Source organism: Mesorhizobium sp. P3_A9 (assembly GCF_056402975.1).
This window is the reverse complement of the sequence record NZ_JBFUGJ010000013.1, coordinates 1-53427: the sequence shown is the minus strand read 5'-3', so window position 1 is coordinate 53427 and position 53427 is coordinate 1. Positions and strand designations below refer to the sequence as shown.

56 protein-coding genes and 1 pseudogene are annotated in these 53427 nt (G+C 63.3%); 38 read left to right on the top strand and 19 right to left on the bottom strand.

What is annotated here, in order from left to right; genetic code table 11:
* The 30 genes and pseudogenes from fliI to AC1DX0_RS04290 form a co-directional block, all read left to right on the top strand.
* Positions 1-233: pseudogene (gene fliI / locus AC1DX0_RS04435) on the top strand (flagellum-specific ATP synthase FliI); the annotation flags it as partial.
* Entirely contained in the window at positions 214-1071 is an 858-nt protein-coding gene (locus AC1DX0_RS04430) for a hypothetical protein (protein ID WP_477219931.1), read from the top strand. The pseudogene fliI and the gene AC1DX0_RS04430, both read left to right, overlap by 20 nt.
* A gap of 158 nt (positions 1072-1229) precedes the next feature.
* Positions 1230-1610, top strand: coding sequence for a flagellar basal body rod protein FlgB (gene flgB, locus AC1DX0_RS04425; protein WP_477219932.1), 381 nt, complete (start codon positions 1230-1232; stop codon positions 1608-1610).
* Between the two features lie 2 nt (positions 1611-1612).
* A complete protein-coding gene (gene flgC / locus AC1DX0_RS04420) occupies positions 1613-2029 on the top strand; it encodes a flagellar basal body rod protein FlgC (RefSeq protein WP_477219933.1) in 417 nt (138 codons plus the stop codon).
* Positions 2026-2349 (top strand): flagellar hook-basal body complex protein FliE, encoded by a 324-nt coding sequence (gene fliE / locus AC1DX0_RS04415; protein WP_477219934.1) that lies wholly within the window; start codon positions 2026-2028, stop codon positions 2347-2349. The genes flgC and fliE overlap by 4 nt, the downstream gene beginning before the upstream one ends.
* Before the next feature lie 11 nt (positions 2350-2360).
* A complete protein-coding gene (gene flgG / locus AC1DX0_RS04410; RefSeq protein WP_477219935.1) occupies positions 2361-3149 on the top strand; it encodes a flagellar basal-body rod protein FlgG in 789 nt (262 codons plus the stop codon).
* Positions 3150-3155: 6 nt separating this feature from the next.
* Entirely contained in the window at positions 3156-3692 is a 537-nt protein-coding gene (gene flgA / locus AC1DX0_RS04405; RefSeq protein ID WP_477354356.1) for a flagellar basal body P-ring formation chaperone FlgA, read from the top strand.
* Positions 3689-4930, top strand: a complete 1242-nt coding sequence (locus tag AC1DX0_RS04400; protein ID WP_477354353.1) for a flagellar basal body P-ring protein FlgI — start codon at positions 3689-3691, stop codon at positions 4928-4930. Before flgA ends, AC1DX0_RS04400 begins: the two co-directional genes overlap by 4 nt.
* A 3-nt stretch (positions 4931-4933) precedes the next feature.
* Positions 4934-5521 (top strand): MotE family protein, encoded by a 588-nt coding sequence (locus AC1DX0_RS04395; RefSeq protein ID WP_477219938.1) that lies wholly within the window; start codon positions 4934-4936, stop codon positions 5519-5521.
* Positions 5518-6225 carry a flagellar basal body L-ring protein FlgH gene (flgH, locus tag AC1DX0_RS04390; RefSeq protein ID WP_477219939.1) on the top strand — a complete coding sequence of 236 codons (708 nt, stop codon included), beginning with the start codon at positions 5518-5520 and terminating at the stop codon, positions 6223-6225. Before AC1DX0_RS04395 ends, flgH begins: the two co-directional genes overlap by 4 nt.
* A 19-nt stretch (positions 6226-6244) precedes the next feature.
* The gene (locus AC1DX0_RS04385; protein WP_477219940.1) at positions 6245-6739 is read left to right on the top strand and encodes a flagellar basal body-associated FliL family protein; all 495 of its coding nucleotides are present in this window, start codon (positions 6245-6247) and stop codon (positions 6737-6739) included.
* Complete coding sequence (gene fliP / locus AC1DX0_RS04380; RefSeq protein ID WP_477354350.1) at positions 6736-7467, top strand: flagellar type III secretion system pore protein FliP; 732 nt, start codon at positions 6736-6738, stop codon at positions 7465-7467. Before AC1DX0_RS04385 ends, fliP begins: the two co-directional genes overlap by 4 nt.
* Positions 7468-7712: 245 nt before the next feature.
* Positions 7713-8705, top strand: a complete 993-nt coding sequence (locus tag AC1DX0_RS04375; protein ID WP_477219941.1) for a flagellin N-terminal helical domain-containing protein — start codon at positions 7713-7715, stop codon at positions 8703-8705.
* Between the two features lie 280 nt (positions 8706-8985).
* Complete coding sequence (locus AC1DX0_RS04370; protein WP_477219942.1) at positions 8986-10053, top strand: flagellin N-terminal helical domain-containing protein; 1068 nt, start codon at positions 8986-8988, stop codon at positions 10051-10053.
* Between the two features lie 129 nt (positions 10054-10182).
* On the top strand, positions 10183-11832 hold the full coding sequence (fliF, locus tag AC1DX0_RS04365; protein ID WP_477354347.1) for a flagellar basal-body MS-ring/collar protein FliF: 1650 nt from the start codon (positions 10183-10185) through the stop codon (positions 11830-11832).
* A gap of 3 nt (positions 11833-11835) precedes the next feature.
* Positions 11836-12456 carry a hypothetical protein gene (locus tag AC1DX0_RS04360; RefSeq protein ID WP_477219944.1) on the top strand — a complete coding sequence of 207 codons (621 nt, stop codon included), beginning with the start codon at positions 11836-11838 and terminating at the stop codon, positions 12454-12456.
* Entirely contained in the window at positions 12453-13862 is a 1410-nt protein-coding gene (locus tag AC1DX0_RS04355; protein ID WP_477354344.1) for a MotB family protein, read from the top strand. Before AC1DX0_RS04360 ends, AC1DX0_RS04355 begins: the two co-directional genes overlap by 4 nt.
* A complete protein-coding gene (locus AC1DX0_RS04350; RefSeq protein WP_477219946.1) occupies positions 13859-15199 on the top strand; it encodes a chemotaxis protein MotC in 1341 nt (446 codons plus the stop codon). The genes AC1DX0_RS04355 and AC1DX0_RS04350 overlap by 4 nt, the downstream gene beginning before the upstream one ends.
* Positions 15196-16563: a flagellar hook-length control protein FliK gene (gene fliK / locus AC1DX0_RS04345; protein WP_477219947.1), complete on the top strand. Its 1368-nt coding sequence runs from the start codon at positions 15196-15198 to the stop codon at positions 16561-16563. The genes AC1DX0_RS04350 and fliK overlap by 4 nt, the downstream gene beginning before the upstream one ends.
* Positions 16493-17080 carry a transglycosylase SLT domain-containing protein gene (locus tag AC1DX0_RS04340; protein WP_477354359.1) on the top strand — a complete coding sequence of 196 codons (588 nt, stop codon included), beginning with the start codon at positions 16493-16495 and terminating at the stop codon, positions 17078-17080. The genes fliK and AC1DX0_RS04340 overlap by 71 nt, the downstream gene beginning before the upstream one ends.
* Positions 17081-17303: 223 nt before the next feature.
* Positions 17304-17972 carry a response regulator transcription factor gene (locus AC1DX0_RS04335; RefSeq protein WP_477219949.1) on the top strand — a complete coding sequence of 223 codons (669 nt, stop codon included), beginning with the start codon at positions 17304-17306 and terminating at the stop codon, positions 17970-17972.
* A gap of 79 nt (positions 17973-18051) precedes the next feature.
* Entirely contained in the window at positions 18052-19308 is a 1257-nt protein-coding gene (locus tag AC1DX0_RS04330; protein WP_477354341.1) for a flagellar hook protein FlgE, read from the top strand.
* A gap of 28 nt (positions 19309-19336) precedes the next feature.
* Positions 19337-20791, top strand: a complete 1455-nt coding sequence (gene flgK, locus AC1DX0_RS04325) for a flagellar hook-associated protein FlgK (RefSeq protein WP_477354338.1) — start codon at positions 19337-19339, stop codon at positions 20789-20791.
* Between the two features lie 3 nt (positions 20792-20794).
* Positions 20795-21838 (top strand): flagellar hook-associated family protein, encoded by a 1044-nt coding sequence (locus AC1DX0_RS04320; RefSeq protein WP_477219952.1) that lies wholly within the window; start codon positions 20795-20797, stop codon positions 21836-21838.
* 29 nt (positions 21839-21867) lie between these two features.
* Positions 21868-22215 (top strand): flagellar biosynthesis regulator FlaF, encoded by a 348-nt coding sequence (flaF, locus tag AC1DX0_RS04315; protein WP_477219953.1) that lies wholly within the window; start codon positions 21868-21870, stop codon positions 22213-22215.
* Positions 22212-22655 (top strand): flagellar biosynthesis repressor FlbT, encoded by a 444-nt coding sequence (gene flbT, locus AC1DX0_RS04310; protein ID WP_477219954.1) that lies wholly within the window; start codon positions 22212-22214, stop codon positions 22653-22655. The genes flaF and flbT overlap by 4 nt, the downstream gene beginning before the upstream one ends.
* A complete protein-coding gene (gene flgD / locus AC1DX0_RS04305) occupies positions 22655-23062 on the top strand; it encodes a flagellar hook assembly protein FlgD (RefSeq protein ID WP_027060064.1) in 408 nt (135 codons plus the stop codon). The genes flbT and flgD overlap by 1 nt, the downstream gene beginning before the upstream one ends.
* 13 nt (positions 23063-23075) lie before the next feature.
* Positions 23076-23342, top strand: coding sequence for a flagellar biosynthesis protein FliQ (fliQ, locus tag AC1DX0_RS04300; RefSeq protein WP_010911298.1), 267 nt, complete (start codon positions 23076-23078; stop codon positions 23340-23342).
* Between the two features lie 174 nt (positions 23343-23516).
* The gene (gene asnB, locus AC1DX0_RS04295; protein WP_477219955.1) at positions 23517-25385 is read left to right on the top strand and encodes an asparagine synthase (glutamine-hydrolyzing); all 1869 of its coding nucleotides are present in this window, start codon (positions 23517-23519) and stop codon (positions 25383-25385) included.
* A gap of 192 nt (positions 25386-25577) precedes the next feature.
* On the top strand, positions 25578-27221 hold the full coding sequence (locus tag AC1DX0_RS04290) for an MFS transporter (RefSeq protein WP_477354335.1): 1644 nt from the start codon (positions 25578-25580) through the stop codon (positions 27219-27221).
* A gap of 44 nt (positions 27222-27265) precedes the next feature.
* On the opposite strand, the gene AC1DX0_RS04285 is transcribed toward AC1DX0_RS04290, so the two are convergent.
* A complete protein-coding gene (locus AC1DX0_RS04285; protein ID WP_477219957.1) occupies positions 27266-27880 on the bottom strand; it encodes a TetR/AcrR family transcriptional regulator in 615 nt (204 codons plus the stop codon).
* Between the two features lie 113 nt (positions 27881-27993).
* Between AC1DX0_RS04285 and AC1DX0_RS04280 the strand changes: the two genes are divergently transcribed.
* Positions 27994-28614 carry a hypothetical protein gene (locus AC1DX0_RS04280; RefSeq protein ID WP_477219958.1) on the top strand — a complete coding sequence of 207 codons (621 nt, stop codon included), beginning with the start codon at positions 27994-27996 and terminating at the stop codon, positions 28612-28614.
* A 79-nt stretch (positions 28615-28693) separates the two neighbouring features.
* On the opposite strand, the gene AC1DX0_RS04275 is transcribed toward AC1DX0_RS04280, so the two are convergent.
* From AC1DX0_RS04275 to AC1DX0_RS04225, 11 genes are all read right to left on the bottom strand, one after another.
* Complete coding sequence (locus tag AC1DX0_RS04275; RefSeq protein ID WP_477219959.1) at positions 28694-29062, bottom strand: cupin domain-containing protein; 369 nt, start codon at positions 29060-29062, stop codon at positions 28694-28696.
* Positions 29063-29065: 3 nt separating this feature from the next.
* Positions 29066-30451: an NAD(P)/FAD-dependent oxidoreductase gene (locus AC1DX0_RS04270; protein ID WP_477219960.1), complete on the bottom strand. Its 1386-nt coding sequence runs from the start codon at positions 30449-30451 to the stop codon at positions 29066-29068.
* 81 nt (positions 30452-30532) lie between these two features.
* Positions 30533-31648 carry an ABC transporter ATP-binding protein gene (locus AC1DX0_RS04265; RefSeq protein ID WP_477219961.1) on the bottom strand — a complete coding sequence of 372 codons (1116 nt, stop codon included), beginning with the start codon at positions 31646-31648 and terminating at the stop codon, positions 30533-30535.
* The gene (locus tag AC1DX0_RS04260; protein ID WP_477219962.1) at positions 31645-32442 is read right to left on the bottom strand and encodes an ABC transporter permease; all 798 of its coding nucleotides are present in this window, start codon (positions 32440-32442) and stop codon (positions 31645-31647) included. Before AC1DX0_RS04260 ends, AC1DX0_RS04265 begins: the two co-directional genes overlap by 4 nt.
* Positions 32442-33314: an ABC transporter permease gene (locus tag AC1DX0_RS04255; protein ID WP_477219963.1), complete on the bottom strand. Its 873-nt coding sequence runs from the start codon at positions 33312-33314 to the stop codon at positions 32442-32444. Before AC1DX0_RS04255 ends, AC1DX0_RS04260 begins: the two co-directional genes overlap by 1 nt.
* Positions 33315-33336: 22 nt before the next feature.
* Positions 33337-34413, bottom strand: coding sequence for an extracellular solute-binding protein (locus tag AC1DX0_RS04250; RefSeq protein WP_477219964.1), 1077 nt, complete (start codon positions 34411-34413; stop codon positions 33337-33339).
* A 39-nt stretch (positions 34414-34452) separates the two neighbouring features.
* Positions 34453-35112: a helix-turn-helix domain-containing protein gene (locus AC1DX0_RS04245; RefSeq protein WP_477219965.1), complete on the bottom strand. Its 660-nt coding sequence runs from the start codon at positions 35110-35112 to the stop codon at positions 34453-34455.
* A 158-nt stretch (positions 35113-35270) separates the two neighbouring features.
* The gene (locus AC1DX0_RS04240) at positions 35271-37052 is read right to left on the bottom strand and encodes a chloride channel protein (protein WP_477354331.1); all 1782 of its coding nucleotides are present in this window, start codon (positions 37050-37052) and stop codon (positions 35271-35273) included.
* A gap of 639 nt (positions 37053-37691) precedes the next feature.
* Positions 37692-38333 (bottom strand): imm11 family protein, encoded by a 642-nt coding sequence (locus AC1DX0_RS04235; protein ID WP_477219967.1) that lies wholly within the window; start codon positions 38331-38333, stop codon positions 37692-37694.
* Positions 38334-38523: 190 nt separating this feature from the next.
* The gene (locus AC1DX0_RS04230) at positions 38524-39036 is read right to left on the bottom strand and encodes a cupin domain-containing protein (protein WP_477219968.1); all 513 of its coding nucleotides are present in this window, start codon (positions 39034-39036) and stop codon (positions 38524-38526) included.
* A gap of 24 nt (positions 39037-39060) precedes the next feature.
* On the bottom strand, positions 39061-39789 hold the full coding sequence (locus AC1DX0_RS04225; RefSeq protein WP_477219969.1) for an NAD-dependent epimerase/dehydratase family protein: 729 nt from the start codon (positions 39787-39789) through the stop codon (positions 39061-39063).
* A 62-nt stretch (positions 39790-39851) separates the two neighbouring features.
* Between AC1DX0_RS04225 and AC1DX0_RS04220 the strand changes: the two genes are divergently transcribed.
* Positions 39852-40325, top strand: coding sequence for a MarR family winged helix-turn-helix transcriptional regulator (locus AC1DX0_RS04220; protein ID WP_477219970.1), 474 nt, complete (start codon positions 39852-39854; stop codon positions 40323-40325).
* 37 nt (positions 40326-40362) lie between these two features.
* On the opposite strand, the gene AC1DX0_RS04215 is transcribed toward AC1DX0_RS04220, so the two are convergent.
* Positions 40363-40662, bottom strand: coding sequence for a putative quinol monooxygenase (locus AC1DX0_RS04215; RefSeq protein WP_477219971.1), 300 nt, complete (start codon positions 40660-40662; stop codon positions 40363-40365).
* 117 nt (positions 40663-40779) lie between these two features.
* On the opposite strand from AC1DX0_RS04215, the gene flhA reads away from it, so the two are divergent.
* Genes flhA through AC1DX0_RS04200 form a run of 3 tightly spaced genes read left to right on the top strand, consistent with a single transcriptional unit; the run spans position 40780 to position 44002 of the window.
* Complete coding sequence (flhA, locus tag AC1DX0_RS04210) at positions 40780-42867, top strand: flagellar biosynthesis protein FlhA (RefSeq protein ID WP_477354328.1); 2088 nt, start codon at positions 40780-40782, stop codon at positions 42865-42867.
* Entirely contained in the window at positions 42864-43616 is a 753-nt protein-coding gene (fliR, locus tag AC1DX0_RS04205) for a flagellar biosynthetic protein FliR (protein ID WP_027045516.1), read from the top strand. The genes flhA and fliR overlap by 4 nt, the downstream gene beginning before the upstream one ends.
* A gap of 2 nt (positions 43617-43618) precedes the next feature.
* Complete coding sequence (locus AC1DX0_RS04200; protein WP_477219973.1) at positions 43619-44002, top strand: hypothetical protein; 384 nt, start codon at positions 43619-43621, stop codon at positions 44000-44002.
* A gap of 23 nt (positions 44003-44025) precedes the next feature.
* Here AC1DX0_RS04200 and AC1DX0_RS04195 read toward each other — a convergent pair whose 3' ends face one another.
* From AC1DX0_RS04195 to AC1DX0_RS04185, 3 genes are all read right to left on the bottom strand, one after another.
* Entirely contained in the window at positions 44026-44874 is an 849-nt protein-coding gene (locus AC1DX0_RS04195) for a DUF1365 domain-containing protein (protein ID WP_477219974.1), read from the bottom strand.
* Positions 44875-44890: 16 nt separating this feature from the next.
* Positions 44891-46237 carry an NAD(P)/FAD-dependent oxidoreductase gene (locus AC1DX0_RS04190; RefSeq protein WP_477219975.1) on the bottom strand — a complete coding sequence of 449 codons (1347 nt, stop codon included), beginning with the start codon at positions 46235-46237 and terminating at the stop codon, positions 44891-44893.
* Positions 46238-46390: 153 nt separating this feature from the next.
* The gene (locus AC1DX0_RS04185; protein ID WP_477219976.1) at positions 46391-46777 is read right to left on the bottom strand and encodes a DUF2147 domain-containing protein; all 387 of its coding nucleotides are present in this window, start codon (positions 46775-46777) and stop codon (positions 46391-46393) included.
* 124 nt (positions 46778-46901) lie between these two features.
* On the opposite strand from AC1DX0_RS04185, the gene AC1DX0_RS04180 reads away from it, so the two are divergent.
* Positions 46902-47312 carry a DUF2177 family protein gene (locus tag AC1DX0_RS04180; protein ID WP_477220288.1) on the top strand — a complete coding sequence of 137 codons (411 nt, stop codon included), beginning with the start codon at positions 46902-46904 and terminating at the stop codon, positions 47310-47312.
* A 6-nt stretch (positions 47313-47318) separates the two neighbouring features.
* On the opposite strand, the gene AC1DX0_RS04175 is transcribed toward AC1DX0_RS04180, so the two are convergent.
* The 3 genes from AC1DX0_RS04175 to AC1DX0_RS04165 form a co-directional block, all read right to left on the bottom strand.
* Positions 47319-47822: a hypothetical protein gene (locus AC1DX0_RS04175; RefSeq protein ID WP_477219977.1), complete on the bottom strand. Its 504-nt coding sequence runs from the start codon at positions 47820-47822 to the stop codon at positions 47319-47321.
* Between the two features lie 83 nt (positions 47823-47905).
* Complete coding sequence (locus tag AC1DX0_RS04170) at positions 47906-48934, bottom strand: SAM-dependent methyltransferase (RefSeq protein ID WP_477219978.1); 1029 nt, start codon at positions 48932-48934, stop codon at positions 47906-47908.
* Positions 48931-49788: a DUF1295 domain-containing protein gene (locus tag AC1DX0_RS04165; RefSeq protein WP_477220289.1), complete on the bottom strand. Its 858-nt coding sequence runs from the start codon at positions 49786-49788 to the stop codon at positions 48931-48933. Before AC1DX0_RS04165 ends, AC1DX0_RS04170 begins: the two co-directional genes overlap by 4 nt.
* Positions 49789-50463: 675 nt before the next feature.
* Between AC1DX0_RS04165 and AC1DX0_RS04160 the strand changes: the two genes are divergently transcribed.
* The gene (locus AC1DX0_RS04160) at positions 50464-52347 is read left to right on the top strand and encodes a tetratricopeptide repeat protein (RefSeq protein WP_477354325.1); all 1884 of its coding nucleotides are present in this window, start codon (positions 50464-50466) and stop codon (positions 52345-52347) included.
* A 655-nt stretch (positions 52348-53002) separates the two neighbouring features.
* A partial coding sequence (locus tag AC1DX0_RS04155) for a type IV secretory system conjugative DNA transfer family protein (protein WP_477354322.1) occupies positions 53003-53427 on the top strand: 425 nt, incomplete at its 3' end.

Genomic DNA, 53427 nt, shown 5'->3' with positions numbered 1-53427 from the left:
CTTTGGTGACGCGGCTGAAGTCGATGATCTCGCGCTTCGAGGACACGCGCGACATCCGCCTGCTCGGCGCCTATCAGGGCGGCGCCGACGCCGAACTCGACATCGCCGTGCGCCAGGTGCCGCTGATCTACGAGGCGCTGACGCAATCGCCCAGGGACCGCCCGTCAGCCGATCYATTCTCCGATCTCGCCCGCCATCTCAAGGGAAAGCTGAATGCCGAATCAGGAGACTGAACGCCAATATACCGAGCGCATCCTGAACGAGATGATCGCCGAGGCGAACGCCGCCGAGGCAGCTCGGGACGAGGAAGAGAGGGCCGCCAAGGCCAAGGTTGCCAGCGCCATAGCCGCCAAGACCGCGGCTGTTTTGGCCAGAGCGGCCAAGCCGGCTCTGGCCAGAACCAAGCCGGCTATACCCAGATCCGAGCCTGTTCCGGCTCAGGCTGCCGTGTCCGCCATGCATGTGGTCCCTCGCGTAGAGCCTGCCGAGATGACGCAGGCAAGCCGCGAATCGCTGATCGACGGCCTGTTCCCGGTCACCGAATGGCCGCAACCACCAAAGGCGCAATTTCCAAAATTGAGCAAGAAGGCCGACCGGCGAAGCGACTTCGTCATCGCCGCGCTCGGCGTCACGCTCGGCCTGATCTGCGCGCTGTTTCCCTGGTACATCTTCTTCAACCAGGAGCAGTTCGGCGTTCAGGCGATCAAGTTTGGCGGCACCGGCACCAATTCGGGACGCGCGGGTGGCGGCGTGGTCGCCTCGCGCAGCGCGCCGCTGACGGCCAAGGACGTCCCTAACACCAGCATCGACCTGCTCGCCACCGGAACGGTGCAGGATGACGCCACCCCGGCACAGCCGCCCGGCGACCAGCCCTTCCCCGCCGATGTCGCGAAATTCCGCATGGTCCATGTCGCCAACGGCCGCGCCATGATCGAGGACGACACCGGCCTGTGGATCGTCCAGCGCGGCTCGACGCTGCCGGACTCGAGCACGGTATCGTCGATCGAGCAGCGCAACGGCAAGTGGGTCATGCTGACCAGCACCGACCAGGTGATCCAGCTTTCCAGGTAAGGCAGCCACGGCTCTGCCAGAGCGGTATTCTCGGACAAACGGCGCCCGTTTGTCCGAGAATACCGCTTCTCGCTTTTCGGCCTCATGCTCTAGCGGTCGACCGCAAGGTCCGCGCAAGACTGGCGGCCTAGTCTTTGGGCACATGCCCGGAGATTCCCATGGAGCCCGTTTCCCTTTTCGATCTCGCCGCCAAGCAAGCGCAGTGGCTTTCCGTGCGACAGTCGGCGATCGCCGGCAACATCGCCAACGCCAACACGCCGGGCTACACGGCAAACGATGTCGAGCCCTTCGAAAAGGTGCTCGACCGTACCGCCGTGTCGCTGCAGACCACCGAGGAAGGCCATCTCGGCAGCGCGGCGACCAATGCCGGCTTCACCATCAAGCCGCAGGAAGATGACGGCGTGATCATGCCGTCCAAGAACACCGTCGTGCTTGAAGACCAGCTTCTCAAGGCCGGCGAGGTGCGCCGCTCCTTCGAGCTCAACACGGCGATCGTCAAGGCCTTCCATTCGATGATGATGATGGCGGTGAAGAGCTGACCATGGACGCGCTGACCGCAGCCCTGAAAGTCGCAGCATCCGGCCTCGGCGCCCAGTCCGAGCGCCTGCGCGTGGTTTCGGAAAACCTCGCCAACGCCCAGTCGACCGGCACCACCCCCGGCGCCGACCCCTATCGCCGCAAGACCATCAGCTTCGTCTCAGAGCTTGACCGGACCTCCGGCAGCTCGACGGTTGAAGTGAACTCGATCGACCGCGATCCGAGTGATTTTCCCGTCGAATTCCAGCCTGGCAACGAGGCCGCCGACGAGAAGGGCTACGTCAAGATGCCCAACGTCAACGTGCTCATCGAAATGGCCGACATGACCGAGGCCAACCGCTCCTATGAGGCCAACCTGCAAGTCGTGAAGCAGGCGCGCGACCTCATTTCAATGACCATCGACCTGATGAGGAACCAATGATCGTGAATGGCATCGGCGCGCTTAACCTGAAGCCCGGGCTGGGCGATATGGCGACCGACCTGCTTCAGGGCGGTGTCGCGCCGGCGACAGCCGGCAACCTTGGCACCTCCTTCGCCGAAGCGGTGAGCCAGGCGGCCTCCAAGACCGTCAACACGATGCAAAACGCCGAGCAGGTGTCGCTGCAGGCGCTCAAGGGCGATGCCGACACCCGTCAGGTGGTCGATGCCGTGATGAGCGCCCAGCAGGCGCTTCAGACCGCCGTCGCCATCCGCGACAAGGTCGTATCGGCCTATCTCGAAGTCAGTCGAATGGGTATTTGAGGAGTTAGGGCATGAAAGCACTCGCCATCGCCGCCACCGGCATGAATGCCCAGCAGACAAATCTGGAAGTCATCGCCAACAACATCGCCAACATCAACACCACCGGCTACAAGCGGGCGCGCGCCGAATTCTCCGACCTGCTCTACCAGGTCGACCGCACGCAAGGCGTGCCCAACCGCTCCAACGCCTCGCTGGTGCCGGAGGGCGTTTCGATCGGCCTCGGCGTCAAGACGACAGCCGTGCGCAACGTGCACACCCAGGGCGAACTGACCAGCACCGGCAACAGYTTCGACATGGCGTTGACCGGCAGGGGCTGGTTCCAGATCGAGGGCGCCGACGGCGGCACGCTCTACAGCCGCGCCGGCGCCTTCAACACCAACGCCACCGGCCAGCTGGTAACGGTGGATGGCGCCAGTGTCATTCCGGCCATCACCGTGCCGACCGATGCGGTCGAGGTCATCGTCAACAAGACCGGCCAGGTCTTCGCCCGCATCGACGGCCAGACCGACCTGCAGTCGCTCGGCCAGCTGCAGATCGCCAATTTCGCCAACGAGGCGGGGCTCGCGCCGCTCGGCGACAATCTGTTCCAGGAAACGGCAGCCTCCGGCCCGGCCAATGTCGGCGTACCAGGCGATCCCGGCTTCGCCACCATCCAGCAAGGCTATCTCGAGGCTTCCAACGTCGACCCGGTCAAGGAAATCACCGAACTGATCTCGGCGCAGCGCGCCTATGAGATGAATTCCAAGGTGATCCAGGCCGCCGACGACATGGCCTCGGTCGTCTCCAAGAACATCAGGTAACGGATGATGGCCATGCCGATCTCCTGCTCCGCATTCCGCCGCACCGCGCTGATCCTTGCGCTGGTGTCCGGCGGCATGCCGGCTTTCGCCCAGGAATCGACAAGCCAATCGAGTGGCCAATCGGCAACGCAGATCGCCAGCAATCAGCCTGTCGGCGAGGTCGTGCTGATCCCCAACCGCGTCATCTATCCCGGCGAGACCATCGAGCTCACCGCCTTGAAGCAGGTGACCCTCATCCCGGGCAAGCACAAGCCGGATGCCATGGCGACTGTTGCCGAGGAACTCCAGGGCAAGATCGCCAAGCGCACGCTGCTGCCCGGCCGCTACATTCCGTCAGCCGCCATTCGTGAGGCATGGCTGGTCGAACAGGGCGCCGCCGTGCAGGTCTTCTTCATCGCCGGTGGTCTGACGATATCGGCCACCGCCGTGACCTTGCAGCCGGGTTMGGCCGGCGAAGTCATCAAGGTTCGCAACAGCGACAGCGGCAAGATCCTCTCCGGCACCGTGATGGCCGACGGAACCATCCAGGTCAGCGCTTCATGATGCGCCCGCTTGCCCTTCTGCTCGCGGCCACGCTCGGTCTGCAGCCGGCGCTGGCCGACGGCCTGACACCCAAGGCCAAGCGCGAACTCGCCGCCAGGAACGGCGGCGTCGACAACGATCCCGAATATGATCCGGCGACCACCACCCGCATGTTCCGCGTTTCGCCCGGGCCGAGCTCGCTACCGCCCGGCCAGGTCGCCTCGCGTATCAAGGACATCGCCCAGCTGCAGAGTTCGCGCGACAACCAGCTCGTCGGCTACGGCCTGGTCATCGGACTGGCCGGCTCGGGTGACAGCCTGCGCAATTCGCCATTCACCGAGCAGTCGATCCGCGCCATGCTGGAAAATCTCGGCATCGCCACCGAAGGCGGCAGCGCGCGCGCCAAGAATGTCGCCGCCGTCATCGTTACCGCCAACATGCCCCCTTATGTGCAGTCGGGCGCCCGCATCGACATCGACGTCTCCTCGATGGGCGACGCCACCTCGCTTGCCGGCGGCACGCTGATCATGACGCCGCTAAAGGCGGCGGATGGCGAGATCTACGCCGTCGGCCAGGGCGCGGTCATCGTTTCGGGCTTCACCGCCCAGGGGCAGGCCGAGCAATTGACGCAAGGCGTGCCGACCGCCGGCCGGGTGCCGAACGGCGCCATTGTCGAGCGTTCGGTCAAGGCCGAATTCGACGACCAGCCGATCTTGACGCTGCAACTGCGCAATCCCGACTTTTCGACCGCCRTCCGCATCGCCGACGCCATCAACGACTACACCAGCCAGCGYTTCGGCATGCGCGTGGCGGSMGAGCGTGATKCCCGCACSGTRCAAATCAGRCGKCCGAAGAAYGTTTCGGCGGCCCGCTTCTWTGCCGAGATCGARAACCTGGTSGTCGARTCSGACACGCCGGCCCGCGTCGTCATCGACGAGCGCACCGGCACCATCGTCATCGGCAACGAMGTCAAGATTTCGCGSGTCGCCATCAGCCACGGCACGCTSACSGTGCGCATCACCGAAGCGCCGCGCGTCGTGCAGCCCGAACCTTTCTCCAAGGGCGAAACCGCCGTCGAACCGTTCACCGCCATCGACGCCAGCCGGCCCGACGCCCGCGTCGCGGTGCTCGACGGACCCGACCTGCAAACCCTCGTCTCCGGCCTCAACCGTCTCGGCGTCAAGCCGGACGGCATCATTGCCATCCTGCAAGGCATCAAGTCGGCCGGCGCCCTGCAAGCCGATCTGGTTCTCCAATAGGCGATGCCGATGATCTCCTCCCCCTCATCCCATGAAAGACGCCCTTCCCGCGCAATCCTGTTTGCGGCCGCGGCAATGGCGGCCATGTCGGTTTCCGGTGGCGACGCACACAGTGAGGATGTCGTTCGCCAGGTTCTGCCCGGAGCACAGCCCGCAGTGGTGCCGCAGCAACTGACGCGGGAGAAGGCGCCGGACCAGAGCGAGATCGAGCGTTTCTGCTCCAACATAGCCGACGCCGCCCGTGACCGCCGCTATGCCTTGCAGGCCGAGGAATTGAAACAACTCCAGGCCGGCATCGACGAGCGCATGAAAGCGCTGGACGCGAAGAAGGCCGAATACGAGACCTGGCTGAAGCGGCGCGAAGTGTTCCTGGCCCGGGCCGAGGACGGCGTCGTCAAGATCTATGCCGGCATGAAGCCCGATGCGGCGGCCGAACGCCTGGCGATCGTCAACGCCGACCTCGCCGCGGCCATCCTGATGAAGCTCGATTCACGCAAGGCCGGCGTCATCCTCAACGAAATGGACCAGAAGGCGGCGGCGACGCTCACCGGCATCATGGCCAGCGCAGCCCGAAGGGTAGATCCGTCATGATCCGCAGAATGTTCATCCTGTGCGCGGTCGCGGCGCTGTCCGGCTGCGGCACCAATCTCAAGGAAGTCGGCAAGGATCCGGCGCTGTCGCCGGTCGGCTCCGGCATCGACGGCGGCAACACCTCTTCGCTCTACAAATACCCCGAGCCACCTCGGGGGCCGGTGAAGAAGTTCTCGTTGTGGGACGACCGCCAGAGCCGACTGTTCACCGATCCCCGGGCGCTGTCGCAGGGTGACATTCTCACCGTCAAGATTTCTATCAACGACAGGGCCAACTTCAAGAACCAGAACGACCGAAGCCGCACCGCCAACCGCAAACTTGGTTACGACATCAGCGCGCAATGGGACAAGCTGAGCACCGCGGGCAAGGGCTCTGGCGCTCTCTCGTCCGGCACGGACACGACTGCCGATGGCGAGATCAAGCGGTCGGAAACGCTTGAGCTCAATGTCGCGGCGATCGTCACCGATGTCTTGCCGAACGGCAATCTGATGATCACAGGGTCGCAGGAAGTGCGCGTCAATGCCGAACTGAGGGTGCTGACCATCGCCGGCATCGTGCGGCCGGCCGATATCGGCGCCGAGAACACGATCCCCTACGAACGCATCGCCGAGGCGCGCATCTCCTACGGCGGCCGTGGCCGCATCACCGAGATCCAGCAGCCGGCCTACGGCCAGCAGATTCTCGACCAGGTTCTTCCGTTCTAGGGATTGGGGAACAAGCACCGTGGCCAATGTCGAACAGCTTCAGCCACGCAAGGGTCCTTCCCTTGTCGTCCAGGGCGCCATGCTGCTGGTGGTGACGGCCGCCGCCATTGGCATGGGCTGGATGTCCGGCGGCTATCTCAAGGGCGTCGGCGCACCGTCATCTGTGCCGGCCGCGCCTGAAAATGAGGGCAAGGTAGCCGAGCCCGCCGCCGCGCAACAGCCAGGCACGGGGCCGACGCTCGTCGCACTGGCGCCGATCACCACCAACATCGCCTCCCCCGCCGACACCTGGATCAGGATGGAAGTATCCGTGGTCTACGACGCGCCGCAGCCGCCGGCGATGGCGGAGGACATCCAACAGGACCTTCTGGCCTTCGTGCGCACGCTGAAGATGCATCAGGTCGAGGGCGCCAGCGGTTACCAGCACCTGAAAGCCGATCTCGAGGAACGCGCCTCGATCCGCAGCCAGGGGCACGCCAAACAGGTTCTCATCAGGACATTGCTGCTCGAATGAAGAAGTTCCTTCTCGCCGCGGCGCTGATCGGCGCCGCCACATCGATCGCGGCGGCGCAGCAGCTGGACCTCGGCGGCATCGGCAAGGCCGACGGCACCACCGTGGGCTACATCATCCAGATGTTCGGCCTGCTGACCGTTCTGTCGGTGGCGCCGGGGTTGCTGATCATGGTGACGAGCTTCACCCGTTTCGTCATCGCCTTCTCGATCCTGCGCGCCGGCATCGGCCTGCAGTCGACGCCGGCAAACCTCATCCTGATTTCGCTGTCGCTGTTCATGACCTTCTATGTCATGGCGCCGACCTTCGATCAGGCCTGGAACACCGGCGTCAAGCCGCTGATGGACAACCAGATCAGCCAGACCGAGGCCTTCGAGAAGATCTCGGATCCGTTCCGCACTTTCATGCTGCACAATGTGCGCGACAAGGACTTCGACCTCTTCGCCGACCTCGCCCGCGAACGCGGCCAGGTCGTTGCCAAGGAGACGGTCGACCTGCGCATCCTGGTTCCTGCCTTCATGATCTCCGAGATCAGGCGCGGCTTCGAAATCGGCTTCCTGATCGTGCTGCCATTCCTGGTCATCGACCTGATCGTCGCCACCATCACCATGGCGATGGGCATGATGATGCTGCCGCCCACCGTGGTGTCGTTGCCGTTCAAGATCCTGTTCTTCGTCCTGATCGACGGCTGGAAYCTKYTSGTCGGCAGCCTGGTGCGATCSTTCAACTAGCCTCGCGCTCTCGGCTTGCGCCTGGACTGCCCGGAAGAACCGGGCGGTGGCCGAGACGGCGTCGAATTTTTCTCAAATTATTTTCGATTAACCGTCCGATTTAGTCCTTTGGTAGGGACTCGCCGCCATAGTCGCTCGCAGATGGCGGGTGACCCAAAAACAACGGTCATTGGCATGATGCCGCTCCGTCATACCGGACAATCCGGTATGCAAAAAACACCTGTAAAAACAAGGTACGAGTAGCCATGGCCAGTATCATGACCAACGCCTCGGCGTTGACCGCTCTGCAGAGCTTGAACGCCACCCAGAAGAACCTCGACACCACCCAGGCCCGCATCTCGACGGGCTATCGCGTCTCCCAGGCTTCGGACAACGCCGCTTACTGGTCGATCGCCACCACGATGCGCTCCGACAACCAGGCCATGTCCACCGTTTCGGACTCGCTCGGCCTCGGCGCCTCGAAGGTTGACACCGCCTACACCGGCATGGACAGCGCGATCACCACCATCAACGCGATCCAGCAGAAGCTGACCGGCTCCTATGGCCAGACCGACGCTGCCAAGGAAAAGACCCAGGTCGAAATCGCCGCGCTGCAGGCGCAGCTGAAGGGTTACGCCGACGGCGCCACCTTCTCCGGCACCAACATGCTGTCCGTGAACAGCGGCGCGACGGCCACTACTGCCGCCGACGTCAAGGTCGTTTCGGCCTTCAACCGCAGCTCCGCCGGCGCGGTTTCGATCTCGACGATCGACGTCAACGTCGAAAGCATCAAGCTGTATGAAGCCGGCACCGCCGCGACCTCGAAGGGCATCCTGGACGCCAATCGCCTCGGCGTCTCGGGCGCCGAGACTGCCACGGCTTCGGCTCCGACCCTGGGTGCCGCCGCTGCGGCCACCGACACCTATTCGGTCGCCAGCCTGGCCATCTTCTCGGGCACCACTGCCGCCAGCGATAGCCAGATCTCGCAGATGATGACGGTTGTCGACGCCGCGCTCAAGGACATGACGACCGCCGCCACCAAGCTCGGCGCCGCCAAGAGCTCCATCGACCTGCAGAAGACCTTCACCTCGAGCCTGATGGACTCCATCGATCGCGGCGTTGGCCAGCTCGTCGATGCCGACATGAACAAGGAATCGACCCGCCTCCAGGCGCTGCAGGTTCAGCAGCAGCTCGGCGTCCAGGCGCTGTCGATCGCCAACGGCTCGTCGCAGTCGATCCTGTCGCTCTTCCGCGGCTGATCGCACTCAACCGGTTACAGCCAAACAACAACGGGCCGCGCCAAAAGCGCGGCCCGTTTTGCGTTTGCTCCAGCCCCGCGCAACCCTCGTTTCTTAACCCTCGAAAGCAGGCCTTTAACAGGCCGTTAACCATAACAAGCTAGTCATGGTTAACCATAGCTTACAACGGATTGGCGAATCGGCCCGGTCGGGACGGCGGCAATCGATGGGCGGGCCAGCGGCTCGCGAGGGCAACGCCGGTTTTTGAGAAAGACCGGCCTGGGAAAAAGGAGCGAGTTTCTTGGCGAGCATCATGACAAACGCTGCGGCGTTGACAGCACTTCAAAGCCTCAACGCCACCAACAAATCGCTCGAACAGACACAGTCCCGGATTTCGACGGGCTACAGGGTCTCCGAGGCCTCTGACAACGCYGCCTACTGGTCGATCGCCACCACCATGCGCTCCGACAACCAGGCGCTGTCGACGGTGCAAGATGCGCTCGGCCTCGGCGCTTCGAAAGTCGATACCGCCTACACCGGCATGAACAACGTCCTGACGACGATCGGCAACCTCAAGACCAAGCTGCTTTCGACCATCGGCCAGACGGATGCCAACAAGGCAAAAACGCAGACCGAAATCACCTCCCTTCAGGCGCAGATGAAGTCGTTTGCCGACGCGGCCACTTTCTCCGGCTCGAACTATCTGTCGGTGACGTCAACGCAGGTCGCTGCCGCCAACGATGGCGTCCAGGCCAACGCCAAGATCGTCTCGTCCTTCAACCGCTCCTCGTCGGGCGCCATCTCGCTCGGAACGATCGACATCGATGTCGAGAGCACCAAGTTGTTCGACAACGGGCTCCCCACCGCCGTCAAGAACCAGGGCACTCTCGACCGCAAGACGTCCGTCTACGCGACAGCGGCCGCCCAGAACCTTTACGACACCGCCTATTCGGCTGCGATCGCCGGCGGCGGCACGGACATCGCCGCCAACACCGCTGGCCAGACGGCGGCGGGGGCGGTCGCCAAGGTCGACAACGTCTCCGCCTTCAATCTCGACATCACGGCGCCGGGCGTGACCGACGACATCATCACCCAGATGGTCAACAAGATCGACAAGGTCATGAGCCAGTTGACCGACTCGGCCACCATCCTCGGCGCCGCCAAAAGCAGCATCGACCTGCAGAAGACCTTCACGCAGAGCCTGATGGACTCCATCGACCGCGGCGTCGGCCAGCTCGTCGATGCCGACATGAACAAGGAATCGACCCGCCTGCAGGCGCTGCAGGTGCAGCAGCAGCTCGGCATTCAGTCACTGTCGATCGCCAACAGCTCATCGCAGTCGATCCTGTCGCTGTTCAAGAACGGCTAATTCAGCCGTAACTGACAGATACCCACATCCAATTCACGGGCCGCGCCGCAAGCGCGGCCCGATTTCATTTTCGCACAAGCTTCGAGGGCTAGTGTTCCGGCGGACAATCATGCTGGGAGTCGCTCTATCGTGCCGGAACAGATCCAGAGCATCATCTCTAACCTCCGCGGSTTTGGTGTGAAGCGCCTCGCCATGCTGGCGGGCATCGCCGTTCTGGTGATGGGCGTCATCGGCATCGCCTCGGTGTACCTCAACCGTCCGGCCTACGACACGCTCTATGTCGGCCTCGATCGCTCCGACGTGAACCAGATCGGCCTGGTGCTGGGCGAGGCCGGYATCGGCTTCGAYGTCGGCGCCGAYGGAACCWCCGTGCTGGTGCCGGCCGSCACCACGGCGCAGGCGCGCATGCTGCTTGCCGAAAAAGGTCTGCCGACCAGCGCCAATGCCGGCTACGAGCTGTTCGACAATGTCGGCGCGATGGGCCTGACCTCGTTCATGCAGCAAATCACCCGCGTGCGTGCACTCGAAGGCGAGATCGCACGCACCATCCAATCCATCTCAGGCATCAAGGCGGCGCGCGTCCACATCGTCATGTCCGAGCGCGCCAACTTCCGCCGCGACGAACAGCAGCCCTCGGCATCGGTCGTCATCCGCTATGCCGGCATCGACGCCGAGAAAAGCGCCATGTCGATCCGCCATCTCGTCGCAGCCGCCGTCCCCGGCCTGTCGGCCGACAAGGTGACGGTGCTCGATTCCAACGGCAACCTGCTGGCCGCCGGCGATGATCCCTCCAACACCAGTGCGGCCCGCACGCTCGGCGTCGAGCAGACCGTGGAAGCGCAGATCGGCGACAACATCCGCCGCGCGCTCACCGCCTATCTCGGGCCCGACAATTTCCGCGCCAGCGTCAAGGCCGACGTCAACACCGACACCCGCCAGACCGAAGAGACGATCTTCGATCCGGAGTCGCGCGTCGAACGCTCGGTGCAGTCGGTGCGCGCCAATGAAAACAGCAACCAGAAGCAGGCTTCGACCCCGGCCAGCGTCGAACAGAACCTGCCCGAGACCCAGGCGACCAGCACAGACGGTCCGCAAACCTCTTCGGCCAACGACCGCAAGGAAGAGATCACCAACTACGAGATCAACTCCAAGAAGATCGCCACTGTTTCCAACGGCTACACCGTCACCAAGATGTCGATCGCCGTCGTCGTCAACCAGGACCGGCTGAAGGCGATCCTGGGCAAGGACGCGACCCCCGAGCAGATCGCCAAGCGCGTCGCCGAGATCCAGAAGATGGTCAGTTCCGCCACCGGCTTCGATGACAAGCGCGGCGACGTCATCGACGTCTCGGCGGTCGAATTCATCGACGGGCTGGACGGCGAGGCGATCCCGCAGGCCGGAATGCTGGATTCCGTCGGCCAGCATGCCGGCACGCTGATCAACGCCGGCGCCTTCATCGTCGTCGTCTTCCTGGTTGCCTTCTTCGGCCTGCGGCCGATGGCGGCGGCGCTGACGGCAAAGGCGACACCCGCTTTGTCGGGTCCGAATTTCGATGAAGTCCAGCGTTCGCTGCCGACACCGGAGGCAGCCGCCTCCGCCGATGCGGGCGCCGCCATCGGCGCCTTGCCCAACTCGCGGCCCGGCACCAATGCGCTCGACGATCTTCGCCAGAAGATCAGGCCGGCGCCACAAGAGCGGCTTGCTCGCATGGTCGACCTCAATGAGGAGCGCACCGCGCAGATCCTGCGCAAATGGGCGGCCCAGGAAGTCGCGGCATAAACCATGGCCTCCGCAGCCCTTTTCGATCTTCTCCCTGATTTCGGTACGCGCGCGCCGCGCGTCAGCCAGCCTCAGGCCACGTCCGAACACAGACCGGAAGCACCCGCACCGAAGGCCGATATCGGCACGCTGATCGCCGAGGCCGTTGCGCAGGCGGAGGCAACGCTGGCGGAGCGGCTTGTCGCTGCCCATGACGCGGCCCTGGAAGCGGAGCGCCAGGCGAATGCCGAGGAAGCACGGGTTTTTCTCGAAAGCTTCGGCGGTGATATCGGCAAGGCGGTCTCGCTGCGCATCGACGCCATGGAGACGCGCGTGACGGACCTCGTCGCCGCCACGGTCGCCCGCATCATCGGCGGCGTTGTCAGCGACGATCTGCAGAAGCGCTCGCTCGAGGCGCTTGCCGGCGCGGTTCGCGAAGCCGTCGGCGATGGCGAAGCGGTGCGCATCGCGGTGCGCGGACCGCTGTCGCTGTTCGAAACGCTGAAGGCATCGCTTGGACCACGCATTGCAAATCTCGACTTCATCGAGGCGCCCGGCTTCGACCTGACGGTGACCATCGACGAGGCCGTGTTCGAAACACGCATCGCCGAATGGTCGGCAACCCTTTCCGAGGTCTTGTCATGAGTGTCGCCGAGGCCGAGCACGGCAGGCACGAGATCATCATCGTGCGGCGGGCCCATGACGACCACGACGAAGCCCATCATGGCGGCGTCTGGAAGATTGCCTTCGCCGACTTCATGACCGCCATGATGTGCTTCTTCCTGGTCATGTGGCTGATCAACGCCGCCAACGAACAGACCAAGGCGGCCGTCGCCAGCTACTTCAACCCGGTCAAGCTGGTCGACCGTGAGTCGAGCCGCAAGGGCCTTGAGGATCTCGGCAATGGCCCCCGCGCGGTTGGGATGACGACCGACGACCCGCAGGAGGCGACAAAAAAATCCGGACAGGATGGCATCGGCGCCGCGGGCTCATCCAACCGCAAGCAGGACAAGCAGGAGCCGAACAAGGCTGAACAGTCCGACGAGCATCTGTTCGCCGACCCTTACGCCGTGCTCTCCGAAATCGCCACCGACACCGGCGTCATGCAAAATGTCAGCCAGAAGGGCGATGGCGGCGCGCAGAGCGCCGGTCCGGCGACGGGCGCCTCGGGCGGCGCGTCCTACCGCGATCCCTTCGMSCCSGATTTCTGGTCGCAGCAGGTCGCMRCSCCCGCCGCCGAGGCGAGTGCGCAACGCCCCAAGATCGAGGGCGACCCGCTCAAATCAGGCGACAAGGCCGCTGAAACGCAGGTCGCCAAGGTCAAGGCCGTGCCACCGGCACCGCCCGTCAAGGACGCACCGCTCGAGCCCCTGGCCGGAGATGGCAAGGACGCCGCAGCAGCGATGGCCAAGATGGGCGATACGAAGGTCGGCGAAACCAAAGCCAGCGAAACCAAAGCCATCAGTGCCAAGGCCGGTGATACCAAGGCTGGAGACAGCAAGGCTGTGTCTGCCGCCAAGGCGGATGCCGCGGCCGCCGCTCAAGAGACGACCGCGCCTGAAGCCGGGCAAAAGCCGCCGACCGCCGCTGCCGTGAAGGCGGCGGACGACGTCAAGCGGCAGCTGGCCGATGCCTTCAAGCCCGGCGACAAGCTGCACGACGGCGTCTCGGTCGAAGCCACCGACAAGGGCGTCGTCATCTCGATCACCGATCAGCTCGACTTTGGCATGTTCGAAGTCGGATCGGCGGTGCCGAGCCGCGAACTGGTGCTGGCGATGGAAAAGATCGGCCGCATCATCAACAGCCAGAAGGGCACCATCAGCATCAACGGCCACACGGATGCACGGCCCTTCCGCAGCGCCAGCTACGACAATTGGCGGCTGTCGACCGCGCGCGCGCATTCCGCCTACTACATGCTCGTGCGCGGCGGCGTCGACGAACGCCGCATCACCGAGGTCGCCGGCTTCGCCGACCGCCAGCCGAAGGATCCGGCCGATCCCCTGTCGGCGGCCAACCGCCGCATCGAGATCCTGATGGCGAACGGCGGATGAAGCGGGCGGCCGTCACCAGCCGGCTGATGGGCCTGTTGCTGCTGGCAGCCGGCTATCCGTCGGCCGGCTTTGCCCAGGATACGCTGCAGCCTTACCAGCTGGTGCGCTCGCTGCAGCTTGTCCAGGATCGCATCGCCGCCGGCGATCACGCCGCGATGCCGATGCAGGCCAAGCTGCTCGAGATGACCGATACCCGCCTGCGCGAAGCCGATGCGGAGGACTTCAAGGACCCAAAGAATTTTCGCGCGCTGCTGGTCTACGGCATGAGCGGCGGCAATCCGGTGACCGTCGAGGCGGCCGTGTCGCGTGCCGCCGCGGATCCGGCAAGCCTCGCCATCGCCAAGGGCGTGATCGACTATCTGAACGGCCGGCCCGGCGACGCGATCGAAGCCCTGAGGCCGATCGATCCGATGACGCTGCCCGGCGATCTCGGCGCGTTCCTTGCCTTGGTCAAAGGGTCGCTGCTTGCCGGCGATCAGCCGGCGGCGGCGCTGACGCTGCTCGACGAGGCCAAGCTGCTCAGCCCTGGCACGCTGGTCGAGGAGTCGGCACTGCGGCGCTCGGTCGGCATTGCCGTGACGCAAGGCGATGCGGCGCGTTTCGCGCTCGCCTCCACCCAGTATGTCGAGCGCTATCTCTATTCGCCCTATGCCAGCCAGTTCGCCGATTCCTTTGTCTCTGGGGTCATCACGCTGCACATGTCGATCAGCCAGGACAAGCTKGCCGAYATCACCGCGATGATGGATCCCGAGCGCGAGAAGGTRATYTATCTGCGCATCGCCCGCCGCGCCGCGATCGACGGCCTGAGCGAATTATCGGCCTTCGCCTCGGCACGAGCCGAGCAGGGTCGCGACGGCAACACCAATCAGGGCGATCCGCGCGCGCTGCTCTATTCCAGCCTGTCTACCGTGACTTCGGACACGACCGAGGATGTACGCGCCAAGCTCGGCAAGATCGACCGCAGCAAGCTGTCGGACGGTGACCGTGCCCTGCTCGACGCCGCCCAGGTCATCGCTGGTGAGATGGTGGCGCCGCCTGCCTCCGTTCCAGCCGCAAGCCCGGCGCCTGCATCCGCTGCACCGCAGCCCAAGCCTGAAGTCGCCGCCGTGCAGGCCGCCGACGAGGCTGGATTGCCGCCTGTCGAGGGCGCCGTCTCCGAACAGCCCGCCGCACCGAACGCGCCGGCGCCTTCAGCCGATTCAGCGACGGTCCTGCCGGCATCGGCGCCGGCGACCTCTGCCGCTCCCGACACGACCGATCCGACCGACGCCGCCATGATGAAAACCCGTCGACAGCTCGACCTGATCGACCAGATGCTTGGAGCCGCTCCGAAATGACCCCCAGCCTTGGCCCGGCCCTGTCAGGATTTACCGCCGCGCGCACGGCGGAGCAGCCGGCCGCGCCTGGCAAAAAGGATGATGCCGGTTTCGGCAAGATGGTGCATGGCGGCGCAAGCCAGGCGGAAAAACAGCCGACGGCCGAGGCCGGGACGCGCGACCCGCGCTGGAGCAAACTTGCCGCCGACCTTGCGGCACAGACAGGCGAGGACGAACCGATGCCGTCCGGCAAGGTGAGGACCACGCCGACGGGATCGACGGCCGCGAAATCCGCAAAAGACGGCAAGGCTGTCGAGGCGGACAAGGACGCCGATACCGAAACGCCGGCGACCGACGCCGGCGCGACGCCGCTCGACGACCATCTGCCTCTGCTGATGGCGTTTCATGATCTGCGCCATTTCTCGACATCGGCCAAGTCAGCCGACGCAGGCGAAGCCGGACCGGAACCGGCGCTCGGCGGGCAGCTTTTGCCGAAGGCCTATCGGGCGACATCCGCCGTCGGCCATGACGACGTCGAACCGATGCCGGAGCCAGAGCGGGTGTCGCTCGTCGACGGGCCGCTGACGAAGCTCGAGACCGTCCGCGACGCCGGTGCTGGCGCGCCGCGGCGTGACAATGCAATCGCTGCCGCCCCACTGCCTGAGACCACCGCCGCCGAGGTGCCGGGCGTGGAGCCGAAGCAGGCGGCGCCGCAGCTGAAGTCCATCGCCGACGTCCAGTCCTCGTTGCGGTCGGAGCCAGGAAAACAGCTTTCGGCGCAGACGCGCGTCGACGTGATTTCCGAGCGCAGCTTCCCGGCCCCGCCGCAGGCGCCGATGAGCCAGGCAGCGCTCAACGTAATCAATGCCGTAGCGACCGATGTTGGCACAAAGCAGACGTTTTCGGCAGCATCCGCGACCACCCAGCTGGCCAGTTCTGTTGCAGTTCCGACACATATGTTGAAGATCGAACTTCATCCGGCCGAACTGGGCATGGTCACAGCCCATCTTCGCCTCTCCGGAGAACAACTCTCGATTGAACTCAAGCCCGAAACACACGACGCCTACCGCCGGCTTTCCAGCGACAGCGAAGCAATCGTCAAGTCATTGCGCGGGCTGGGCTTCGAAGTTGATAAGGTGACCATCATGCAACCGTCAGTGGCCGTTCCGGCTACAACCCGTGCGGATGCAACCGCCTCGCTCACCGCCTCGCCTGGCCGCGATCAGTCCTCGTTCCAGCCCGGAAACTCCAGCGGCGGCAACAGTGGAGCCGGCGGCCAGCAACCGGGCCAGCAGTCCGCAAGGGGGAACCATGATGACGCGCAAGCACTCGGCCGCGCCGCTTCGCCATCTCGCGAGCGCGGCGGYGGCGATATGTTTATCTAGCCTCGCCAACACCGCCCTCGCCGCCACCAATCCTTGCGAGCCCGAGATCCTGCGCGCCGCCGACCGCTATGGCGTGCCCGCCGGCATCCTCTATGCCGTCGGCCTGACCGAGACCGGCAAGAAAGGCAGCCTTCAGCCTAATGCACTGAATATAGAAGGAAAAGCCGTCTTCCCGAGGAGCCGGGCCGAGGCGCTTGCCACCTTCGCCAATGCGCAGCGCGAGGGCAAGACGCTGATCGATCTCGGCTGCATGCAGATCAACCACCACTATCATTCCTCGCATTTCCGCAGTGTCGAGGACATGCTCGATCCGCGCCAAAACGTCGACTACGCGGCGCGTTTCCTGGCCAGTCTCCATGCCCGCCACGAAACCTGGTCGATGGCTGTCGCCCGCTATCATGCCGGTCCCGACAACGACCCGGCGCAGAAGGTTTATGTCTGCAGGGTGATCGCCAACATGGTTGCCACCGGTTTTGGCAAGTGGACGACCAACGCCCGCTCCTTCTGCAACCCGTAAGCGTATTTTCTGCCTCTAATACGCCAATCGCACTGCTTTGGGATTGCGTTTTGACTTGCCCAGAACTTCCCACCGAAAGCATATCTGGCTGCACGCTAATGCAACCGGTGCGATTCCAGACTCCCAAGAAACTAGTTACAAGAAATGACGGTTGTTCAGGTTTCCCGGCAGCGGTTACGCCTTTCCCCACGGGGCAGATGTGCTGATTCGGAAGGCGGGGCCGATGATCGTGATCGTTGACGAGCGAGAGCTCGTAACTGAGGGATACAATTCACTTTTTGATCGCGAAGGCGTCGCCTGTGCGGGCTTCGCGCCCGGCGAATTCGGCGAGTGGGTGAACTCGGCAGCCGACACTGACCTGCGTTCGGTACGGGCTTTCCTGATCGGCGACTGCCGCGACGGCACCATCTCGCCGCGCCAAATCCGCGACCGCACCGGCGCTCCGGTCATTGCGCTCAGCGAGCAGCATTCGCTGGAGAACACGCTGCGGTTGTTCGAGAGCGGCGTCGACGACGTCATCCGCAAGCCCGTCCACATCAGAGAGATCCTGGCCCGCATCACCGCCATCCGCCGTCGTGCCCATGAGGATGTCGCCTATACCGAGATCGGCGCAATGCGCATCTTCATGGACGGCCGCGACCCCGAGATCGACGGCCAGCCGCTGCCCTTGCCGCGCCGCGAACGCCGCATCCTCGAATATCTGGCGAGCAACCGTGGCCGCCGCGTCACCAAGACCCAGGTCTTCAACGCCATCTACGGCATCTTCGACGAAGAGGTCGAGGAGAACGTCGTCGAAAGCCACATCAGCAAATTGCGCAAGAAGCTGCGCGAGAAGCTGGGCACCGACCCGATCGATTCCAAGCGCTTCCTCGGCTACCGGCTGGTGTTCTGATGCCGTACCGCGCCAGCTTCGCGCAAGACAGGACGCGTAGCCTCAAAGCCAGTGGCATGGACATAGCGGAGACATTTCGATGAGCCTCTACGGAATGATGCGGACCGGCGTTTCCGGCATGAACGCACAGGCCAATCGCCTGTCGACGACAGCCGACAACATCGCCAATTCCGATACCACCGGCTACAAGCGGTCTTCGGCCGAATTCTCGACGCTGATCATGCCGTCGACGGGCGGCGCCTATAATTCCGGCGGCGTCACCACGACGATCCGCCAGGCGGTCAGCGATCCGGGCGTGCTCCAGTACACGACCTCGGTTTCCGATCTTGCCGTCAGCGGCGATGGCTTCTTCGTCGTCCAGGATCCGAGCGGCACACCTTTCCTGACCCGCGCCGGCGCCTTCGTCCCCGATGCACAGGGCAGGCTGGTCAACGCGGCCGGCTTCCAGCTGATGGCCTACAGCTACGCCAATGGCACGCCGGCGGCGACGGTGAACGGCTTCGAAGGCCTGGAGCCGGTTGTCATCTCCGACCAGGGGTTGACCGCAACCCCGAGCACCACGGGTAGTTTCAGCGGCAATCTGCCGGCGGGTGCGACACCGGTCGTCGCCGCCAACCTGCCGGGCGCCAACGCCGCCACCGCGCAGTACACCTCGAAATCGTCGATGGTCGCCTACGACAATCTCGGCAACAAGAAGCTGCTCGACGTCTATTTCACCAACACCGGCRCCGGCACCTGGYMGGTSKCSGTKTTCGAYCAGTCSAAGGCGACGCCYGGMACATCSTTYCCCTACACSGGYGGYGCACTSGSYRCSGCCAACCTGACMTTCGACACCACCACCGGCAAGCTTACCGGCACCCCTACCGACGTTTCATTCACCGTACCGGGCGGCGCCAGCCTCGATCTCGATCTGTCGACACTGACCCAGCTCGGCACCGGCTTCACCGTTACCGACGCCCAGGTCAACGGCAACGCCCCGAGCACCATCGACAAGGTGCAGATCAGCAAGGATGGCACCATCTACGCCCAGTACAAGGACGGCTCGACCAAGCCGCTCTACAAGATTCCGCTGGCCGACGTGCAGAGCCCGGACCAGCTCAAGGCCCTTCCCGGCAACGTCTACGCGCAAGGCACCGATTCCGGCGCGGTCCGTGTCGGCTTTGCCAATGAAGGCAAGCTCGGCACGATCATCTCCGGCGCGCTCGAAAATTCCAACGTCGATATCGCCGAGGAATTGACCGACATGATCGCGGCGCAGCGCAGCTACACCGCCAATTCGAAAGTCTTCCAGACCGGTTCCGACCTGATGGACGTCCTTGTCAACCTGAAGAGATAAAACCGGGCGTGGCCCGTGAAAGACCAGCATGTCGTTATCTTCCGCATTGAGCATCGCCCAATCGGCGCTTATGAGTACCGCGCGCCAGACCAGCGTCGTCACACGCAACGTCTCAGACGCCTCCAACCCGGACTATACGCGCCGCATCGCCGTCGTCACCAGCACGGCGCCCGGCGCGCGTTCGGTTGATATCCAGCGCGTAACCAACGACCTGCTCTTCCGGCAGAATCTCGGCGCCCTGTCGGCGTATAGCGGCCAGAGCGCGCTCTACAGCGGCATGGATCAGCTGGACGTGTCGGTCAACGGCGTCGACAATGCCTCCTCGCCCTCGACCGCCATCGCCAATCTGCAGCAGCAGCTGCAGCTCTACGCCACCTCGCCGTCCAACCAGAATCTCGGCTCCAGCGTCATCGACGCGGCCAAGCAGGTCGTGCGCTCCCTGAATGAAGGCTCGCAGGCCATTCAGGATTTCCGCACCCAGACCGACGGCCAGATCGACACGGCGGTCAAGGACCTCAACTCGCTGCTCGGCCAGTTCCAGGACGCCAACCAGGCGGTGATGTCCGGAACCCGATCCGGCACTGATGTTTCCGACGCGCTCGACCAGCGCGATGCACTGCTGAAGAAGATCGCGGACTATGTTCCGGTCTCGACCTTCACGCGTGGCGACAACGACATGGTCATCACCACGGGTGACGGCACCACGCTGTTCGAGACGATACCGCGCACGGTGAGCTTCACGCCATCGGCCGGCTATGCCGCCGGAGCTGCCGGCAACACCGTCTATATCGACAATGTGCCGGTCTCGGCGGGAAGCGGCGGCAACACCAGCGCCAGCGGCAAGCTTGCCGGCCTGCTGCAGTTGCGCGACGGCGTCGCCKCRACSATGCAGRGCCAGCTCGACGARACCGCGCGCGGSCTSATCACCGCCTTTGCCGARACCGCGCCSKCGMTGCCCRACGCMGCCGGCCTGTTCACCTGGTCCGGCGCACCGGCGGTGCCGGCCGCGGGCACGCTGGTCAATGGCCTGGCCGGTACGATCAGCATCAATGCGGCCATGAATCCGAGCGCTGGCGGCAATCCGACATTGCTGCGCGACGGCGGCGCCAACGGCGCTGCCTATGTCGCCAACACCACGGGCGGCGCTTCCTATTCCGACCTTCTGGTTGCCTATGGCGACCGGCTCGACCAGCCGATGACATTCGACCCCGCCGCCGGGATTTCGGCAACGTCCAGCGTTTCCGACTACGCCGCCAATTCGATCGGCTGGCTCCAGGGCATGCGCCAGCAGGCTTCGACCGCCGCCGACGCGAAGGAAGCGCTGGCACAGCGCAGCTCCGAGGCGCTGTCCAATGCGACCGGCGTCAATGTCGACCAGGAAATGTCGCTGMTGCTCGACCTCGAACACACCTAYCARGCMTCGGCCCGSATGATGAAGACCGTCGACGACATGATGACGGCCCTGTTGAACGCGGTGGGATAATCCATGACCTCTGTTTCCTCGGCCGCCCTCTCCAATGCCATGCGCTATCAACAGATGCGCATGCAGGCCGATCTCGTCAAAGCCACGAAGGAATCCTCGACCGGCCAGGTCGCCGATGTCGGCTTGGCATTAGGCGGGCGCACCGCCCAGGCCGTCACCTTTTCGCGCGACCTCGATCGGTTGAACGTGATCGTCGATTCCAACGGTCTGGTCACCGCCCGGCTTGCGTCGACCCAGACCTCACTCGGCCAGCTCTCCGGCGTGGCGCAGACCTTCCTGTCCAGCCTGACCACGGCATCGTCGGGCGACAACTCCGACAGCCTGACCCAATCGACCGGCCAGACGACGATCCAGCAGCTTACCTCGATCCTCAACACCAGCGTCAACGGCGAATATCTGTTTGCCGGCACCAACACCGACGTCAAGCCGATCAACGATTTCACCGCTGCCGGCTCTCCGGCCAAGGCCGCCTTCGACGCCTCCTTCGTCGCCAAATTCGGCTTCACGCCCAGCGATCCTGCCGCGGCCAACATCACCGCCGCCCAGATGGACGATTTCATCACCAACGATGTCACGCCGCAATTCCTCGGCGCAGGCTGGCAGACCAACATGTCGAACGCCACCGACCAGCAGATCGTCAGCCGCATCGCGCTCAACGAAACCACCGAGACCTCGACCAGCGCCAACAGCGACGGCATCAAGAAGCTCGCAATGGCCGCCGCAATGGTCTCCAGCCTGATGTCCACCAACATCAGCCAGGCCGCTAAGGACAGCATCGTCAGCCACTCGCAGACCCTGGTCGGCGAGGCGCTGAGCGGCATCGCCCAGACCCAGTCGGAGACCGGTATCGTGCAGAAGCGCGTCTCCGATGCCAGCGACCGCATGAAGACACAGATCGACCTGTTCGAACGCCATATCCTCGATCTCGAAGCCGTCGACCCGGCCACGGCCGCCACCAAGGTCGCGGACTTGACACAGCATATCGAGACGTCCTTCGCTCTGACAGCGCGCCTGCAGCAGCTCAGCCTGTTGAATTACCTGACCTGACAACTTCCAGCGGAACGGTAGAGCCGACGATGTACCAATTCTCCTACGCCGACGTTCAGAGCACCTCCGTCTCGGACGCCAAGGACCGTGAGCGCGAGCTTCTGACCCGCTCTATCGACATGCTGTCGGCGGCGGCAGTGGCCGGCCAGAGTTCGATGGAGGCGGTGGAAGCACTGCATTTCACCAACCGCGTCTGGACGATCTTCGTCGAAGACCTCGGCTCCAGCGACAATGCGCTTCCCAAGGAATTGCGTGCCAACCTGATCTCCATCGGCCTGTGGCTGCTGCGCGAGGCGGAGGACATCCGCCAGGGCCGCACCAACAATTTCGAAGGGCTGATCGAAGTGTCCCAGATCATCCGCGACGGCATTCAATGACCAACACGCTGAAGATATCGCTGAAGCCCAACGAGAAGATCTACATCAACGGCGCCGTCATCCGCGTCGACCGCAAGGTCACCGTCGAGCTGATGAACGACGTGCAGTTCCTGCTCGAAAGCCATGTGCTCCAGGCCGAAGAGGCATCGACGCCGCTGAGGCAGCTGTATTTCATCGTGCAGGTCATGCTGATCAACCCGGCCGGCGCCGACGAGGCCCGCGAGATGTTTCGCCGTTCGCTGCCGCTGCTCATTGCAAGCTTCGAGGACGCTGATATCTGCAGCGCGCTGAAACAGATCGACCGCATGGTCGGCGAGGATCATATCTACGAGGCCTTGAAGGCGATCCGTTCGCTCTATCCTCTCGAACGCCGCGCGCTTGGCGGCAATGACGATGTTCCGGGCGCCGCGCGCCCGCTGGCCGTGGGAGCACGCTACTAATGACCGTGGACATGACGACGACGATACCGGTTGGCGCCAATTCGACAACCACGTCGACCTCGAAGACAGCGGTCGACTATCAGTCCTTCCTGAAGCTTCTGATCGCCGAGATGAAGAACCAGGATCCGACCAAGCCGATGGATTCGACGGCGTATGTGGCCCAGCTSGCSACCTTCTCGCAGGTCGAGCAATCGGTGCAGACCAACACCAAGCTCGACCAGATCATGTCATCGTCGGCGCTGTCGCAGGCCGACGCGATTATCGGCCGCAACATCACGTCGGCCGACGGCAAGACCAGCGGAACAGTGGCCTCGGTGACGCTCGCCAGCAGCGGACTGATCGCAGTGCTGCAGGATGGCACCCAGGTTCCCGTCGGCGCAGGCGTGTCGATCAAGCCGGCAAGCTAGGCCAACCTCCGACATGAACGAGGCCGACGCACTCGACATCGTCCAGTACGCTGTGTGGACGGTGCTGACCGCGTCCGCTCCGGTGGTGCTGGTCGCCATGGCGGTCGGCATCGGCATCGCCCTCATCCAGGCGCTGACGCAGATCCAGGAAATCACSYTGACCTTCGTGCCSAAGATCGTCGCCATCATGCTGGTGGTGGCGCTCACCGGCCCGTTCATCGGTGGCCAGATATCGGCCTTCACCAACGTCATCTTCCAGCGCATCCAGAACGGGTTCTGAACCCTTCGAGGGAAGGTGCGTCGACTGCACTCCGCAATTGCTTGAAAAAAGCGGTTCGCTTGCGGCCAGCCCGGTTCCGGTTAGATTGCCGTGTGGCCACTCCCGGCCAGGCGATCATTTTGTCCCAATGGCTTCTCGCAGACCCCTGAACCAGCCCAGACCGGCCGGCGGACCATGTGCGGCATAGCCGGCGTCTGGCGCAAGCGGAACCCGATCGCGGGCGGCGATCTCGCCGATGTCAGCCGCATGACGCAGGCACTGGCGCATCGCGGCCCGGACGATCATGCCACATGGAACGACAGCCGGCTGGCGCTCGGTCATCGGCGGCTCTCGATCATCGACCTGTCGGCGCAGGCGCGCGAGCCGATGCTCACCGCCTGTGGCCAGGGCGTGCTGGTCTACAATGGCGAGGTTTACAATTACCGGGCGCTGCGCGCGACGCTTGAGGCTGAAGGCAGGCGGTTCCGAACGGTTTCGGATGCCGAAGTGGTCCTCGAAGCCCTGCATCACTGGGGGCCGGACAAGGCCATTCCGCTGTTCGACGGCATGTTTTCCCTCGCTTATTTCGACATGCGGGCCGGTGCGCTCTGGCTTGCCCGCGATCGCCTCGGCATCAAGCCGATGTCGGTGGCCGAGACGAGTGAGCGAATCCTCTTCGCCTCCGAGGACAAGGCGATCCTTGACTGTGACGGCGTTGCACGCGCCATCGATGCGCGCGAGATCACGTTGCGTCTTGCCTGGCAAAGCCGCGACTCCAGCTCCAGCCTGTTCGAAGGCATAGAGCGGCTGCCGCCGGCGGGTCTGTGGAAGATCACCGACACCGGCATCGAGAAGCGCTGTTTCTGGCATGTCCTCGATGTGCTCGACGCCGCCCGCATCACCGGCGACACAGCCAGCGACGCCGAGCACATGGCGACGCTGGAGGCGTTGATCGAAGACAGCGTCGGGCTGCACTGCATTGCCGATACGAGGCTGGCCGCGGCGTGCAGCGGCGGCGTCGATTCCGGTCTCGTCACGACGCTGGCGAAACGGTTCCGGCCGGAGATGACAGCCTATGTCGTCGATCCGCGCATCGGCCACAGCGAAGCCGAAGACGCCGCACGCACCGCGCGCCATGCCGGCGTGCCGCTGAACAGGGTGCCCGTCGACAAGGACCGGTTCCTCGAACTCTGGCCAAGAACCATCTGGCATCTGGAGAGCGATGGCTGGCATGCGAGCCATGTCTGCCTGCTGGCGCTTGCCGAGCAGTGCCGGGCCGACGGCATCAAGGTGCTGTTGACCGGTGAAGGCGCCGACGAACTGTTTGGCGGCTACGACTGGCAGGAAGCCAGCATGCGGCCGTGGCGCCCCTGGTCATGGCCGCAACGGCTGTTTCGCTCCAAGGCCCGGCTTGCCCGCAGGTTCGAGCGCCTGCGTCATGCCCCCTTCCGGACATCGGTTGCGGGTGGCCATGGCTGGGACCGCAACATCGTGTTCAGGGCGCTGTCGCCGGAACTGAATTTCCTTCAGACCAAGATCTTCGACCGGCTCGAGCCGGTCGCGTCACTCAGCGACCGTGCCTTCCTGGGATGCTGCCTTCACGACATGTACGCGCATCTGCAGGACTTGTTGAACAGGCATGACCGGCTCAGCATGGCGGCCTCGGTGGAGCTCAGGGTGCCGTTCCTCGAAAACCGGCTGATCGACTTCGCGATCCATCTGCCGAGGCGGCACAAATACCGCCAGAAGCAAGGAAAATGGCTGTTGAAGAAAGTCGCGGAAAAACACATTCCGCTTCAGAACGTGAACGCCCGCAAGAACGGCTTCCAGGTATCGAACACCTTCACCACGGGCACCGAGGGCCTATTGCGCGGCGGCTTGCTGCGCGACGCCATGAAGTGGCCGGCGGCTTCGGTCGAAGACCTGATCGAGCTGGCAAAGCGGGACCAGCCGTCGCGGTTGCGGCTGGTCGGCATGGAGCTTTTCCTTCGCCTGCACGCCGGCGGTCAGACAACCGGCGACCTCACCGAAGCGCTGTACGCGGCGGTCAGGGACGCTCGCTGAGGCAAACGCACGAGGCCCGGTTGCAATGGCATGGCATTTCGCGATGCCAACGGAGGCGTGGCCCTCTTCTATCCCCTTGTTGGACCATGATCTTTTTCGCATGACATTCGCCCTTTGCGGCGCGATGCCATAGTTTCGGCAAACGATGCGGAGAAACCGCTGGGATCAGCACGCCGTGGCAGGAACCCATCCATGATTGACGAGAAACCGGATAGCGAAGGCGTTTCGGCGCTGGCGCCCTTCCGGCATGGCATTTTCCGCGCGGTGTGGGCCGCAAGTCTCGTGTCCAATTTCGGTGGCCTGATCCAGGGCGTCGGCGCCGCCTGGATGATGACCACGATCGCCACMTCGYCCTAYCAGGTYGCSCTGGTSCAGGCCTCGACCACCYTGCCGATCATGCTGTTTGCGCTYGTCGCCGGYGCCATCGCCGACAGCTTCGACCGGCGCAAGGTGATGCTGGTCGCGCAGACCTTCATGCTGGTCGTTTCGGTGCTGCTGACGGTATTCACCTACTACCACCTGCTCACGCCCTGGACGCTGCTTGCCTTCACCTTCCTGATCGACAGCGGCACGGCGCTCAACAGCCCGTCCTGGCAGGCGTCCGTCGGCGACATGGTTCCGCGCAACAAGGTGCCCGCGGCCGTTGCGCTGAACTCCCTGGGTTTCAACCTGACACGCAGCGTGGGTCCGGCGATCGGCGGCATCATCGTCGCGGCCGCCGGTGCCGCGGCCGCCTTCGCGGCCAACGCCGTCAGCTATATCGGCCTCATCATCGTGATGGCGCGCTGGAAGCGCGACGTGCCGGTGTCGACCTTGCCGCGCGAATCGCTGGGCGCGGCCATGGGCGCCGGCCTGCGCTATGTCGCCATGTCGCCCAACATCGGCAAGGTGCTGGTCCGGGGTGCGGCCTTCGGCTTCAGCGCCGGCGCGGTGCTGGCACTCTTGCCGCTGGTGGCGCGCGATGTCGTCAAGGGCGACGCCTTGACCTACGGCATCATGCTGGGCGCCTTCGGCATCGGCGCCGTCGGCGGCGCGCTGATCAGCGTGCGGCTGCGGCAGTTGCTCTCCAGCGAGACGATGGTGCGCTGCGCCTTCGCGGGCTTCGCTGTCTGCGCCTTCAATGCCGCGATCAGCCATCACGCCTGGCAAACGTCGCTCGGCCTGCTGGTTGGCGGCGCCTGCTGGGTGATCGCGCTCTCGCACTTCAACGTCACCGTGCAGATGGCGACGCCGCGCTGGGTCGTCGGCCGGGTGCTGTCGGTCTACCAGACGGCGACCTTCGGCGGCATCGCGCTGGGCAGTTGGATCTGGGGCGTCGTCGCCGATGCACACGGCGCCGAGACGGCGCTGATCGCCGCCGCCATCACTATGCTGGCGGGCGGAGCCATCGGCCTTGTGCTGCCGCTGCCGCAGCAGCAGGTGCTGAACCTCGACCCGCTCAACCGCTTCAAGGAACCGCATCTCGCGCTCGACCTGAAGCCGCGCAGCGGCCCCATTGCCATCATGATCGAATACATTATCCGGCACGAGGACGAGGCGGAATTCCTCCTCACCATGGCCGAGCGCGGCCGCATCCGCCGCCGCGACGGCGCCCGCAACTGGACACTGGCGCGAGATCTCGAAAATCCCACAATATGGATCGAGCACTATCATACGCCGACCTGGCTCGAATATGTCAGGCACAATGGCCGCATCACCCATGCCGACGCCATAGTCGGCGACCGCTTACGGGCACTGCACAGCGGCGACGAGCCGCCGCGCGTGCGTCGCGTCATCGAGCGCCCGACCACCGCCGGCACCACGCTGGTGATGGCCAAGGGTCCGATCGAGCACTGATGGCGCGCCCGAGGCTGAATTGATCCGTCGACGAAATAGCCGGCCTATTTTGCCAGCAAGGCGAGAAAATCATCGAGGCTTTGCTTCATCAGTGACTCGGCTTTCTCGGCACCACCCCACTGGGCAAACTGACCATCGATCCACATGCGGGCGAGACCGTAGACCAGCGCACGTGCCTGCAGGGGAACGCCTTCTATATCGGTTTTCCGCAACTGCCCGGCCGCGCGCGCGTCCTCCAGCATTCGCACCATCAGACCGCGGATTTCTTCATTGAGCCCGACAAGCGTCTCGGAGGCATCGAAATCGATCGCCCGGCGCATCGAGATGATCTCGAAATGCGTCGGGTTGTCGATGACCCAGCGCAGATAGGCGACCCCTAGCGCCCGAAAGCGCGACAGCGGGTCAAGTTGTTCTGCTTTGTCGAGCTCGACTGATATCCCGGCACGGAACCGGCGCATCGCCTCTTCGGCCACGGCGGTCATCAGCGCGGTCTTGGTTGGAAAGTGCCGGAACGGCGCTCCTGACGACACGCCTGCCCGCTTGCCGGCTTCACGCACCGTCACCTGATCGACGCCATCCTCCCGGGCAATGGCAAGGGCGGCGTCGATCAGCGCCTGCCGCAGACTGCCGTGATGATAGGTCTTGCGTTGCGTCGCCATGCCCCTGTCCCCATCACAATCCGACGACCGATGCAAGCACGACTTACTTCTGGATTGCAATGGCAAACCAATCAATGTAAGCATTGATTACATATTCTGCTCAGGAGGCTTTCATGGACACCGTCGCACCACCCCTTGCAACCAGCGCAACGAGCCGCTGGTGGCTGTTCTGGCTTTTGGCCGCGATCATTCTCGCGCTGTCCGGGCTTGTCGCATTCCGCGGCGATTTCTCGGTGCAAGCGGTTCGCCAGGTCGTGCGGCTCACCGCACAGATGTCGCTGATCCTGTTCTGCATCGCCTTTTCGGCATCAGCGCTCGCGCACCATCTGCCGGGCGCATCCACACTTTTCCTGCGCCGTCATCGGCGCCAGATCGGATTGGCCTTTGCTTTCTCGCACGGCGTCCATGCGGTCGCCCTGTTCGCTTTCGCGCAGACGAGTCCGGATCAATTCGATGACGCCACGGATACCGCGATGTTCGTTTTCGGCGGCCTTGCCTATCTGTTCATCATCGCGATGGCGGCGACGTCCTTCGATCGCACGGCTGTATGGATCGGACCCCACGCATGGCGCATTCTTCACACCGTCGGCAGCTACGACATATGGCTGACATTTCTGATTGCCGAGGGCAAACGCGCGGTCCACGACGTCTACTATTGGCCCTATGTGGCTGTTCTCATCGCCGTCATGGCCATTCGCTGGTGGGGCGGAAAAACGCGCTCGGCCGCCAGCTAGCCCGCTCACCAAGCTCGCCCGGCAGGCTGGCGATAGCCAAGGCCCGATCGAGCTCTGACTTGAACCGGGCGGCCGTCTGTCAGCCGGCGCTCTGGATCATATAGAGCTTGCGCGTGGTCTCGCGGATGCGCCATTCGCCCTTCCATCCCTGCGGCAGCACGAGGAGGTCGCCCGGCCCCAGCTCGCGCGTCTCGCCGTCGGCGCGGCTCACCTCCACCCGCCCCGAAATGATGTGGCATATCTCCGACGAGCCCGTGCGGTCGGCGGTGAAGCGCCCGGGCGTGCACTCCCAGATGCCGATGTCGACGGTTCCGTCCGGCGACTGAAAGAACGAGCGCGCCGCCTCGACCTGATTTCCCTCGAGGGAGGTCGGCTTGGGCGAGAACGCGCCGATGTCGGCCTTGGCGAGATCGTGGAAGGTCGAAAGGTCGATCAAATTGGTCTCCATCAATCAGTGGCCCGTGATGCTGTCAGCGAGCGCGGCCAGTTTCGACGTATGCGCAAGCCCAGCGGCCTCGCGCCCGTCAGCGATGCGATAGAGCTGGTACATCGAATGCACGCCGAGCCAGCGAAACGGCTCCGGCTCCCATGGCCTGACCTTGCGGTTGACCCAGGGCAGCTTCGTCAATTCCGTGTCCTGGCCAAGGATCAGGTCGGCAAGCGTGCGTCCGGAAAGATTGGAGCTCGACACGCCAAGCCCGACATAGCCGCCGGCCCAGCCGATGCGGGTCGCGGGATCGAGGCCGACAGTCGTGCACCAGTCGCGCGGCACGCCGAGCACGCCGCACCAGGCGTGCTCGATGCGGCAGCTCGCCGTCTGCGGCAGCAGTGTCGTCAGGATCTGATGCAGCTGGTCGATCGTCGCCTGTTGAGTCTGTCCGTTGACGTCGGTGCGGGAACCATAGCGATAAGGCACGCCGCGCCCGCCCATGGTGATGCGCCCCTCGCGCGTGCGCTGGGCATAGCAATAGGCGTGGGCGGCGTTGCCGAGAAGCTCATGCCCTTCCCAACCGATCTGGCGCCAAAGCTCCTCGGACAGCGGCTCGGTGACGATCTGCGCGCTGTTGAGCGCCAGCCAGGTCCGCTCCTCGCCGGGAATGCCTGCTGTAAAACCCTCCGTCGCGCGGATGATGGTTTCAGCACGCACCGTGCCGCGATCGGTCGCAACACTGCCCTTGGCGATGGCCGTCACCGTGGTCTGTTCGTAGATCGCCACGCCCAGCCGCTCGACGGCGGCGGCAAGGCCGCGCACCAGCTTGGCCGGCTGCACCCGCGCCTGGCCGTGGACGACGAAGCCGCCCATGACGTTTCGCACATTGATGCGCGCCCGCGTCGCCGCTTGATCCAGCATTTCGACGCGGTTCGGATCGACATCCCAGGCGCGGATCGTTTCGCACTCTTCGCGCGCGCGTTCGAGCTGCGCGGGGTTGGTGGCCACCGTCAGATTGTCGACGCGGCGGATATCGGCATCGATCCCTTCCTCTGTCGCCACCCGGATCACCTCGTCGACGCAGCCCGCCATAGCCGCCTGCATGGCGCTCACACCTTGCCGGGTCGAGGTCTTGAGATATTTTTCACGCGACCACGAGAAACCACCCGACAGCCAGCCGCCATTGCGGCCCGAAGCGCCGAAGCCGGCGAACTCGCGCTCGATCAGCGCGATGCGCAGCGACGGTCTTGCCTTCTTCAGATAGTAGGCGGTCCACAGGCCGGTATAGCCGGCGCCGACGATCGCGACATCGGCTTCGATATCGCCGGGCAAGGGTGGCCGGAATGCTGGAACCCCGCCCAGATCCGCATACCAGAACGATATGTCGCCGTTGCGTTTGGCTTGCATGGGATGACTTTCAGGAAGAGCAATTTCAGGAAAAGTGTGAAACGGTTTTCCGTCCGGGATTGCGTTAAAACAAGAGATGGATCAGGTCAGCGTGGCGTCGGCCGAGCTGTCATCGGCCAGAAGCTTGGCGTCGGCACCGTCGAAGCAAAGTTCCACCTTGTCGCCAAGGCCAAAGCTGTCACCGGTCAGCGGCGAGCGCACGATCGCYGTGGAGCCGTCGGCGAGCCTGACCTCGTACTTCGAACCCGAGCCGAGATAGATGGCTTCCGCGATCGTCCCCGGCAGCCGGTTGGTGGTGCCTACAGCACTCTGGCCGGGCCGGCGGATGGCGAGCTTTTCGGGGCGCAGCAGCATGACCGGGCTGGCCTCGCCGGCGATCCGCCGCGGCGTCGTCACCGTCTCGCCGGCGATGCTCAGCGCGGTGCTCGCGCCGTCGCTTCGCGCCTCGCCGCGCAGCACGGTGGAGTCGCCGATGAAGCGGCCGACAAACAGCGTCGCCGGTTCATCATAGAGCTCGCGGCCGCTGCCGACCTGCTCGATCCGCCCGCGATTGAACACTGCGATGCGGTCCGACAGAACCAGCGCCTCCTCCTGGTCGTGCGTCACATAGACGAAGGTGGTGCCGAGCTCGCGATGGATGCGTTTGATCTCGAGCTGGAGCCATTCGCGCAGCTTCTTGTCGAGCGCGCCGAGCGGCTCGTCCATCAAAAGCAGCGGCGGGTCGAAGACGATGGCGCGGGCCAGCGCCACGCGCTGTTGCTGGCCGCCCGACAGTTCGCTGGGATAACGATGCGCGAAATCGCCCATCTTGACCATGTCGAGGGCGTGGCGGACGCGACGTTCGCGTTCCGCGCCGGTGACCCCGCGCAGCGTCAGCGGATAGGCGACGTTGCGGCCGACGCTCATATGCGGGAACAGCGCGTAGTGCTGGAAGACGACGCCGATGTTGCGCTTGTGCGCCGGCACGCCGACGACGTTCTTGCCGCCGACCAGCAGCTTGCCGCTCGTCAGGTCGGTGAAGCCGGCCACGACATTGAGCGTCGTGGTCTTGCCGGAGCCGCTCGGGCCGAGCAGCGTCATGAACTCACCGGGCTCGATCCGCAGCGACACGCCGTCCAGCGCCTTGAAGCCCCCATAGGCCTTGCTGATCGCTTCGAGATCGATCGCCGCGCCCTTGCTCTCCTGTGCCTGCTTCATTGGCGTCCTTTCCGCTCGCGACCAAGAAGAAGCATGCCGCCGCCGATCAGGATCGTCGTGGCGAAAAGCAGGATCGTGCCGACGGCGGCAACCGTCGGGTCGGCGTCGCGGGTGATCGAGGAGAATATCTGCACGGGCAAGGTCTTGAGATAGGGGTTGGTGATGAACAGCGACACGACGATCTCGTCGAAGGAAGTGGCAAAGGCGAAGAGCAGCCCGGACAGCATGCCAGGCAGGATCAGCGGCAGCGTCACCGTGCGGAACGTGGTCAGCGCGCCCGCTCCGAGGCTCGCCGCCGCCGTCTCGAGGCGCCTGTCGAAGACTTCCAGACTGGCGGAGACCGCGATCAGCACGAAGGGAAGCGCAAGGACGGTGTGGGCAAGCACGAAGCCCAGCAGCGTGCCGACGAGATGGGTGTCGAGATAGACGGCGTAGATGCCGATGGCCAGCACCACGCCCGGCACCACCATCGGCGTCAGCATCAGCATCCGCAACAAATTGGCCGGCCCGGCCTTCATGCGGTCGAGGCCGAAGGCCGCGAGCGTGCCAAGCACCGTCGCCAGCACCGCCACGATCGAGGCGACCTTGAGCGAATTGAGGAAGCTGTTCGACCAGTCCGGATTGGTGGCGAAGTTCTGGTACCACTGCCAGGAGAAGCCCTGCGGCGGAAACGCCAGCGACTTGTTCTCGTTGAACGACATCGGCACCACGACCAGCGTCGGCGCCACCAGCCATATCGCCACCAGCAGGCAGACCAGACCCAAAAGCAAACGTGTGAGCGGCCTCATTTCCATCAGCGCCGCTCCGCTTCACGATACCTGGAGCGCATCACTGGCGCCGCCAGCGCCAAGAGCACGAAGGTTGCGACGAGCAGCACCACGCCCATCGCGCCGCCACGGCCCCATTGCAGCAGACTGAGCACCTGGGTCTGCACCAGCGTCGACAGCATGGTGGAACGTGGACCGCCGAGCAATGCCGGGGTGATGTAGAAGCCCAGCGCCAGGATGAAGACGATGATCGCGCCGGCATAGACCCCGGGCAGGGACAGAGGCAGATAGACGGTGAAGAAGGCTCGGGACGGTCGTGCGCCAAGACTTTGCGCCGCGCGCATCAGCCTGAGGTCGATGCCTTTCATGACCGAATAGAGCGGCAGGATCATGAACGGTAAAAGCACCTGCGCCATGCCGATCACCACGCCGGTCTGGGTTCGGATCAACTTGACGCCACTGAACCCGGCCGCGCGCAGCAGCGAATTGATGACGCCCGAATCCTGCAGCAGGATCACCCAGGACAGAGTGCGCACCACCCCGCTCACCCAGAACGGGATCAGCACGCAAAGCACCAACACCAGCCGAGCGCGCGGACCGACCGCGGTCATCAGATAGGCGTAGGGGTAGGCCGCGATCACGCAGACCAGCGTGACCCAGGCCGAGATGGCGAAGGTCCGCTGGAGCACGGTGAGATTAACCGGGGCGCCGAAGAACCAGGTATAGTTCTGCACGCCCCATTCCGGCTCCGACAGGCTGCGCAGCACGATGGTGAACAGCGGATAGCCAATCACCGCGAAGAGCAGGATCAGCGCCGGCGCGGTGAGCGCGAACGGCCGCCATGCCCAACCCGGCCGCCCTTCGGCGGCGGGTTGGGTCGGAAGCTCGGACGCGCTCACGATCTGGCTCTCGTTCGCTGGTTCAGTTGCCGGCCATCAGCGCCGACCACTTCTCCTGCGCCACCGCGAAGTTCGGGACCCAGAACTTGAAGTTCTGCTTGTAGCCCTGCTTCTGGCGGTCAGGCGTGTTGGTCAGGAAGGCGGCGACGGAAGCGTCGACCTTGGGCTGCGCGTCGCTGTTGATCGGCGTGTAGGATGTCTTCTCCGCCAGGACCTCCTGTGCATTCTTGCCGAGATAGGCATTGAGCAGCGCGTAGGAGGCGTCCGTATCCTTGACGCCGACGGGGATCGTCATCTGGTCCATCACCACAAGCCAATCCTGCCAGGCCGGCGCGTATTTGGCGCCGTTCTTGACCGCGGTCATGGCGCGACCCGTCCACATCATCAGCATGTCGGCCTCGCCGGATTCCGCCAGCTGCTGCGATTCAGCACCCGTCTTCCAGAAAATGGTATCGGGGCCGAGCTTGCGGACCACATCGATAGCCTTGTCGATATCGGCCACCGTCATCGCCTTCGGGTCGCCGCCGGCAACCTTGAACGCCTGTTCCAGCAAACCGCCCGTCGGGCTGCCGGAGCCGTCGATCCCGCGCACGCCCGGGAACTTTGCCGTATCGAAGAAGTCGGCCCAGCTCTTGGGCGGATTATCCTTGTACTTTTCCTTGTTGTACATCAGCACGACGCCGTAGTTCATTGCCGGCACCGAGCACTCGCCGACCTGGCCTTCCGGGATTTTCGAGACGTCGAGCTTGGTCAGATCCAGCTTCTGGAACAGCTTGCCGCAATAGACGTAAGGCGGCAGATCGTCGGTGTCGACGACGTCCCAGGCTACATTGCCGGACTCGACCTGCGCCTGCAGCTTGGCGATCTCGGTCGGTCCGTCATTGAGCAGCTTGACACCGGACTTGTCGACGAACTCCTTCAGCGCGGCCGCCTGGCCGTCCTGGTAAATGCCGCCATAGGAGACGAAGGTCAGGGTCTTGCCCTTCAGCGACCCCTCCTTGACCTCGCCTGCGACCGGCTTCTCCTGCGCGAACGCTACGGTTGCCAGCACGCCAAGCGCCATCACGGCGCTTAGATACAAAGCTTTCGTTTTCTGCATGATCGTCATTCTCCCATTGATGCCCGCATTGGATTGGACCTACCTGGTCGCGAGCGGTTTCCAGGCCGTGTATTGGTCGAGTTCGGCGCGCACCGAGGTCGGCGGCGCGATGATCCACATCACTTCGGCTCGGCCACTGCCGATGTTCTCGGAGCGATGGGGTGTCGAGGTCGTGTATTCGATGCTGTCGCCTTCCTCGAGCACGTGGCGCGCCTCGCCAAGCGAGACCTCGACGATGCCGCGCAGCACGACGAGCATCTCGTGTGCGTCGCCATGGGTATAGCGATCGGGCCCGGTCGAACCGCCAATGTCGAATTCCCCGACATAGACTTCCATGTCGCTCAGCGGCGGGCGCGACAACAGCATCTTGCGGCAGCCGTCGCTGGGCGGCAGGCTCGGCCGCTCGCTTCGCCTCAGAACGCCATGGTTTTGCGCTGTGCTTTCCTCGAACAACATGGCGACGCTGACGCCAAGCGCCGAAGCCATCTGGTTGAGCGAAGCGGTGCTGGCGCCGGTCAGGCCGCGTTCAAGCTGGCTGATGAAACTGGCGCTCGTCCCGGTCGCTTCCGCAAGCTCCCGCAAGGACAGCCTGCGGGCGAGGCGAAGGCTCTTGAGCCGCATGCCCAGCACCTGATGGGCATGCGTCGCGGCCGATACGTCGCCCGTCTTTACCGAAGCCTTTTCTGACCCCTTGCTCATGCGGCCTTCCACCTCACTTAACACCTTGTACAGTACCACTGTACATCTGGCAAGCCGCGCATGGCGCCAGAAGCGCGCCAATATTCGGGCCGGGCTTGCTCAAATCGGAGGGTGTGTCCGCGGGAAGAGGACGTGCCTACCCGCCGACAAGGAGATGCCTACCCCTCGCCCGACAGGTCCCGGCGCGCCTTTTCGAGTTCTTCGGCATAGCGCCGCATCAGATGGCCCTCGGTCAGCAGTCCGAGCACGATGTGGTCGGTGAAATCCTCGACGACCGCCAGTTCCTCGGCGCCGGCACGCTGGAACGTCTCGGCGGCGGTCTGCACATTCATGCTCGGCACCAGGACGGCATCCTTGTATTGGGCAAGATCGCGCACCGGCACCTCGCCGCCGGCGGGATCGCTGTGCAGTTCGGCCACAATCAGCACGCCGACATACTGATCACCCGGATCGACGGCGATGACGCGCTGCGCGGATCCGAGTGGAATCTGCTTGCGGAAGGCGGCCAGCGTCGTCGAGGCATCGATGGTCTTGATGTCCTTGCGCATCATCGAACCGACGGTGAGGCTGCGCATCCAGCCGACATCGTGGGCGCTGCGGATGGTTTCGCCACGCAAATGGAAGCGCCATGTCGAGAATGAATAGCCGAAGGTTTCGCGCACCAGGATCGCCGCCATGATCGAGGCGGCCAGCACCACCCCGGTCAGCGTCAGGTCGCGTGTCGATTCCAGTGCCAGGAAGGTCATGGTCAGCGGGCCGCCGACGACACCGACGGCAAGCGAGGTCATGCCGACGACGGCGGCGACCGAGGGGTCGATGCCGGTCGCCGGCGAGACCAGCGCCATCACGCCGGCGAATGCCTTGCCGAGCAGCGCACCGAGAAACAGCGAAGCAAAAAACAGGCCGCCGCGAAAGCCGGAGCCGAGCGAGATCGCTGACGCCGCGAGCTTGAGCACGAAGACACTGGCCACCACGGCCAGACCATAGTTCATGGCGAACTCGCGATGCAGCGCGCCATGGCCGCTGGACAGCACCTGCGGCGTGATCAGCCCGAGCAGGCCGACGAGGACACCGCCGATGACCGGGCGCAGCGAGGTATCGACCGACAGCCTGTTGAAACCACGTTCGATCAGCGTCACCAGTTGCATGATGGCGATCGAAGCCGCACCGCCCAGCAGCCCGAGCAGCAGGAACGGCACGTACTGGCTTGGCGTCAGCGCCGGCAGCCCTGAAAGTTCCAGCGGAAACGGCACGCCGCCGAACATCTCCGCCGTCAGCGAGGCCGAGATCGCGGCCGCCATTACAGGCGCGACATTGGCGACCGAATAGATGCCGATGACCAGTTCGAAACCATAGAAGGCACCGGTCAGCGGCGCATCGAAGGCGGCGGCGATGGCGCCGGCCGCACCGCAGCCGACCAGGATGCGGACATCGTTGCGGCGCAGCCTGAAGATGCGCGCCAGCCGCGATGCCAGGCCGGATCCGACCTGTGTATAGCCGGCTTCAAGCCCGACCGAGGCGCCGAAGCCGCTGGAGATCATGGTCTGGCCGGCGATGATGAAGGTGTCGGTCAGCGACATGCGCCCGCCATAGAGCGCGTTGGCCTCGATCGGATCGACGGGAGTGCGGAATTTACGCAACCGCAGCCAGATCACGCTCAGCCCAAGCAAAGCGCCGCCGATCGCCGGTATCAGCGCCTGCACCGGACTGGCGAGCGAGAACATGCCGGAAAGCCGGCCGCCGGGCTGAACGCCGAACAAGAGCCCATGCAGGTCCTGCACGATCTGGCTCATCGCCGTGACCAGTATGCCCGCCATGACCCCGACGACGCCCGCCAGGATGACCACGGCGATGCCGCGCGCCTCGAGCAGAGGAATTGATCTCAGCAGCACCGCRCGCAGCCGGCGGGCGTAGACTTGTGGTTGGTTTCYGGAAAGCACCGGAGCGGCTCGCCGATATCAAAAGGGATTTGCAAGGCTGATACGCCTGGGGATACCGCATGGCAACCACGATACCGCCGACCGAATGTGAGGATCGTTTTCGAACGGCTTGGAGGCTTCTTTTGGTCAATCCCCGAGTTCGCTCACGAAATCGACGCAACGCCTGAAAAGTGGTATTTTAGCCCGTCTTCATTTCCCTCAAGGAGGAGAACATGAGTGCGCGGGGGTTTTTTTCGTTAGCTGCTTGCACGATTTTTTTGAGCTCGTCTGCAATGAGCAGCTCAAGCATAGATATGCCGGTTAAGCAGGATGTTTCATACTCGACGTCTCTTTTGCTCGGTGGCAATGCGGAACAACAGAGCCGGCCGACAGAAGGATTTCTTCAGCTTGCGCAGCAGGACGTTTGCTGTCCTGGCGGTTATCCCTGGTAYCGYAAYTCAACRAACAYGTGTTACGGCAGCTATGAAGATTGCCACGATACCGATGGCGGAGGYTGGTCCTGCAGACAGGTCAACGCCTGCTAGGCCTTCTCCCGAAGAGCAGCGGGAACGATGTGATGAGCACCGCGCACAAGCCGGCGGGCCATATCCTATGGCAATTCGACACTAGCCTCCAATCCGCGTCATCCCACGTTGGACGCTAGACGGCTTCATGTTCGAAATAGAGAATGCCTGTAAGCCCATTTGCCTCGAAGGCGTTCTTCAGGGCTTCGGAAATCATTATTCCGTCGGTGCTGAAATAGCCGCGGTCCAGCCACAGATGCGTGCCACCGATCTTTTGCAGATCGTAGACCAATTTTCCGCCAGGACGATAGAGCCACCGCTTGGGGCGCGCCCCATACTCATTGAAATCAAACGTCGACAAGGCGTCGTTTATGCTGTCGATGCGGTTGCAGGGATAAAACCAGTAGTAAGGGATCGATGACCCGCCATCCTTCCAGACGATCTCAACCTGGGAAAATTGGTGTACGCCCGGTTCGTATTCGTCGACGACACGACGAAGATTTTCGCTGGCGATGAAAATGCTGTGGTGCTTCAGGAGATCCGGAAGCCCTTTTTTCAGCTCGCCATGTCCCCATTTCAGCTGTTTGGGCAGAAAGTCCGTCTCGACGGGGAGGCCTTGCTGAAACTCGTTCTTCCGAACATGCGTCCCATCCTCCAGCGTGGAAAAATCACGAAATTTGCTGAAGTCCACGCCTCTTGGAAAGACTCTTTTGAAATCCCCTCCAACATCGACAACTTTCGTCGGTCGCGATGCGCCATTGATTGTATAGACCGGCAAGAGCGTATCCTCCGTACTGGCATCGGTTCTGCTACTCTCGCATTGGCTGCTATCATACAGCGGATAATCCATAGTAAAGGCCGCCTTTCTGGCGACCAGAGAGGTTGACCGACCTTCTCTGGGTCCCATCAACGAGAAGATTGCAATGGCCGATGCGATCTGCCGGTCAGCTTGAGCGATAGGCCAACCGTCAATCCGGTATCGTCAACGCCCCGCAATCGTCGTCGGCGATGAACGTCGCCAGGAGTTCGGCGGGCTCGGTGGTGCTGGCATTCTCGGCGAAGAGATGGACCGCGCCGGGCGGCTCGAACCAGGTCTGTCCCTCGGTATAGACAGCGGCCGGGCTGCCTTCGAGCTGCGAGCGCAGCGTGCCCTTGAGGACAAAGGCACTGACCGAGCCCGGATGCCGGTGGCGAGGCGTAAAACCGTTGGGCGGAAATGCCACGATCGCCGTGGTGATCGATTTGCCCGGCACGTTGGGCAGCTTTTCGCAGGAGATCGGCGTGACGACCGTCTTCGGCCGTGCTCCGGCGGCACCGTCCGCATCGGTGTTTGCCGTCTGCATGTGCGTTTCCATGCCATCAGGCACGGTGCCAATGAAACCCGGTCCGATCCATTTTGCCGCCAGCGCGAACAGAACCGCGATCGCACTGATAGCGATAAGAGATTGGCCGGTTCGCAAACGAGCTTGATTGCCGTTCATGACGATATCTCCGAACAGATTGCCTCAGGCGGACAGCCGGAAATCGGCATGCCAACCCAGTTCCTCGACGGCCTTTTGTGTCGAGGCGGCCTGGTTGGGCTCCGCCACGTTGAAGACGCCGGGGGCACCCTTTTCGAGTGCGAGCAGCGCGGCATAAGCGGCGGCGTCGACATGCAACGGCGATGCGCCGGCAGCCGCATCGGTTCCCGTTCCCGGCCCATAGAGCTGGCCGTATCGCAGGACGACACCCGCGAATGGCGCGTTGAGAACGGCCTTTTCCAAAGCGATGACACCGCCGACGCTGATGCCGCGATTGCCGCTCGCCCCGCCATCCAGCGGATCGCCTTCGCCATGCGGCTCCGGGCCTGGCGCATAGGCCCAGGCGATGCTTTGCGCCACCATACGCCGGACACCGGACGCGACGGCGGCCGCGACCAGATTGCGCGTGCCTTCATCGCGGATACGGGCATTGCGAACGACCGCTTCGCCCATCCGGCTCGGGTCGAGGCCTGGCGGCAGATCGGTCAGCTGATGGACGACGATGTCAGGCTTAGCGGCAAGCATCACGCGCGATAGCGCCTCGGCATCGAAGACATCCACGACCGCGGGCTCAACGCCGAGGATGCGCAATGTCGCGGCCTTGTCCGCATTGCGCGTGGTGCCCGTCACCTGATGACCTGCGGCCAGAAGCTGCGGGATCAGCCGCTGGCCGATGGCGCCCGAGGCGCCGGCAAGAAAAATTCGATGACCCATCGTCAGGAACTCCACATCGTCGTAGTATCAGTACACGAACAACATATAAGAGCTCTGATATCATGCGCAAGCCCAATCAGCGTCCCTCGGTTCCGGCTCCCGGCGAAGGCAAGCGCGGCGAGGAAGGGTATCTCGGCTATCTCCTGCGGCAAGCCGCCGGCGCGCATCGGCTCAGAATGGACAGGGCGCTGGGCGATCTCGGCGTGACGCAGCCGCAATTTGTCACGCTGACCATGCTTGCCGCCTATCCCGGCCTTTCCAACGCCGATCTTGCCCGGCTGGCGCTGCTTACCCCGCAAACGCTCAGCGTCATCGTCGCCAATCTCGAACGGGCCGGTTCGCTGGTGCGCAAGCCGCATGCCGTTCATGGCCGCATCCAGCATCTCGATCTCAGCGACAGTGGTCAGGCACTGCTGCGCGCCTGCCGCGAGCGCGTGCAGGCAATCGAGAGCGAACTGACGGAAGGCCTATCGGCTGCCGAAGAACGCACTGTCAGGCGCTGGCTGGTCGGCGTCGCCACCACAGCCGAGTCCTGATTGTTTGCCGGTTTCCGACCAGCCGGGCAGCGGCCGATCAGGTCGGCATCGGCTCACCGGCCTCGTAGAGCACGAGATTGCGCTCGCCAATGCCAAGCGCCGGCCAGCTTGAACGCCACGCGGCGATATGCGGCGAGCGGAAATGCGCATCGAGCGCCGCCCTGTCGCGCCACACCTCGGTGACTCTGATCAGCCCCGCGTCGAAGACATCCTGCGCATAGGAATATTCGAGGCAGCCATCCTCGGCACGGCTGCCCGAGATCATGCGCTCCATGTCAGGCCTTGCTTCCTCCAACTTTCCGGCGGGCAAGCGGATCGTGCCAATGATCAGGAGCATGGGTTTCTCTTCCTTCGCGACATCAAGTCCAGCCACTTTCCCACCCTCGCGCAAGCTTGGCCAGCTACCCTCGCCGGGCTGTCCTATGCGCGGCAGCCTATGGGTTCGAGGAAGAGAATGGCGATCAGCGAAAGCATCCAGCCCGGCGCGGTGGCCAAGAACGGCCGCGATGTCTTCTTCGCGCTCGGCATCGTCATCATCCTGGCCGTGCTGTTYCTGCCGATCCCAGCCTTCCTCATCGACATCGGCCTCGCCTTCTCGATCGCGCTGTCAGTGCTGATCCTGATGGTGGCGCTGTGGATTCAGCGGCCGCTCGATTTCTCCTCGTTCCCGACCGTGCTGCTCATCGCCACCATGCTGCGGCTATCCCTCAACATCGCCACCACGCGCATGATCCTGTCGCATGGCAATGAGGGCACGCACGCCGCCGGCTACGTCATCGCCGGCTTCTCCAAGCTGGTAATGGCCAGCGACTTCGTCATCGGCCTCATCGTCTTCATGATCCTGATCGTGGTGAACTTCATCGTCATCACCAAGGGYGCCACGCGTATCGCCGAAGTCGGCGCCCGCTTCACCCTCGACGCCATTCCCGGCAAGCAGATGTCGATCGACGCCGATCTCTCCGCCGGCATGATCGACGACAAGACCGCGCAGCTGCGCCRCCGCGAGCTGGAAGAAGAGAGCTCCTTCTTCGGCTCGATGGACGGCGCCTCGAAATTCGTGCGCGGCGACGCCATCGCCGGCCTCATCATCACCGCCATCAACATCGTCGGCGGCATCGCCATAGGCTACATCAGGCACGGCATGGGCATGGGCGAGGCCGCCGACGTGTTCATCAAGCTGTCTGTCGGCGACGGCCTGGTCACCCAGATCCCGGCGCTGATCGTCTCGCTCGCCGCCGGCCTGCTGGTCTCCAAGGGCGGCACGCGCGGCTCGACCAACCAGGCCGTGTTCGGCCAGCTCGGCGCCCATCCGCGCGCACTCTATGTGGCGGCGGCGCTGCTGATGCTGCTCGGCCTGATGCCCGGCCTGCCGCTGTTCCCGTTCTTTGCACTGGCCGGTGGCATGGCCGCACTCGGCTACATCATTCCGCTGCGCGCCAACCGCGTCCTCGCCGCGGCCGAAGCGGTGAAGACGCAGGAGAAGGTGTCGAAGGCCGAGGAAGAGAAGAACTCGGTCAAGGCCTCGCTCGCCACCGCCGAGATCGAACTCCTGATCGGCAAGCAGCTTTCGACCCGCCTCTTGGTGTCGCATCAGGAACTGGTGTTCCGCATGGGCAAGATGCGCAAGAAATTCGCCCAGCAGTACGGCTTCGTCGTGCCGGAAGTGCGCGTTGCCGACGATTTCGCTATCCCGCCGAAAAGCTACCAGATCAAGGTGCATGGCACSGTGGTCGCCGAATAYYCGATGCGCGTCGGCGAGATCATGGTGCTGCTCGGCAMCCGYGAGSTGCCCGAMATTCCGGGTGAAGAGATCCGCGAGCCGGCCTTCGGCATGCGCGCCTATTCCGTCATGGAAACCTTCGCCGAGGATCTGAAGCGCGAGAACTACACCTTTGCCGACAACATGTCGGTGCTGCTCACCCATCTCTCCGAGGTTATCCGCAACAACCTGCCGCAGCTCCTGTCCTACAAGGACATGAAGGCGCTGCTCGAACGCCAGGACCAGGAATACCGCAAGCTCGCCGACGAGATATGCACCACGCACATCTCCTATCCCGGCCTGCAGGCGGTGCTGAAGTTGCTGCTCGCCGAGCGCGTCTCGATCCGCAATCTGCACCTGATCATCGAGGCCATCGCCGAGATCGCGCCGCATGTGCGCCGCACCGAGCAGATCGTCGAGCATGTCCGCATCCGCATGGCTCAGCAGATCTGCGGCGACCTCTCGGAGGGCGGCGTGCTCAAGGTGCTGCGTCTCGGCAACCGCTGGGACCTCGCCTTCCACCAGAGCCTCAAGCGCGACGCCAAGGGCGAGGTGCGCGAGTTCGACATCGATCCGCGCCAGCTCGAGGAATTCGGCCAGGACGCCACCAAGGCGATCAAGAAATTCCTCGAGGCCGGCGAGCGTTTCGTCCTCGTCACCGCACCTGACGCCCGCCCCTATGTGCGCATGATCATCGAGCGCCTGTTCACCACGCTGCCGGTGCTCTCCCATGTCGAAATCGCCAAGGGCGTCGAGATCAGGGTGCTCGGGACCATATCGTGAGCGTTCTCTCGCAGAGCGTCGTCATCGCGGCGTTCCTCGCCTTCTGCCGCATCGGCGCCTGTTTCATGCTGATGCCGGGCCTGTCCAGCGCCCGCGTGCCGGTGCAGGTCAGGCTGTTCGTGGCGGTCGCCGCCACCGGCGGCCTGCTCGCCTTCCTGTGGGACCGCATCATTCCCTTCGTCGATCCGCGCCCGCAGATCCTGGTGCCGATGATCATCTCGGAACTTCTGGTCGGCGGGCTGATCGGCGCCATGACCAGGCTTTACATGGAAGCCCTGCGCTTCATGGGCTCGGCCATCGCTATGCTGATCGGCTATGGCGGCTCGGGCGGACCGGCGATCGAGGAGCCGGAACCGCAGGCCGCCCTTGCCGCCATCATCTCGTTCTCGGCGCTGTTGATGCTGTTCGTCTTCGATTTCGACCACGAGATCGTCCGCGCTTTGGTGGCGTCCTACACCGTCGCGCCGGTCAACATCTTCTTCAACCCGCAGGCAGCCCTCGTCGACATCACCGACACCGTGTCGGACACGTTCTTTCTGGTCATCCGCCTCGGCAGCCCGTTTGTCGCCTATGCTATTCTGGTCAATCTGACGATCGGCTTCGTCAACAAGCTGACCCCACAGATCCCGATCTATTTCATCTCCCAGCCCTTCGTCATCGCCGGCGGCATGATCATCTTCTATTTCGCCATCGGCACCATGCTGTCGCTGTTCGTCGACGGCTTCGTCGACCTGACTTTGGCGAGGTAGCGATGAGCACGCGCAAGGATCGCCTGAAGAAACTGGTCAAGGTGCAGGAACAACTGAAGGCGCTGCACGAGACGCGCCACGCCACTTTCCTCGCCGCGGCAAACGCGGCGGAAGCCGAGGCCAGGGAGTTGATCGGCCATTTCGACCAGGACAATTCGCTGTCCAGCCTGTTCCCCGATCTCTACCACCGCCGCATCGCCCAGGCGGTCGTGCGCCAGGAGACGAGCCTGGAAAGCGCCAGGCAGGAAGTCGGCCTCATTGCCGCAGCAAGCGCGCGCACCAACATGGTCGAGCGCGCCTACAAGGACATACGCAACCGCGACGAGCGCGAGAGCGCCGACCGCGAACGGCTGGACCTGATCGCGCAGAAGCGGCACGAGGAGTAGCGGCGGGACTCTGGCACCCGGGCTTACTTGCGAACAGCGCTCGGCTCCGTCTCGTGGGTCAAGCCGTATTGGGTACGGACTGCAGCCTTCGGGGTCGGATGAAAGCGCGCGCCTTTCAGCCAAAGCTTTAGCGCTTCCCAGTGAATGCCAGCGATGATCTTCAACGTGACGAAGGGAAATTTGACCAGGCACGCGCCAAGGTCCGGCGTGGCGAGCGGGCGCGCGGCGCCGGCAAAGGTCGCCGCCAGCAGCGGTTCGCCATTTTCCGTCTCGTGGATGCGCAGCCTGACCGTCTTGCCCGGCGGCAGAATGCGAAAATAGTAGCGTGCGTCCATACCGACGAAGGGCGAGACATGGAAGAGCTTAGCTTGCGTCTGGCGCACCCCTGCAGGGCCGAGTTCGCCCGGCCGGATCGGCGACACGTAGATATGCCGGCCACCGAACGTGTTGCGCACCGCATAGATCAACGCGATCAGCGCACCGGCCTCGTCGTAGCAGAAATACACAGAGATCGGATTGAAGACGTAGCCGAAGATGCGGGGATAGGCGAGCAGCAGCACGCGCGCCGCCGGTTCGCCAAGGCCGGCATCGACGAGCAGCCTGTCGACGAAAGCCCGCAGCGTTTCGCCTTGGGTGCCGACGTGATCGCTCTCATGGAAAGAGGCCAGGCCGGGCCGGTTGACCTGCAACAGCCATGTCATGCGGCCAAGCTCGGCAAGCCTGTCTATATCGACCAGCAACGAGAACACGCGATAGACGAAGCGGTGGCCGAACGGCTTCAGCCGCGCATGCATGACCTCACCCGGATACAGCACGCCCGCCGCCAGCGGCGGCGGACCATTTTGCTCCAGGGTGGTGACGCGTTGCTCCATGTCCGGGAAATGCTTTCTATTCTGCCGCCAGGAGAACTCCGGGCAAAGCGCCCTCGCCGCGCCGCCATGGCACTTCAGCGCCGAGCGCAATCGCCGCGTTGAGGCCCGAGCGCAAGCCATCCTCATGAAAGCCGTGTCCGGTCCACGCACCCGCGAAATAGGTGCCGCGCACGCCCTGTATGTCGTCGAGACGAGCTTGCGCGGACAGGGCGCGCGCATCGTACTGCGGATGGTCGAACATCCATTCGCCGAAGACCAGTTCCGGGCGCGGCTCGACGACCGGATTGAGTGAAACGAAGAGCGGCTTTGCCGCGTCGATCCCCTGCAGGCGGTTCATCCAGTAGGTGACCGACACTTCCGGTTCGTTGCGGTCGCAGGAGCAGCGCAGATAGTTCCACGCCGCCCAGGCGGCCCGCCGCTTCGGCATCAGGCGCGGGTCCCGGTGCAGGACGACCCGGTTGGGGTGGTACGATATGGCTGACAGGATCGATTCCTCGACGCTCGAGGCGTCGCCGAGCATGGCCAGTGCCTGGTCGCTGTGGCCGGCGATGATCACATTGTCGAAGCGCTCCGGCGCGTCATCACCGGCCCACACGGTAATGCCGAACGCATCGCGCACCATTGTCTTGACCGGTGACGACAGGCGCAGCACCGACCCGAGCGGCGCCAGCAGCTTTTGCAGATAGTTGCGCGAACCGCCACTCACCGTGCGCCACATCGGCCGCGTATCATTGTCGATCAGCCGATGGTTCTCGAAGAAGCTGATGAAGCTTGCAGCCGGATAGTCCAGCATTTTGGCGCGCGGCGTCGACCAGATCGCCGCCGCCATCGGGATCAGATAATTGTCGCGAAAGCCCGCGGAGAAACCACGGGTGCGCAGATAGTCTCCGATGGAAACATTGCCCAGCGTGCCGCTGTCGCGCTCGGCGATGCATGCCTTGTTGAAGCGCAGGATTTCGCGCAGCATCCAGAGGAAGCCGGGTGAAAAGACATTGCGCTTCTGGGCGAAGATGGTGCGCAGCGTCGAGCCGCACCATTCGAGCTTGCCGCCATCCAGCGAAAGCGAAAAGCCCATGTCGCTCTCATGCGTGGCCACACCGAGATGCGAAAACATCGCGGTGAGATCCGGGTAGGCCAGCTCGTTGTAGACGATGAAGCCCGTGTCGACCGAAATCGGTGTCCCGTCATAATCGATGTCGACCGTGGCGGTATGGCCGCCCGCGCGATGCGAAGCCTCATAAAGAATTACGTCGGCACTCGGGTGCAAAGCCCACGCGGCGGCAGCGCCGGAAATGCCCGAGCCGATGATGGCGATTTTCTTCCGGCCGTTGGAGCCACCACGGTGAATGGGCACAATGTTCATCGAAAATCCTTGTTGGAAATCAAGTCTGTAAGGTGCGGGCGGCACCCGGGAACCTTTGTAGATACGGGAGGATCCGGCGTGAGTTTCACTGTGCAGTCGGGGTATTTCGTCGCGAGGTGAAGAGGGGTCAGATCTGCCCGGTTGCTCGCATCGTCAGCGGGCGCGGGACCAGTTGACCGACTTGCAAACCAGGCCGCCGACAAGGCAGCCGCGCGTGACCAGTTTCTGCCCCGCCACCTTGAGCTGGATCGCATAAGTCAGCGCGCGCTTCGCATCGAAGGCCTTGCCGGCGAGCGTGTCGGCCGACTTCGGCTGCAGCGTCATGACAAGCTTGTCGCCGACGGCTTCACCGCCGCTGGTGTCCTTGATCCAGACATTGGTGGCGCAGATGTTCGAACCGCATGGGGCGATCCGGACTTTTGCGTTTCCATCGCCGCGGTTCCACGTGCCGCTCGGGTCAGGTGCCGATGCCGCAAACGCCGATCCGCAGAACGAGACAAAAATTACCAGGCCTGCCGCCGCTGCCAGTCGGTTCATCATTCACCCTGTCATCTCGTTTTATGAAGCTACGGGCGACAGGAAGCGTGAGTTTCGGTCGGTCGAAACTATCGCCGGGCAAAACCGTTCCTGAACGACGGCCAACGCGATTTTTGGAGCGGACATGATCAAGACCTACGGCATCGCCTATCTGACGACGGCAGTCGTGTTCCTGTGCATCGACGCCGTCTGGCTGACGGTGATGAGCAGCCGGCTTTACAAGCCGCTGCTGGGGCCGATCCTGCTCGATGATTTCAACATCAAGGCGGCAGCGCTTTTCTACGTCATCTACATCGCCGGTGCCGTCTACTTCGCGGTGCAGCCTGCTTTGCAGAGTGGATCATGGACGACCGCGACGGTGAACGGTGCAGTGTTCGGCTTCTGCGCCTACGCCACCTACGATCTGACCAATCAGGCGACGCTGAAGAACTGGCCGGTCGCAGTCACCATAGCTGATATCTGCTGGGGAACCGTGCTCACCGCGATCGCGGCGACGGCAGGTTTTCTCGTCTCCAGCGCTTTGTCGCGACCTGCGTAGCAGCCGTTAGCGCTTGGCCGGGGAACTGATCAGGTTCATCACGAGAAGACCGATGAAGGCGGTAAGCGTGCCGGCGCTCAGTGCGTTCATCTTCAAAAAGCCCGCATATTCCTCGGCCGAGTAGAGGTGGATTGGGGCGCCGTAGCGTCCGTGCAGGACCGTGAAGGCCAGCATGCCGACGACCGCTATTGCGATCGCGATGATGCGTTCGCCGGGTCGGAACAGCACGAAGCCGAGCAGCACGCAGGGCAGCAGGAAGATCTCCACGCCGGAGGCGACGCCGAATACCTCAGCGCTGAGCACCGTGTTGCCGATACCGGCGAGCGTCAGCAACGCCCGCCCGGCGCGGCTGTTGACGCGGGCGACTGCCGGAACCGCCAGGAAGAATGGCGTCGAAAGGAATGTGTAGAAGGTTGGCGCGATGTCGGGGCCGACGCACCAGTAGACATAGAGCGGATAGAACGGCTGGTTCCACAGCACGACAAGAGCGACCAGATTGGCGGTGCTCACGAGAGGGTCGTCATGCGCGAAGTAAGCCTTCGCCGCGTTCCAGAACGTCCTCAACATTCCCGATCGAACCGGCGTTTCCAATCTCATGCGGCCGCGCGCAGGCGATAGTGGCTGACGCCCCATTCCTCGCCATTCTTGTGTCCGAACAGCCCGGCGGTGGCGAGAAAAAACAGACGCCAGCGCCGGCGCCAGATCAAGGCCTCCTTGCCGTAGACCTCGGCGAGAATGCGGTCGATCTCGGGCAGGTTGGCGTCCATGTTGACGAGCCACTGGTTTGCGGTGCGCTGGTAATTGCGGCCATTCCATCGCCATTCCTGCTCGACGTCGAACAGGGCCGGGAAATGCCGGATCAGATCGTGGCTCGGCATGATGCCGCCGGTGAAGAAGTGCTGGGCAATCCAGTCGGATTTGTCGCGATGGTCGAATCGATAAGACCGGCTCTTGTGGGTGAAGACATGGATGAAAAGCCGCCCCTCCCGCGTCAGCCAGGAGTGCACGCGTTCGAGCAACTTTTGCCAGTTCGACATATGCTCGAACATCTCGACCGAGACGATCCGGTCGAACATGCCGTTCGGATGAAAACTGTTCATGTCGGCAGTGATGACGCGGATGTTGGCGAAGCCCCTCTCCCGAGCCTGCGCTTCGATATACGCCCTCTGAGGTGCCGAGTTGGAGACCGCGGTAATCCTGGCGGCGGGAAAACGCTCCGCCATGAACAGCGTCAGCGAACCCCAGCCGCAGCCGAGTTCGAGGATGTCCTGGCCATTGGCGAGATCGGCGTGAGCAACGGTTTCCTCCAGCGCGAGCAGCTCGGCCTGCGCCAGGCTTTCATCACCGCGCCGGTAAAGACAGGAGGAGTATTTGCGCCGCGGCCCGAGCACCAGCCCAAAGAAAGCCGGCGGCAATTCGTAGTGCTGTTCGTTGGCGGCTTGCGTGTGCTCGGCTATCGGATGATCGGCCATCGCGTGAACGAAGGCCTGCTCATGCATACCGGGGTTTTCGAGTAGATTTCGGCGCGTGCGTCCGACCAGGAAGTCGATCCCCGTCCGGGTCACGGGATCGGGAAACGGGCTGCGTTCGACGGTGCGTATGGCGGATGCGATGAGGCTCACGATGCCTGGCCTTTCGATGTCTGTGGAGGGATATTGCGGGGCGGCCCCGGCCAGAACGCATTGACGCGCGCCTGGTAGGTTCGGAACGCTTCGCCACGCGATTTCAGCATGTGCGCTTCAAGCGGCGGGATGCCGGACACATGGACCAGGAGCCAGTACATGAAGATCGGGCCCGAGATGGCGACCCAGCCCCATGGGTAGGCACCGGTGAGGTCCAACGCGATCGCGACATAGGCCAGCCAACCGAACCACTCGAAGAAATAGTTGGGATGGCGTGAGAGCCCCCAAAGCCCGACGTCACAGACTTTTCCGCTGTTAGCAGGATCTTTGCGAAACAGCGCAAGCTGGCGGTCGGCCAGGCCCTCGCCAAGAATGGCAATCGCCAGGATCGCGATGCCCAGCCAGTCGCCGATTTGCAGATGCGGCGCCGGATTGCGGGCTGCGGCGAAGATGGACAGCACAAGCAGCAAGGCAGCGCCGGCCTGCACCTGCAGAAACAGAAAAAGCCGGCGTGGAAAATCCTTACCCCATTCGCTGCGCAATTGCGCGTAACGCGGATCGTCGCCACCGTGCAGGGTCCTGGCGACGATATGCCAGCCAAGCCTGACCGACCAAATCGCCGCGAGCAGGGCGACGATGACAGGCCTTGTCATCGATTGCTGCCAGCCGGACAATGGAACCAACGCCATGGCGATGCCGGCGGCGCCCACCGCAAACGACCAGATCGCATCCACCCAGCCGGACTTGCCGCTTCGAATGGCAATCGCCCACGCGATCGCCATCACAAGCGACAGACAAATGGCTGCACCGAAAAACAAGCTTGCAAACGTCACATCGTAGCCCTGCACGATCATCGCGATCTGTTGCGTGAGGTACGGATCGGTGTGGAGGCAAGTTTCCCGCGCCCCACCCAAATGCGAACCGGCAAGCCTGCCACAAGCTTGTTGAGGCATGGTCAGGCTAAGGAAACCCGGCAAAAAGGCGGACTTTCTTGGCGATTTCACCACCCAGCGAGCGCCGGGCAAGAAAGTCGGCCTCATTGCCGCGGCAAGCGTGCGCACCGACATGGTCGAGCGCCTACAAGGACGTGCGCAACCGCGACGAACACGAGAGCACCGACCGCGAGCGTCTGGGCCTGATCGCGCAGAAGCGCCACGAGGACTAGCTGCGGAACCTGGTATGATCCGGAATTGACTCTTACGGGCGGCGCGACGTGAACGACTGTCGCTTGCGCCATGCAGTGAAGCCTGGCCCGAATCGGTTCAAACTCTAAATCTTCATACTGATGTCAAACCCCGTAGTGAACGTTTACCGTTCAACCAATTCAAGATCGTACTTCACATCGATCCAGATCCAGTGTGAATATGGTTTTGGCAAACAGCCTGCAAAAAGAAACACGGCATCGGTGACCTCTTGCTTCCGCATATTGTTGCGAATTATAGTTTCTGCTAGTTGTCTCGCTGCCATCCGAATTATCAATTTAATTGCACGACGCATTGACAATCGGCGCCAGCCTGGAAAGAGCCGAAATGGATAACACTGATCCGCGTCCGGAAGAATCGGCGCCACTGTATTCAGAATATACGGTGTCGGTCGAAAATGCTCCGCCAGGCCGCGTGAGATTTTTTATCCGGTGCGAGGCTAATGGCAAGTATAGAAACTGGGAAGGCTGGCAGGATGAGGAGTTCTGGTTCCCTCCGTCAATGCTTCACATCAAAAATGATAACTGCGTGTCCTTTTCCCGCGCTCTGGTGTGGGATGTAGAGGATCAAGAACGCATGCTTTTGGGACTGGATGGAGAGTCCTCTTTCAAGTTTCCATTTGTTTACTCTGCTCCAGCCGCGTCGCCAACGAAAGCGAACGCGGATCCCTTGAGCATGCTTCTCGCAGAAATGAACCGCGCTGATGCGAGCGTCCAAAGTATTGCCAATACTCAGGCGGGCAATGGCAGCCTGAACGCACCATCGGCCAAAGGTCCCACATCCACTGCGCCCAAACCTCGAAAGCTGCTGATCACCACGATTGCGGTCGCTGCGGTTGCGTGTTGCCTGATTGTTGTTGCCATTAATCTTAACGCCAGCCGGTTGGCCTCGGGCAACGGGGACAAAAGCGGGGCGTCGCAAGAGGTTGTGGCTGCACAAGATGCGACACCGGAACCATCGCCAGCAAAGCAAGCAAGCGCTCCATCAATCGACTCTCAGACGGCGACAGCTCAATCGGCACCATTGGCGACTGTCGCCGAGGCGCAGAACCTGCGGCGTGAAAAGGAAACGCAGCCGGCAGCTCAGCAGCCGCGCATTGCCGAACAGCCTCCTATTGCCGAGCACCCGCCCGTTGCTGAACAGCAGCTCGTTGCCAAGCATCCGCCCGTTGCCGATCAGCCGCCCGCTGCCGACCAGCAGCGCATTGCTGAGCAGCAGCTAGCTGCTAAGCACCCACCCGTTGCCGATCAGCCACCTGTTGCCGACCAGCAGCGCATTGCTGAGCAGCAGCGTCTTGTCGACCAACAGCGTCTTGCCGACCAGCAGCGCCTTGCCGAGCAGCAGCGTCTTGCCGAGCAGCAGCGTCTTGCCGACCAGCAGCGCCTTGCCGACCAGCAGCGCCTTGCCGACCAGCAGCGCCTTGCCGACCAGCAGCGWCTTGCCGACCAGCAGCGTCTTGCCGACCAGCAGCGCCTTGCCGACCAGCAGCGCCTTGCCGACCAGCAGCGCATCGCCGAGGAGCAGCGAAAGGCGCAAGAGTTGGAGCTGGCCCGCAAGGCACAAGATGAACAAGAAGACGTACTTAGACAGAAGGAACAGCAGCAACAGGAAGACAATCGACAAGCTGCGGAGCAATGTGATCTTTTGGCGGGAAATCCTAACGATCCGCGGCGAACAGGCGACGGAGCTTCCTTTGACGCCCTGAAGAACCAGGTCCAGGCAGCGATAGCGGCCTGTAATCGGGCCACATCGGCTTTCCCTAATGAATTGCGGTACCAGTACCAACTAGCGCGGGCAACACAAGCGGTTGACAAGCCCAAGGCCTTCGGGATGCAGAAGAGGGTTGCCGCGCAAAACTATCCTGCGGCCTTCGACAATTTAGGCTGGCTCTATATGATTGTGGCACGGAACAAGGCAGCCGCCGTTAAGCAGTTCCGGATTGGAGCCCAGCTCGGCGATCCGGATTCGATGGTGAGTCTCGCTGAGATGATTGACAAGGGGATCTATCGTCCGGCTGACCCGGTCGGCGAGAAGATCCAACTTTATACACGCGCAGCCTCACTGGGTCATCAGGGTGCTGTATTGGCACTGGAGGATGCAAAGCAGGAGGCTTTTCAGATGGAACAACAGCGTGCATCGGATCAGCAGGCCCAGCAGATGTTGCTGGGAGTGTTCGGCGCGGTGCTGAATGGGRCGCTGAAGAAGAACTGAGTAAGACGCCATAGATCTACGAAATTATATTACCGTCAACGGCCGCGCGGCCGATCTTTTTGGCGCTTGATGGTACGATCTGTTTTGGGGGGCTGTAAACTCGGACTCGTGTTGTTTTCTGGAACCGGTTGCCGTTGCGGAATTTCCGAGGCACGCCCCGCCGAACGGACCTCGCGGCCCAGCTTTCTCGATCGCTCCCGATCTTCGGCCAATTGCCCAGCGGCATCCAAGGCAGTATCTGACGCATGCTCTTTTTTTTCTCGCCTTTGCTCAACAAGCTCCTTGGCAGCATCGGGTTCTAGTTTCCTTTGCTCTTCGCCAGTCAGTTGTGGAGTGTAGACAGAGCCCCGCGCCACTAAACTGATACCTATCAAGCCCATTCCCACTGCTGAAGTGACTTGATCTCCCAACGCTTTGCGAGGCGGTCGCCCGGTCGGCCGTCCATCTCCCATGAGAAATTCCCCCTGCTTTAGAATGAAACAGTATTAGCATGGACAGCTCGGTTGTCCGCGAGATCGAATTTCAACCTCAATCACTCTTCGACTGTCAATTGACACGAATTTTAGCTCTTGCTCAAGGCCGAGGATTGCGAATTCTGCAGTCGTCGGGTATCGCTGGAATATACCATCGCGGGTTCTTCTAAACTGGTGAGCGCTTGTCGTACCTGAAGGTTCTGGGCTCGGTTGCAAACCTAGTTGCCGCGGTGGCAAACAGCAGACGCTATCGCAGCGCTGTTCGCAGCCTGGCCAACAGCGATGCACATGGCAGCGCACGATTCCTTACACCAGCCGAAATAGTCGATGAAGAGCTTACTGTCACTGCGATAGGACAACCGAACGGCTTACTTTTGGGTGGCAGTGATCCAGAAGAAGGCGGAGAAGTTGTCATCTGCTATCCCGGCGATAGGCATCTCATCACGTTTGCCCCAACGCGATCAGGCAAAGGAGCCTGCCACGTCGTTCCCAATCTACTTTTTTACACCGGTACCGCGTTCATCATCGACGTGAAGGGGGAGAACTTCCTGGCAACCCAGCGTCGGCGGCGTGCGTTCAGTCAGGTCCATGCCTTCGCACCTTACGA

Coding starts and splice junctions, on each gene's coding strand:
- AC1DX0_RS04430 (WP_477219931.1), top strand. CDS start 214: ATGCCGAATCAGGAGACTGAACGCCAATATACCGAGCGCATCCTGAAC.
- flgB (WP_477219932.1), top strand. CDS start 1,230: ATGGAGCCCGTTTCCCTTTTCGATCTCGCCGCCAAGCAAGCGCAGTGG.
- flgC (WP_477219933.1), top strand. CDS start 1,613: ATGGACGCGCTGACCGCAGCCCTGAAAGTCGCAGCATCCGGCCTCGGC.
- fliE (WP_477219934.1), top strand. CDS start 2,026: ATGATCGTGAATGGCATCGGCGCGCTTAACCTGAAGCCCGGGCTGGGC.
- AC1DX0_RS04395 (WP_477219938.1), top strand. CDS start 4,934: ATGCCGATGATCTCCTCCCCCTCATCCCATGAAAGACGCCCTTCCCGC.
- flgH (WP_477219939.1), top strand. CDS start 5,518: ATGATCCGCAGAATGTTCATCCTGTGCGCGGTCGCGGCGCTGTCCGGC.
- AC1DX0_RS04375 (WP_477219941.1), top strand. CDS start 7,713: ATGGCCAGTATCATGACCAACGCCTCGGCGTTGACCGCTCTGCAGAGC.
- AC1DX0_RS04360 (WP_477219944.1), top strand. CDS start 11,836: ATGGCCTCCGCAGCCCTTTTCGATCTTCTCCCTGATTTCGGTACGCGC.
- AC1DX0_RS04335 (WP_477219949.1), top strand. CDS start 17,304: ATGATCGTGATCGTTGACGAGCGAGAGCTCGTAACTGAGGGATACAAT.
- AC1DX0_RS04320 (WP_477219952.1), top strand. CDS start 20,795: ATGACCTCTGTTTCCTCGGCCGCCCTCTCCAATGCCATGCGCTATCAA.
- flaF (WP_477219953.1), top strand. CDS start 21,868: ATGTACCAATTCTCCTACGCCGACGTTCAGAGCACCTCCGTCTCGGAC.
- flbT (WP_477219954.1), top strand. CDS start 22,212: ATGACCAACACGCTGAAGATATCGCTGAAGCCCAACGAGAAGATCTAC.
- asnB (WP_477219955.1), top strand. CDS start 23,517: ATGTGCGGCATAGCCGGCGTCTGGCGCAAGCGGAACCCGATCGCGGGC.
- AC1DX0_RS04285 (WP_477219957.1), bottom strand. CDS start 27,880: ATGGCGACGCAACGCAAGACCTATCATCACGGCAGTCTGCGGCAGGCG.
- AC1DX0_RS04280 (WP_477219958.1), top strand. CDS start 27,994: ATGGACACCGTCGCACCACCCCTTGCAACCAGCGCAACGAGCCGCTGG.
- AC1DX0_RS04275 (WP_477219959.1), bottom strand. CDS start 29,062: ATGGAGACCAATTTGATCGACCTTTCGACCTTCCACGATCTCGCCAAG.
- AC1DX0_RS04270 (WP_477219960.1), bottom strand. CDS start 30,451: ATGCAAGCCAAACGCAACGGCGACATATCGTTCTGGTATGCGGATCTG.
- AC1DX0_RS04260 (WP_477219962.1), bottom strand. CDS start 32,442: ATGGAAATGAGGCCGCTCACACGTTTGCTTTTGGGTCTGGTCTGCCTG.
- AC1DX0_RS04250 (WP_477219964.1), bottom strand. CDS start 34,413: ATGCAGAAAACGAAAGCTTTGTATCTAAGCGCCGTGATGGCGCTTGGC.
- AC1DX0_RS04245 (WP_477219965.1), bottom strand. CDS start 35,112: ATGAGCAAGGGGTCAGAAAAGGCTTCGGTAAAGACGGGCGACGTATCG.
- AC1DX0_RS04230 (WP_477219968.1), bottom strand. CDS start 39,036: ATGAACGGCAATCAAGCTCGTTTGCGAACCGGCCAATCTCTTATCGCT.
- AC1DX0_RS04225 (WP_477219969.1), bottom strand. CDS start 39,789: ATGGGTCATCGAATTTTTCTTGCCGGCGCCTCGGGCGCCATCGGCCAG.
- AC1DX0_RS04220 (WP_477219970.1), top strand. CDS start 39,852: ATGCGCAAGCCCAATCAGCGTCCCTCGGTTCCGGCTCCCGGCGAAGGC.
- AC1DX0_RS04215 (WP_477219971.1), bottom strand. CDS start 40,662: ATGCTCCTGATCATTGGCACGATCCGCTTGCCCGCCGGAAAGTTGGAG.
- AC1DX0_RS04200 (WP_477219973.1), top strand. CDS start 43,619: ATGAGCACGCGCAAGGATCGCCTGAAGAAACTGGTCAAGGTGCAGGAA.
- AC1DX0_RS04195 (WP_477219974.1), bottom strand. CDS start 44,874: ATGGAGCAACGCGTCACCACCCTGGAGCAAAATGGTCCGCCGCCGCTG.
- AC1DX0_RS04190 (WP_477219975.1), bottom strand. CDS start 46,237: ATGAACATTGTGCCCATTCACCGTGGTGGCTCCAACGGCCGGAAGAAA.
- AC1DX0_RS04185 (WP_477219976.1), bottom strand. CDS start 46,777: ATGATGAACCGACTGGCAGCGGCGGCAGGCCTGGTAATTTTTGTCTCG.
- AC1DX0_RS04165 (WP_477220289.1), bottom strand. CDS start 49,788: ATGATCGTGCAGGGCTACGATGTGACGTTTGCAAGCTTGTTTTTCGGT.